Below are 50,360 nucleotides of genomic sequence, written 5' to 3' on the forward strand. Positions count from 1 at the left end.
GGACACGTACAGTTCTTCCGCTTGTTAGGCCGGGCTTTCGCAGGCTTCTCGAAACCAACCGCCTCCAGCTTCCCTTCGCCGCCCTGGCGCCTGGCCTGATTAACAACCCCCGGCTTGATGTTGAAGGATTGCCCGTGCCCATTGCGCGCACGCCAATTGACGACCGCACCGTTCAAAGTAACCAGCAGCGCGGCGATGGAGTGTTGAGCTCCGGGATCCGCCAACCCTTTCATCTGCGTCCGAAGCTGAGGAGCCAAAACACGCAACAAATCGGCCTGTCTAACCACCTTTTCTTTAACTGCTTCAGGCACGAGATGTTCGACGGCGCCATTCACCGCACCCTTGCCCGCCGCAACGCAAACCTCCGCAGCCGCCGCAAAAATATTCCCAATCGCCGCCTTAGGGTCGTAAGCCCAGAGATCCCCGGCGGCATGGACCAACTGCTCTGCTTCCAGCAAATCAGCCTTGGCGTTAAGGTCCGGCTTAACCAGCTTTTCAAGGCCAGCAGCGATCTCAATCAGCACGCCTTCCCCAAGCTTCCCCGCATCCTCGAGAATCCCGGGAAGCTTGGCCTGCGCCTGACTCACAAAATCATCGAGGGTCCCGACGATGGTTGCATTCAGGTGCCCGATCAGAACCTCGATCAGCGCATCCCCCAGCGCCATCTTCCCCGCCTGGCGCATCTCCTGACGCACCAGAAACAGCATCGGCCGCAGCGTCATTCGCGCTGCCGCCATGCCCGGCGGAATAGGCACCATCCCGATCAGGTTGATGCCCAAACTCACCCAATCGAGCGGGTCGCGTTTGTCACTGGTCGCCAGCCGAACGATGTCATTCAGTGCATCGACCAGCGCCATGATGTTGCCCACCACCGGCAGCCCGCCGGCTACGGTCTTGATCCGCTCAAGCGTGACAACCCCGCCGCTGATCTCCCGCAGCCAGGCATCGACATTGGCCGCACCAAGACCAACGTCTTCGACCTGGATCAGATCAAGCGGAACAACCGCCACTTGAGGTTCGCGTTTGTCGTCGCTGCCGGGTGTAATTGCGGGGCTTGCCAAGGATGCTCTCCGTGCTTAAAAAACCATCCGAAATGACGTGAATGCCAATCCGGGGGCCACGGAGATATCAAGGGCTGTGCCAGCTACAAATTAGCCCAACAAAAACAACAGCTTAAGAAATAAAACGATAGGTTTTAGCGAACGCTAAACCCGAAACCCCATAAAAAGTGCGCAAGAAGTTGCGCACCCCTGCGCAACTTCTTGCGCACTCGCCTACAGACCACAAACGACGCGACCTGCAGAGCACTAACCCCCCCAATTTTCGACAAACGAGTGCGCAACTTCTTGCGCGGTTGTTTCGCTGAGGCCTTTTCAGAAGCCATGAAAGGAGCGCAAACAAAAAAGGCGTTGCCCGCGAGGGCAACGCCTTTTCTTTTGATCAAAATCGATCAGAGCTGAGCGGGCTTCAACACAATCTTCGCAGGCTCGGTGCGCTCGATTTCACGCTGCATCTGCAATTCGAAATCGGGGTTGATCTTCGTGACACGCTTGGTCAGCAAGGTCGCCAGCCAAGGGTAGTCGTCGGTGCGCGGCACCTGCACAGTGACGTCGCAGTTGAAGGCTGTCACGTCTTCAGCGATGTCGCTCAGCTGACGTCGCAGCTGTTTCATGTCGCTGAGCTTCAGCTCGATGGTCGTGCTCTCGGCGCTCGGGTCGATTACTTTCGCCTTGCGCTTGGCTTCGGCAGCCCGCAGATCGGCTTCTGCCTTCTCCAGCTCGGCTTTACGGGCGTGGGCGATGGCACCGTTGACGCCGCTGGTCAGCGCCGGGGCTTTTGGCATCAAGGCACGGGCGCGGCTGAGCGCGGTTGCGGCAGCGTTCATGTCGCCCTTTTGCAGCACGATCTGGCTACGGCTCAGGTACGCCTCGGCCAATTGACGCTGGTACTGCTCGAGTCGGGGATCGTCCGGGGATTTGCTTTGCAGCGCGGCGAGTTGATCTTCGGCGGTCGCCAACTCGCTACTGGCGATATTCTGTTCCAGCTGCTGATAGGCATCGGGCGCAGCCACAGGCGCGGGCTGCTCGACGGGCTTGCTCTGGCAAGCGCTCAACAGAACGGAAAATGCAGCAAGCAGCAGATAACGGGATGCGAACGGCTTCATTCCTGCGATTCTCTATTTGCGCAAAAAACGAGCAAGTCTACACATAAGTGACTTGCCCCGAAAATAACTGATCACTATCGGTGGGCGCGCAAGGAGTCATTGCACATTGCCGCCATTGGATTATTGCGGAGTATGACTCTACCCGCCACCCAAGGTTCTACCGCTTGGGCAAAAGGAAGCTGAGCAGAAACAGCACCGCCGCCGAGACCACGATGGACGGGCCTGCCGGGGTGTCCTTGAACCAGGACAGTGCCAGACCTGCGCACACCGCAATGACGCCGATGATGCTTGCCCCCAGGGCCATTTGCTCCGGCGAGCGGGCGTGACGCTGTGCCGCAGCGGCGGGGATGATCAACAGCGAGGTAATCAGCAACACGCCGACGATCTTCATGGCCACCGCGATGACCACGGCAATCAGCAGCATCAAGGTCATGCGCAGGGTCGCCACCGGCAGACCTTCAACCGTCGCGAGTTCTTCATGCACGGTGATGGCCAGCAGCGGTCGCCACAGCGCACAGATCAACACCAGCACCAACGCGCTGCCCGCGAGAATCCACGCCAGATCGTTCGGGCTGATGGCGAGCAGGTCGCCGAACAGATAGCCCATCAGGTCAATGCGCACGTCACGCATAAAGCTCAACACCACCAGCCCGAGGGACAAGGTGCTTGGCGCCAGAATGCCCAGCAGCGTGTCGGAGGCCAGCGGTTGACGCTGCTGCAGGGTCACCAGCAACACTGCCAGCAACAGGCAGCCCACGGTGACGGCGATCGTCGGACTGATATCCAGCAGAAAGCCCAGCGCCACGCCGAGCAGCGCGGCATGGGACAGCGTGTCGCCGAAATAAGCCATGCGCCGCCACACCACGAAAGACCCCAAAGGGCCTGCCACTACCGCTAACGCGAGGCCTGCGAGCAAGGCGTAAAGAAGAAAATCAGCCATGCTTGCAGCTGTCCCCGTGGTCGTGAGTGTGGGTATGAACGTGATCGTGGACTTGAGCGGGTTGGCAGACTTCGCCATGCAGGTCGTGCGCATGATCGTGATGGTGGTGATAGATCGCCAGGCTCGGCGCGTTCAGGCCGAACAGCTCAACGAAAGCCGGATCGTTACTGACCTGCTCGGGGTGACCGGAGCAGCACACGTGGCGATTGAGGCAGACCACTTGATCGGTGGTGCTCATCACAAGGTGCAGGTCATGGGAAACCATCAGCACACCGCATTGATGCCGATTGCGCAGCTGAGTGATCAGCGCGTACAGCTCGGCCTGTCCGGCGACATCCACGCCCTGCACCGGCTCGTCGAGCACCAGCAGCTCCGGTTTGCGCAATAGCGCTCGTGCCAGCAGCACGCGCTGCATCTCGCCACCGGAGATCCCTTGCAGCGGGCTGTCGATGACTTTCTCGGCGCCGACCTCGACCAGCGCTGCCCGAGCGGTATCGCGATCAACGCCGGGCACCAGCCGCAGGAAACGCAGGACCGACAACGGCAGCGTGGCATCAATGTGCAGCTTTTGCGGCATGTAACCGACGCGCAGTTTCGGCCTGCGCCAGATCTCCCCCGAGTCAGCCTTGAGCAGCCCGAGAACAGCGCGCACCAGCGTGGTTTTGCCTGCGCCGTTGGGACCGATCAGGGTGACGATTTCGCCCGAGCTGACGCTGAGCTGGATGTTTTCCAGCACGCTCTGGCCGGCGCGGGTCACGCTGACGTCCTTCAGGCGGATCAGTGCATCGCTCATCAGGCGGCCTTGCACCCGGCACACACGCCAACGACTTCGACGGTCTGGGCTTCAACGTCAAAGCCCACCTCGTTGGCAGCGTCAACGATGGCAGCGCTGATGGTGGCGTGCTGCAACTCGATGGCGGCGTGACACTCGCGACAGATCAGGAACTGGCCCTGATGCGCGTGGGTGGGGTGGTTGCAACCGGCGAAGGCGTTCAGCGACGCGATGCGGTGAACCAGACCGTTTTCCAGCAGGAAGTCCAGCGCGCGGTACACCGTAGGCGGCGCGGCGCGGCGGCCGTCTTCTTCGCTGAGCACGGCGAGGATGTCGTAGGCGCCCAGCGGCTTGTGGCTCTGCCAGACCAGCTCCAGCACGCGACGACGCAGGGCCGTCAGGCGCAGGCCTTTGCCCGCGCATAGCGTGTCGGCTTCAGTGAGCGCACTGTGCACGCAGTGGGAGTGATCGTGGGGGCGACTGGCCAGGGGGGTTTTAGACATGAGCGGCGACGGCCTTTGAGAGAGACGTTATTATGTTACCCGTTCCTGCCCCCATGAGTGGTTATCGTGTCCCGACTTTTTTTACTTTTTGTCGTATTTATTACCGGTTTTTCAACCATCACTGCTGCTGAAGCAAACGTCCGCGTCCTGACCAGCATCAAGCCGCTGCAACTGATCGCCGCGGCTGTGCAGGACGGAGTCGCGGTGCCGGAAGTCCTGCTTCCGCCGGGCGCTTCCCCTCATAACTATGCGCTGCGGCCGTCCGACGTACGGCGCGTTCAGGAAGCCGATCTGCTCTACTGGATTGGCCCGGACATGGAGACGTTCCTGCCTCGCGTGTTGTCCGGGCGCAGTAAAGCCTCGGTCCCGGTCGAGTCGTTGCCCGGCATGCACCTGCGTCATTTCACCGCCAGCGCCGAGCATCACGACGATGACGAAGACGAGCATGACCACGATCATCGCCCGGGCAGCGTCGATGCGCATTTGTGGCTGTCGTCAGTCAATGCGCGGGTAATTGCGGCGAAGATGGCCGCCGACTTGAGCCAGGCCGATCCGGCCAATGCGGCGCGTTACGAGAGCAACGTCAAAGCCTTCAGCGCACGCCTTGACGCGCTGGACGCCAAAATCAAACAGCGGGTCGTCGGTATTTCGGACAAGCAGTATTTCGTGTTCCACGAGGCGTTTGATTATTTCGAAGAAGCGTATGGGTTGAAGCATGCGGGCGTCTTTGCCGTCAGCAGCGAGGTTCAGCCGGGTGCTCAGCACGTCGCCGCCATGCGGGCGCGGTTGACCGAATTCGGCAAGACCTGCGTGTTCAGCGAGCCGCCTCTTCGCCCGCGTCTGGCCGACACGTTGAGTGCGGGTCTGCCGGTCAAACTGGCCGAGCTGGACGGATTGGGCGGCTATACACCCGCCACCGCCCAGGGTTATGAGCAATTGCTGAGCAAACTGGCGGATGATCTGGCGGGGTGTCTGGAAGGTTTGTAAGTGCTGGGCCGACGCCTTCGTGAGCAAGCTCACTCCTACAGTTGAACGCGGTCCTGTGGGAGTGAGCTTGCTCACGAAGCTTTTATGAGGTCTACAACGCAAACGGCAACGGGATATGGGTTTCCTGCCGCTGTTCCAGGCGTTTGCGGAATTCGTCCGGATCATGGATCAGCACGTCCTGGCCGGCAAAAGTTTCGGCGGCAATGAGGCGTGACAGCCAGAAACGCACGCAACCCACACGAAGCATCGTCGACCACAGCTCGGCTTCGGCGGCTGTAAACGGCCTCAGCGCGGCATACGCACCCAGAAACGCCCGGGCGCGCGGCGCATCGATAGTGCCGTTCTCAAACGAGCACCAGTCATTCACGGCAATCGCCACGTCGTACAGCATCGGCCCGGAACAGGCATTGTAGAAATCGATCACGCCCGTCAGGTGGGTGCCTTCGAACAGCGTGTTGTCGCGGAACAGGTCGGCGTGCAGATTGGCCCGCGGCAGCGCCATGATGGCCGCCTTGCGATGCTGAATTTCCTCGACGGCTTTGGTCAGCAGCGCGCCCTGCGCCTCGTCCAGGTGAGAGATGAAATTACCGCCCTCCTCTAGCATCCAGTCCAGACCACGGTCGGTTTTACGCTCGATAGTCGCGCTGCGTGTGGCCATGTGCATGTGCGCCATGAACTCGCCAATTTGCACGCAGTGCTGGGTGTTGGGTTCGGCCGGGTGCTTGCCGGACAGACGCGGTTGCAGCAGCGCCGGTTTGCCTTTCAGCTCGCGCAGGGCATGGCCGTCGGTGGTGCGCAGTGCGTAGGGCACGGGCAGGTTGGCATCGTGGAGGACGTCCAGCAGCTCGATGAAAAACGGCATTTCCTGAACCGGGCCGCGCTCGACCAGGGTCAGCACGAATTCGCCCTGCTCCAGGCTGATGAAGAAATTAGTGTTTTCACTTCCAGCGGCAATGCCCTGAAAATCACGCAGGGCGCCAAGCCCGTACGGGGCGAGAAAAGCTTCCAGCTCGGGCCGAGCCAGGGGAGTAAAAACGGACATAGAAGACTGCCAGCAAGAGAGTGAATGTAGGGCGTTACCAGCTGAATAGTACCCATTGGGGTATCAGCATGTCCGGTTGATCCGAACGTATGAATTGACCACTTGTGCCGTCGGCGCGCACCAGATAATAAGGCTTGCCGTGTTTGGGCGTGATCTTCACGGCGTACACGAATCCGTTCGCACGATACTCCTTGATGAAGCCGTCGCTGTCCTGACGGATGGTCACATCAGGCTCTGCCGATGGCGCTTCGTCATCCGCCGCGACCGCTAGCCACGAACAGGCCAGCAACCCGCCGAGCAGTAACAGGCGATTCAGCGCGCGCATGATAACCTTGTGCCTTTGTCGTCAACGGTCCGCGCATTCTAGCGCCGACCCCGCCGAAAAGGTTGATCTTGCACATGAGTCTTGCGCCCCTCGTCCTGGTGGACGGTTCTTCTTATCTTTACCGCGCGTTCCACGCGCTGCCGCCGCTCATGACCTCCAAAGGCCTGCCCACCGGTGCGGTCAAGGGCGTGCTGAACATGCTCAAAAGTCTTCGCAGGCAATATCCTGAAAGCCCGTTTGCCGTGGTGTTCGACGCCAAGGGCGGGACGTTTCGCGACGCGCTCTACGGCGAATACAAAGCCAACCGCCCCAGCATGCCGGACGACATGCGCGTGCAGATCGACTTCCTGCACAACTGCGTGCGAGGCCTCGGTTACCCGCTGTTGTGCGTCGAAGGCGTGGAGGCCGATGACGTGATCGGCACATTGGCGCGCAGCAGCGCTGCCGCCGATCGTCCGGTGGTGATCTCCACCGGTGACAAGGACATGGCGCAGCTGGTCGACGGCCACATCACGCTGGTCAACACCATGACCGGCAGCGTGCTGGACGTGGCCGGCGTGAAAGAGAAGTTCGGCGTCGGCCCGGAACACATCATCGATTACCTGGCGCTGATGGGCGACAAGGTCGACAACATCCCCGGCGTGCCCGGTGTCGGTGAGAAAACCGCAGCAGGCCTGCTGGTGGGCATCAACGGCGGCCTGAAAGAGCTTTACGCGAACCTCGACAAAGTGGCAGCGCTGCCGCTTCGCGGCGCCAAATCCCTGCCGGCCAAGCTCGAGGAACACAAGGAGATGGCCTTCCTGTCCTACGAGCTGGCGACCATCAAGATCGACGTGCCGCTGGACATCGAGCTCGACGCTCTGCACTGCGGCGAGCCTGATCGTGAAGCGCTGATGGCGCTGTATACCGAGCTGGAATTCAAAAGCTGGATCACTGATCTGCAGCGTGATGCCCGCCAGGAAGGCGCGGAAGTCGTCCCCGCTGCCGAGCCGGCGCCGATCATCGAAGCCACGTACGAGCTCATTCTTGAGCAAACCCAATTCGACGACTGGCTGAAGAAGCTCAACGCCGCGCAGTTGTTTGCCTTCGTGGTGCAGAGCAACGGCACCGACGCCCAGCGCGCGCAGATCGTCGGTCTGTCGTTTGCGATCAAGACCCACGAAGCCTGCTACATCCCACTGACCCATTCCTATATGGGGGTGCAGCAGCAACTGGATCGCGACGCGGTGCTGAAAGCGGTCAAGCCCATCCTGGAGGACGCGAGCAAAATCAAGGTCGGCCAGCACGCCAAGTTTGCGATCAACCTGCTGGCAAACTGCGCCATTGACGGCGACCAGAGCCAGGGCATCAACGTGCAGGGCGTCAAGTTCGACACGATGCTCGAATCCTACGTGCTCGACTCCACCGCGACGCGCCACGACCGTGACAGCCTGGTCGCCAAGTACCTGGATCACACGCCGGTCAATTTCCAGGACATCGCGGGCAAGGGTGCGAAACAGCTGAGTTTCGATCAGATCGCGCTGGAGCAGGCCGGCACCTATGCGGCTGAAGAGGCTGACCTGACGCTGCGCCTGCACGAGGTGCTGCAGGACAGGCTGGCCAAGACGCCGAGTCTGGCGCCGGTGCTGAACGACATCGAAATGCCGCTCATGCCCGTGTTGGCGCGCATCGAGCGTCAAGGCGCGCTGGTCGATGCCAATCTGCTGGGCAATCAGAGCGTCGAGCTGGGCAACAAAATGACCGAGCTTGAGCGCGAAGCGTTCGCCATCGCCGGTGAGGAATTCAATCTCGGCTCGCCCAAGCAGCTCGGGGTGATTCTCTATGAAAAGCTCGGCATGCCGATCATCAGCAAGACCGCCACCGGCCAGCCGTCCACCGCTGAAGCGGTGCTCGCTGAACTGGCCGAGCAGGAATATCCGCTGCCGAAAGTGCTGATGCAGTACCGCTCGATGAGCAAACTGAAGAGCACGTACACCGATCGCCTGCCTGAGCAGATCAACCCGCGCACCGGGCGAATTCACACCTCCTACCATCAGGCGGTGGCGGTGACCGGACGTTTGTCCTCCAGCGACCCGAACCTGCAGAACATCCCCATCCGGACCGCCGAGGGTCGTCGCATTCGTCAGGCGTTTGTCGCCCCCCAAGGCTACAAGCTGCTGGCGGCGGACTACTCGCAGATCGAGCTGCGGATCATGGCGCATCTGGCCAAGGACGAAGGCTTGCTGCACGCCTTCCGCAACGATCTGGACGTACACCGCGCGACGGCGGGCGAGGTGTTCGGTGTCGAACTGCCGGACGTGACCAACGACATGCGCCGCAGCGCCAAAGCGATTAACTTCGGTCTGATCTACGGCATGAGCGCGTTCGGGCTGGCCAAGCAGATTGGTGTTGATCGCAAGCAATCCCAGGCGTACGTGGATCGCTACTTCGCGCGCTATCCCGGCGTGCTGGATTACATGGAGCGCACCCGTGCGCAGGCGGCGGAACAAGGGTATGTCGAGACCATCTTCGGTCGTCGCCTGTACCTGCCGGACATCAACGCGAAGAATCAGGCGCTGCGCAAAGGTGCCGAACGCATGGCGATCAACGCGCCGATGCAAGGCACGGCGGCGGACATCATCAAGCGGGCGATGGTCGCGGTGAACGGCTGGCTGGAAGACTCAGGTCTGGATGCTCGCGTCATCCTGCAGGTTCACGATGAACTGGTGCTGGAGGTGCATGAGGATCTGGTCGAGCAGATCAGCAAGGACATCCGCGTGCACATGAGCGGCGCCGCCGAGCTGGACGTTCCGCTGTTGGTTGAAGTGGGTGTGGGGAACAACTGGGACGAGGCGCATTGATACTGGTTTGCCGTTCCGATTCTGCAGGGAGTCGGAACCGCGCCATCATTAAATTTCCGCCGGTTTTGAACTTCGGCGGACAAAACCCGGTCTGAGTTTGCGAATGGCTGACGTAGCCATTCATGCTCCTATGTTGTGTTAAGTGTTGGCAGATATCCGGACCCCTTCCGAGAGGTCTGGACTTGGACCCCGAACTTCCCCTCCCCACATGAAGTCCGGGGTTTTTTTTGCCTGCGATTCAGGCCGCCGGTGCCTTGTCTTCCAGTTCCATCCAGTCCGCCAGCACGGTGTAAGCCTCTTCCAGGCCCATGCGCTTGGGTGCCGAGAACAGCTGGATGGTGATTGCGTCACCCCAACCGCGATGGATTTCCGACTGGACTTTGAGCAGCGTGTTTTTCGCCGCGCCGAAGGTCAGCTTGTCGGCTTTGGTCAGCAGAATATGCATCGGCATACCACTGGCGATGGCCCAGTCGAGCATCAAAAGGTCGAAGTCGGTCATCGGGTGGCGGATGTCCATCATCAGGATCAGCCCCTTCAGACTTTCACGGCCGCCCAGATAGGCTTCGAGGTGGCGCTGCCAGTGCAGCTTCAGCGGAATCGGCACTTTCGCGTAACCATAGCCAGGCAAGTCGACCAGACGGCGGTCGTCGTCCAGGCTGAAGAAGTTCAGCAGCTGGGTGCGGCCAGGGGTTTTCGACGTGCGCGCCAGGCTGGCGTGAGTCAGGGTGTTCAGCGCGCTGGATTTACCGGCGTTGGAGCGGCCGGCGAACGCGACTTCAAAGCCTTCGTCATCCGGGCATTGGTCGACTTTGGCAGCGCTGAGCATGAACTTGGCTTGTTGGCACAGGCCGAGAATAGGGTTCTTGAGTTGCATGGGATATCCGGTGAGGGCGTTGCGACGTGCGCGGCAACGGCGTGTCTTTTTCCGTTCAATGGGCGCGAGTATATAATGCCGCGGATTTTCATGTGTGCCTTGTCCTGCCCCCGCAAGGGTGTTGACGACGCGAGAACGCGCCTGGCATGTGCACCGCAACGTCCTAAAACAGGCCGCTTCCTCTCAAGACAGCCCATCATGAGGGCCGCACTTTCAGCCGCATCGGATCAACCCATGAACGCATTTCTGTCGAGCCTGCTGTTGACCCTGAGCCTGAATGGCGTCGTGCAGGCCGCTGACTCGCCCGTGGGCGATCCGCTCGCCGGCCAAGGGAAAACAGCAGTCTGCGGCGCCTGCCATGGGCCCGACGGTAACAGCCTGGTGCCAATCTTTCCGAAGCTCGCCGGCCAGGGTGAGCGTTATCTGCTCAAGCAGCTGCACGACATCAAGGACGGCAAGCGGGTCGTGCTGGAAATGACTGGACAACTTAATCCGCTCACGGATCAGGACCTGGCCGACATCGCCGCTTACTACGCCGGCCAGAAAGGCAGTGTCGGCACTGCCGATCCCGATCTCGCCGCCCGAGGTGAAGCGCTGTTTCGCGGCGGCAAGCTCGATGAGGGCATGCCGGCCTGCATCGGCTGCCATTCTCCACACGGCGCGGGCATTGCAACGGCAGGCTTTCCGCACGTGAGCGGGCAGCACGCCGATTACATCAAGAAACAGCTCACGGCGTTCCGCGAAGGTGACCGCACCAACGACGGCGACACGCGGGTCATGCGCACCATCGCCGCGAAGCTGAGCGACGAGGATATCGACGCGCTCGCGGCTTACATTCAAGGGCTGCATTGAGCGTCGAGGCAGCGATCCTCACGGACACGGCTGGTGAAACAAATTGCCGACAGACCTGCCCGGACGGGCCAAAAAGGGTAGCGAACGGCTGCCCTTTTTTGTGGCTGCAGGCGTTACACTTGCGAACTCATATCACCTCGGCCGGTCGAACTGCGGCCACCGAAGTGACCTTCCATGCCCAGGAGTTAAGCATGCGTAATCTGATTCTCAGCGCCGCTCTGATTTTCACCAGCCTGTTCGGTCTGACCGCTCAAGCAGCAGAGCCCATCGAAGCCGGCAAGCAATACGTCGAGCTGAAAAGCGCTGTTCCTGTTTCCGAGCCGGGCAAGATCGAAGTCGTCGAAATGTTCTGGTACGGCTGCCCGCACTGCTACGCCTTCGAGCCGGTCATCAACCCATGGGTCGAAAAACTTCCCGCTGACGTCCACTTCATCCGCGTTCCCGCAATGTTCGGCGGCCCTTGGGACGCTCACGGCCAGCTATTCATTACCCTCGACACCATGGGCGTGGAGAAGAAAGTCCACACCGCCGTCTTCGACGCGATTCAGAAAGGCGGCAAGCGTCTGACTGACCCGAACGACATGGCCGAGTTCGTCGCCACCCAGGGCGTCGACAAGACCAAGTTCCTTGAAACCTTCAACTCGTTCGCTGTGAAGGGCAAGATCGCTCAATACAAGGAACTGGCCAAGAAGTATGAAATCACTGGCGTTCCTACCATGATCGTCAACGGCAAGTACCGCTTTGACCTCGGCACTGCCGGTGGTCCTGAGCAAGCGCTGCAGGTGGCCGATCAGTTGATCGCCAAAGAGCGCGCGACGCTGACCGCCAAGTAAGCGCTGACCATGGCGCGCTGGGGAACTACTGAACGGGTCGTTGCCCGGCACAAGCCGAAGGTCAACGAGCATCATCTTCACGAAACAGGGTTGCCGGCCGACGGTCGGCTTCGCCTGCTCAGCTTCAATATCCAAGTGGGTAACAGCACCGAACGCTACCGGCACTACCTGACCCGGGGTTGGCAGCATCTGCTGCCCCACAATGGCAGAGCCGGGAATCTGCAGAAGATCGGCGATCTGCTGCGCGACTATGATCTGGTCGCGTTACAGGAAGCTGATGGCGGCAGCCTGCGCTCGGGCTACATCAATCAGGTCGAACACCTCGCCCAGCTCGGTTCTTTTCCGTACTGGCACCAGCAACTCAATCGAAACCTTGGACGCCTCGCCCAGCACAGCAATGGCGTGCTCAGCCGTTTGCGTCCGTGGGACATCGAAGACCATCCGCTGCCAGGCCCCGCCGGGCGTGGCGCCATTCTCGTTCGCTTCGGCGAAGGTCCGGACGCGCTGATCGTAGTAGTCATGCACCTGGCACTGGGCGCGCGGACCCGTACACGGCAGCTCGCGTACATTCGCGAGCTGATTGGCGGGTATCGCCATCAGGTGCTGATGGGCGACATGAACACCCACGCCAATGACCTGCTGCAAACCTCGCCACTGCGCGATCTCGGCCTGCTCGCCCCGCAGATCGAAGCGACTTTTCCGAGCTGGCGTCCGCAGCGATGCCTGGACCACATCCTTCTGAGCCCGACCCTGACCCTTGAAAAAGTGCAGGTACTGGCGCAGCCCATTTCCGATCATCTGCCCGTCGCGGTGGAGATTCGCTTGCCGGCCTCATTAATCGGTGACTCGCTGCCGATAACAAGCACATCTCCTCGCGGACCTGTGGAATGACCGACGAAGCGCAGCGCTGGAAAGAAAAGTACCTCAAGAGCATCGAGCAGCAAGACAAACTGGAGCGGCGCTGGAACGCGCGGCTCGACTTGCTGCGTCGAGGCCTCGTGCGCAGCAGCCTGGCGGCCGAAGGTGCCGACAAGGCGGTTGATGCGTGCATGAAGGAAATGCGCGAAATCGTTCGCAAGGACGACATGGACGCAGGCCTGGCAGCCTTGATTCCGCGCCTGGAAAAAGCGGTGCTGGACTCCGAACAGCGTCGCGAGCAGCGCGTCGAGCAGATGGGCACGGCGTTGACCTCGCTGGTCACGCAGTTGCAGGCGTTGCCGCTGCCGAAGGACGTCAGCAAGCCGCTCAAGCGATTCGCCAAGAGCCTGGAAGATCGCATTACCCAAGCCCGTGAGCTACCGCTGCTATTGAGCGAGTTGAGCGGACTTCAGGGGCAGGCGCTGTCGCAGATCGAACACCCGGATGAAGCGTCCCGCCCGGGTTTCCTGCAGCGATTGTTCGGCAGTCACCGTGAGGCTGGCAGCGAAGGTGATGAGTCGGCCCCGTTGCCCCATTCCGTTACCGAGCCGGCCGGGCTGCAGGCTTCCGATGATGCGCCTCAGCATCCAGCCTCCGTGCCGGAAGCTGCCCCAGAGAACACTGAGCTGGAGGCTGAACTTCGCAGCACCGTCCCGCCGGTCCCTCAGCCTGTCGCCGAAGAGCCCGAGCGCTCCATCCCGACGCCCCCCTTGGAAGTTGCAGTCCAGCCGGTAATGCCCGAGCCCGAGCCCGAGCCGGCCCGGCCAGACCAAGAGCCCGAGACGCCGCTCCACACCGCTGATGTCCCACAGGCCTCCGCCGCCGAGTCTCCCCACGACGAAGCATCCGAGCCTGCGGCTGAAGCGCCCTCTCCCGATCCCGAAGAGATTGCTGAAGCCGTCGTTATTGCCGACGACATCGAAGTCGTCGCTGAAGACGAAGAGCCTGACGAGACCATCGGCGAAGAGGACAGCTCCTACGCGCTGCCCTCCTCGCCCGAGCCGAGTTACAGCTCGGTCGCCGCCCATATCGAAGAAACACTGCTGGGTCTGCTCGACGAACTGACGTTGCCCGAACACCATCGTCCGCAAGCCGAAGCCATGCGCGCCCGGCTTGAGCATGGGCTGAACTGGTACGAACTCCTGCCGATCCTCGACGATCTCGCCGTGCTGATGCTCGCTATCACCGACAGCGGCCAGCACGAATTCGAGGCTTATCTCAAGCAGCTCAACGAGCGCCTTGAGTCGTTTCAGAGCGGCTTGCTGGCTGCCAGCGAAGACCACGCCGATCAGCATTCGGCGTCACGTCAACTGGACCATCAATTGCGTGAACACGTCGACGATCTGCAAACCAGTGTGCAGCAGGCGGCCGATCTGGACAGCCTGAAGCACGTGTTGGAAAGCCGTCTCGAAGGGCTGATTGGCACCATGGATCATCATCAGCAGCAACGCGATCAGCGCGAACAGGAAGTCGCCACCCGCCTGCAAGCCCTCTCCAGCCGCGTGGCAACGATGGAGCAGGAAGCGCTGGGCTTCCGGGTTCATCTGGAAGAACAACGGCAGAAGGCGCTGATCGACACACTGACAGGCCTGCCGAACCGCGCGGCGTGGAACGAGCGGCTGGAGCATGAGATCGATCAGTTGCAGAGGAAGCGTTCAAGCCTGCTGCTCGGCATTCTCGACCTGGATCACTTCAAGCGCATCAATGACGGTTACGGCCATCTGGCGGGCGACAAGGTCTTGAAGATCATCGCCGGTCAGCTGCGAAAGCGGTTACGGGCTTCGGATTTCATTGCGCGTTTCGGCGGAGAAGAGTTCGTGATCCTGCTGCCGACCACGCCGATGGATGAGGGGCTGGCGCTGTTGGAGCGTCTGCGGGAGGGCATCGAACAATGCCCGTTTCACTTCAAGGGCGAGCGGGTGACGGTCACGGTGTCCATGGGCATCACGCTGTTCGCTCTGGGTGAGCGCAGTGATGTGGTGCTCAAACGTGCGGATCAGGCGCTGTACCGCGCCAAGCACGAAGGACGTAACCGTATCGAGCAGGGTTGAACGCTTCGTCTGGTTGGCTGCGTAGGCTTGATGCATTTTTGAATGCGCCGCCGACGTTACGTTACACTGTTGCATTATTTGCCTACACGTCGTGCCGCCATGAAGTCTATTTCCGCCCTGTTTCTGTTGTTGCTGCTGACCGCTTGCAGCAGCGGTCCGAAGATCGACACCAGCCACCCTTCCGTCAATTTCGACAGCCGCGTGCAGTTCGTGGTGGTTCATTACACCTCTGCTTCCCTCGACCGGTCGCTGGCCTTGCTGACCCACGGTGAGGTCAGCGCGCACTACCTGATCGGCGACGGTCCGGCCACCACCTACAAGCTGGTCGACGAATCCCAGCGCGCATGGCACGCCGGTGAAAGCGAATGGGACGGGCGCACCTGGCTCAACTCAAGCAGCATCGGCATCGAGATCGTCAATCCGGGCTATCGCGACACGCCTACGGGTCGGCTTTGGTATCCGTACAGCGAAGCGCAGATTCAGGCGCTGATCGTTCTGCTCAAAGACATCGTCAAACGCAACCACATCGAACCCCGTCACGTCATTGGTCACAGCGACATCGCGCCGTTGCGCAAGCTCGATCCGGGACCGTTGTTCCCATGGAAGCGGCTGGCCCAGGAAGGCCTGGGCATCTGGCCGGATGAACAACAGGTCGCACAGCGTCAAACCCAGTTGATGGGCGTCGTACCAAATATCGTGTGGTTCCAGCAGCAACTGGCGCTGCTGGGTTACCCGACGCCGCAGACCGGTGAGCTGGACATCGCAACACGTCACACACTGGCTGCGTTTCAGATGCACTATCGACCACAAAAATTTGACGGTGAGCCGGATCTGCAAAGTGCAGCTATGCTGCAAGTACTTAACTTCAGGCACTAAATTCCGCTAATTGCCGGTTTTTTCGGACTATTTCTGCGCTTGTTGCTATACCTCAGTGGTTATGGAAATCCCACCATCTGGATGACTGCCGATGTTCACGGCGACGCCGCGACTGCGCTCTTTACTTTATCGTCCCTGGCTTCTGGCATTAGTGGCCGCGCTGTTAAGCGCGGCCGTCTTGCTGGCGGGCAGCTTCGGGCTGGCGATGCATCAGGCCCGGCAGGACGAACGTGCCCAAATGAATGCACAGGGCGAGCGCTTTCTGGTGCGATTGGAGCAATTATTCGGTCAGTTGAGGGCCGGGCTCGATCAACTTGAAGTGCAGCCGTTGCGCGGTTGCAGCCCCGCAATGATCGAGCAGTTACGTCAGGTGAACTCGCGCTACCGTTTTATCTACGAAGTGGCGTACGTCAGCGAAAGTCAGTTCTGTTCAAGCTGGACGCGGCAGAGCCTGATTGGCAAGCCCAGGCCGCCGGACATTCGCGGCCCCACTTATGATTACTGGCTGAATACCTCCACCCAGCCTGACGACAACCTGGCTTCACTGATGCTCGGGCGCGGGGAGTTTCGTGTTTCCACCTCCCGCGGCCATTTGACTGACGTCGTTGACCTGCCGGCGGGCGGCAGCCTGGTGGTGGTGTTAGATCGTGGCTCCAAGGCAGTCCCGGTCCTGGGCCCGCCTCAGACATGGCCGCCCACGCCGGACTGGTCGCCGACCTCCACCGAAACGCTGATGTCCACCCAAGACAAACTCGTCTACCGGATGCCGACCCAGAGCCCGGAATATCAACTGGTCCTGATTACCCCGCGCAGTGCCTTGCAACAGAAGATCACCGGTGCGTGGTGGCTGCTGGTCCCGGCCAGCCTGTTGATTTCGTTGTTCATCGGCATTCTCGTCCTGCAACTGGTGCGTCAACGGCAGTCATTGGGCGGTGAGCTGCACGGGGCATTGCGCCGCGGAGAGCTGAAGGTTTTGTATCAGCCGATTTTCGACCTCAACACGCGGCTGTGCGTGGGCGCCGAGGCGTTGGTGCGCTGGCGGCGACCGGACGGCACGTTGACCAGTCCTGACCTTTTTATCCCGCTGGCGGAAAACACCGGGCAGATCCGTCAGATCACCGATTTCGTGCTCCAGCAATTGCTGGAGCAGCTCGGCCAGCTTTTACGCGCCAATCCGCACCTGTACGTGTCAGTCAATCTGGCAGCGTGCGATGTCATGGCCCCACGCATCGGCCGAGTGACGGCGAAGCTGCTGGCGTTACACCGGGTGGCGCCTCGGCAGATTGCGTTTGAAGTCACTGAGCGTGGCCTCGTGGACGTGGTAGTCGCGCGCAATCATCTTCAGGCGCTGCGCGATCGGGGCCATCAGGTGTTGATCGATGACTTCGGCACCGGCTATTGCAGCCTCGCCTATCTGCAGACGCTGCCGGTGGACTGTTTGAAAATCGACAAGGCGTTTATTGACGCCCTCGGCCACGATGCCGCGAGCAGTGGCGTGGCGCCGCATATCATTCGGATGGCCCATGCGCTGCAACTGCGGGTGATCGCCGAGGGCATCGAGTTCGAGTCACAGGCGATGCTGCTGAAAAGCGAAGGGGTGATGTATGGCCAGGGCTGGCTGTTCGCCCGGCCCCTGAGCGCGACCAAGTTCACTGAACTGGTGACCGGCGGCAGACGCAGCGCCGGGCGGCGTGCGGATGATGTGGCGTAGCGCAGCAATGCCGGTCTAGAGCGGCAGCGCCATGTAGAACTGCGTACCCTGCCCAGGTCGGGAATACACGCCCATTCGCCCGCCGTGCAACTGAACGATTTCCTTGCACAGGGCCAGCCCCAGGCCTGCCCCACCTTTCTTGCGTCCAACCTGAACGAAAGGCTCGAAGATTCGGGCTTGCTGGCCGTAGGCAATGCCCTCGCCGTTGTCTTCCACGCTGATGATCAACCGCTCGCCATGACGCCGCGCCTGCAAGCGGATCAGGCCGGATTTCGGGGTATGGCGCAAAGCGTTATCAAGCAGGTTGTCGAGCACGCGGTCCAGCTGCGCCTTGTCCGCCTGTACCCGCGGCAGTGGCTCCTGGGTTTCCAGCAGCACCATGACGTCCTGATCGTGGGCGGTATCGGCGAAGCGCTGACGCGCCGCTTCGAGTAATTCGTTGATGTCACAGGGTTCGAGCGTCAGCTTCTGCAGGCCGTTCTGGTAGCGCGAGAAGTTGAGCAGGTCGTTGATCAACTGCATCAGGCGCTGCATTTCTTCATTGACGGTGTCGAGCAGGTCCTTCTCTCGCGAATCCGGCGGGAAATGCACGCGCTCCTGAAGCAGGCCGAAAGCCATGTGCATGCCGGTGACAGGCGTGCGCAACTCGTGGGAAGCGCGCAGCACGAACTCGCTGCGGACCCGTTCGAATGCCCGCTGCTCGGTGACGTCGTGCAGCACCATCACGGCGCCGACGATGTGCCCTTTGGTGTGGCTGACCGGCGTGAGGCTGTAGGTCAGCAGGCGGACTTCACCGTCGATCTCGATGGAAAGGTCATCGGGTGCCCGTTCCAACGTGCCGCCGCGCAACACCAGATACAGCTGCTCGTCCAGTTCCGGGCGTTGCAACGCTTCGCCGAGCCCTTGGCCCAAGCGGCTTTCTTCCCAGCCCAACTGCCGTTGCGCGACCGGGTTCAGGTGCTCAAGCCGCCCTTGTCGATCAATCATCAACAAACCGTCGTCAATGCTGTCCAGCACCGCCTGTAAGCGCTGTTGGCCGGCGAGCAGTTCATCGACATTGGTTTTCTGATGCTGGCGCAACGCGTCGGCCATCATGCCGAAACGGTGAGTCAGGAGATTCATTTCATCCGACGAGGATGTGGGCAGCGTAACGTCGAAATCCCCTTGGGCAATCCGGTCCGCCGCCTTGGCCAGCTGCTCGATGGGACCGCCGAAACGCCGGGCGATGCCGTGGGCAGTGACGAAGCCGATAACCAGCACCGCCAGCCCCACCAGTCCCAGCAGCGCGGAAACCCAGAGCGCTCGCGATCTTGACGCAGTTTCAGCCTGGCTGATGTTCTCAAGCGCCTGACGATGGGCGTCGAGCAAGCCGTTACGCAACGTGTTGAACGCCTCTGTCACGGCCTCATCGTCGCGGATCGCGTCACCATGTTCGCTGGATTGCTCAATGGTTTTGACGAAGCGGGCGTAGTTCACCCGTGCCGCTTCGAATCCGCTGGGAACGCCGGTCTGCTGATCATGATCAATGCCCTGATCGAGCAGGTTCTGGAACTCCTCCTGATTGCGCTTGATCGCCGCTTGATCGGGGTTGTCCTGGAGCATCAAGACCAATTGGTCGCCCAGGTTCTGTCGCAGCTTCAGGCCGATATCGAGGGTGATGAAGTTGTGCCGAATTGATGATTCCTGAGATTTGGCCATCTGCATGACGCTGACGAGCCCCAGCACCAGCCCCAGCAGGGCAACGGTGATAAGCGCGGAAATACTCAGGAAGAGTCGGGTGCGCAACTTCATCGCAAACATCATCGGCGCCCTGTCACAGGTTGTACTGCTTGCGTTTTCGGTACAGCGTCGAGGCGTCGATGCCCAGCGTGCGCGCGGCCTGATCCAGCGTATCGCTGGTGGCCAGTACTGCGCCGATGTGGGCTTTCTCCAGCTCATCCAGGCTCAACGCTGCGCCGACACGCGGGGCATTGTTGACCGGTTGTTCTGCCATGCCCAGATGCGTGATTTCGACTTTTTCCTGTGGGCAGATAATGCTCGCCCGCTCGATCACGTTACGCAGCTCTCGGATGTTGCCGGGCCAGCGGTAGTTGAGCAGCGCACTGCGCGCCTGTTCGCTGAAGCCACGCGCCGGGCGGCTGTATTCCTTGACGAAGCGCGCCAGAAAGCGGTCCGCCAGCGTCAGGATGTCTTCGCTTCGTTCGCGCAGCGGCGGCAGGTTCAGGGTGATCACGTTCAGGCGATACAACAGGTCCTCGCGGAAACGCCCTTCGCGGACCATGTCTTCAAGGTTCAGGTTGGTCGCCGCCAGGATGCGCACGTCGGCACGACGGGTGACCGGGTCACCGACGCGTTCGTATTCCTTGTCCTGAATAAAGCGCAGCAGTTTCGGCTGCAACGTGAGCGGGAAGTCGCCGATTTCATCAAGGAACAACGTACCGCCGTCCGCCTGATTCACCCGACCGAGGGTGCTTTCGCTGGCGCCGGTGAAGGCGCCACGGCTATGGCCGAACAGTTCGCTTTCCATCAATTCGGCGGTGAGCGATGGACAGTTGATGGTCACGCAGGCCTTCTTGGCGCGCTTGCTCCAGCCGTGAATCGCCCGCGCCAACTCACCTTTACCCGTACCGGATTCGCCGAGGATAAGGATGTTCGCGTCAGTGTTGGCGACTTGGCGGGCGGTTTCGAGGATCGCCATCATCGACGGGCTGTGTGAATCAAGGCCGTCCTTCGGTTTGCGTACTTCGCCTTCCAGCGCTTCGAGTCGCGCGGACAACTGGCGGACTTCAAGCTGCTTGGCAGTGGCGAGGCGCAGTTGATCCGGGCTGCAGGGTTTGACCAGGTAATCGGCAGCGCCGGCCTGTATCGCATCCACGGCGGTGTCGACCGCTGAGTGCGCAGTCACTATCACCACGCGCATCCAGGGCGCCTGCACGCGCATTTGCGCCAAAACGTCCAGCCCGTTGTCCTCGCCCAGACGCAGGTCGAGGAAGCACACATCGAATACCTGACGCTGCAGCAGCGATTCCGCCTGCGCCGCGCTGTTGGCGGTGGCTACGCTGTAGCCCTCGTCTTCCAGGCAATAACGGAAGGTGCGAAGGATGGCGGATTCATCATCCACGAGCAGAATACGGCCCTGATTCTCAGCGGCTGCTTCCATTTTTCCTACGCTCCTCAGTGAATAGTCTGTGTTAGTCCCGGAAAGATCGGGCAAGTTGCATGGTTCATTCTGATTGATTCTTTACGCTGCATGGTAGCGATCTTCTGAAAAAAGCCGTTATGCGCTGATCCATGGCAGGGCACGTGGGATTACCGTTGCCCCGAATCTCCATGTGGGCAAAATCAGGCCGCGCCGAACATCTGGGCGAAAGACCAGTCTGTCCAGAGGTACCTTTTGCAATTGTCTGGAGATTCCCATGCCCCCGTTGAAGAAGATCGCCCTGGCCATCACTACCGCCAGCCTGCTCGGACTGACGCCCGTCATCGCTCACGCCGCAGCCGCCGATCTGCCGACCCAACTGGCCGAAGCGCGCCAAGAGGGCTCGATCTGGACCGCCTTTGCCCTGAACCGGCATTTGAGTCCCTTCAAGATCAGCGTGGATGTGGAACAAGGCACAGCAATCCTCAAAGGCAAGGTCGAAAACCAGGTCGACAAGGATCTTGCGGCGCAGATAGCGGGCGACATTCAGGGCATCAACAAGGTCGATAATCAGCTTGAGATCGATCCGCAGGTCGCGGCCGATCCGGGCACCAAAGCCACCATGGCCCAGCGTTTCGACGACGCAACGCTGATAGCAACCATCAAATCCAAGCTGCTTTGGAACAGCGTGACCGAGGCATTGAATATCGATGTCAGCGCTGCTCAGGGTGTCGTCACCCTTAAGGGGCAGGCGAAAGACGCAGATGCCAAGCAGCTGGCCGGAAGCCTGGCCACCAATACGGACGGCGTGACGGAGGTGAACAACCTCATCAGCGTCAGTGCGCGAGATACCCAGGCCATCAAAGAGCAGAGCGAACTCCAGGCCAATGCCGTTCGCGAGGAATTCAGCGATGCATGGATCACCAGCAAGGTGAAATCCAGCCTTATATATAGCCGCACCCTCGATGGCTTGAACATCAAGGCTGAGACCAAAAACGGAGTAGTCACGCTGGACGGTGTGGTGGCCAATTACGCCGAGAAGGAACTCGCGGTCGAAATCGCGCGCAACATTCGCGGGGTTAAAGGCGTCGATGCCGACACGCTGCGCGTCACGGCGCGCAGTGCAGGCTAGAGCGTTACGCGGCGGTCGAATGACGGTTCTGAGATTAGAAATTACATCCTGAATGAATTCGGCCGCCAACGTGGTGTCAGGCCGTTCGTGCATTCCGCACGATGGCAAATGTTCAATCGTGCAGCTTGCGCGTAAGACGCTGCCGGGTGGTAGTTATAAGTTATTGATTTATAAAGGTTTATTGGCCTGCAGAAAGCTGGCACACGGCGTGCAATACCCTTGGTAACAAAGGCCCGAACAGACGGCCGACAAGATTGCCAGGAGTCCGCTGAATGAACGCTCAACATCTCGCCAACAAACTGCGTATCTCACCTCTGCATTTGCAGCAGGTTTTGTTTGCCAGTCTGGCGCTGATGATCACGCTCATTGGTGTGCAGCAGTTCAATCACTGGAATCAGAAGCAGGAAGTGACTCAGGTCCACTACTCCCATGCCCACACCGTACCGTTTGCCAAGGCAAGTGCGCTGAAAGCCTCGGATGTCGCCCTGAGCATGCAAGTTGATGACGCGGCCGCTACTCCTGATGAAGCGCCACGTCAGCAAAGCTGGGTTTTCTGAACTTCCGGGTCGAAGACGCGATCTACCCCGAGGGTCATTCCGACGCCTCGACGTAGCAAAAAAATCAATAAACAGTAAGGAGATTCACCATGTTGAGTTGGGCAATAACATTTCTGATCATCGCTATCGTTGCAGCCGTCCTTGGTTTTGGTGGTATCGCAGGTACTGCTACCGGCATTGCCAAGATCCTGTTCGTGGTCTTCCTGGTTATGTTCGTGGTGTCGTTCTTCTTTGGCCGTCGCGGCCGAGGCTGAATATGGGCTTCAAGCATTTCCATGCACTGACATTGGCGCTCCTTGGGAGCGCCAGCGTTACAGCTATGGCGGCCAACGACGGTCAGTCTCGGGCGAACGAGCTTTTGAGCTCCAATCCCGAGTACCGCGAGACGTGGTCGAGCGTCGTGAAGAAGGAAGAGCGACTGCCCGACTGGGTGATCAATCTCTCTGGTGCCGCGGAGCAAATGAACGCCGTGACCGAAGACGGTGACAAGTATCTGGTAGGGCCGCTCTGCGAAACCCAGGACACTTGCCGCAACAAGCGTCTCATCGTCGCTTTCAGTCTCGACAAATCCCATGCTTACGCCATGTTGGTCGAGGTGCCGGCGGGACTTCCCGCAGACAAATCGCCGACGCGTCATGCGGATTACCGGTTTTTGGGCAAACCGGACGAAGGCATGCAAGGCCTTCTGAAAGAGCAGCTCAAGAAAGACCCGAACTGGTACTGATTTGAATGAGGGGAGACCTGTCCCTGACAGACCGTCCTGATAGGCGCGCAGCCCGAAGACGGTGCGCGTATGACCAAGGGGCCGGGGCGTTACGGTCAACGGAGTGATTGAAGCGTCCTAGGTGTACAAGGAGTACTCCCACACGTGGGCCGGGTCAGGCAAGCCGCAACGCAAGTCCATCGTCCGATACGGTTTTAGCCTTTATCCGACAGTGGACTTGTGAGGCGCAAATACCCTCTATTCCCTCAAAGGTCTCCGGTCTTCAAGAGTCCTACAGAGCTGCTTCTACGTTTCCTACGACCGTATATCGCCAAAAATCCCCCGCTTAAATGGCTTGTCGGCCACCTTTGACCAATCTGTCATATTGCCACCACGCCTCGCGTAAATCGGCTACAGGCGACGTTTTAGCCACTTCTCAGCATTCTCCAGTCAACTACGTTCGCCCTCTTTTGGCGCACTGCAACGTAAGTGATTGATTTTCATCATGCCGATTCGGCATGGGGTAGTTATTTACGGCATTAGACGATGACAGTCACCGTGGGAATAGTTGCGCCTTTTTCGCCTGCTCAGAGCTCGGATGCTCGCCTGCGGCCACTTACGAGACAGTCCTGACGGCGACCGCGGCGTCGCGCTTGCTGGCAAGCGCAATGATGAACGTGTGGTTGGGGGATGTCCCGGCAATGACAACAAGGTAATGACATGAAGAAGGCAAAACTGAGCCTCGCCTGGCAGATCCTCATCGGCCTGGTCCTGGGTATCACCATCGGCGCCGTCCTGAACCACTTCAGCACCGAGAAGGCCTGGTGGATCAGCAACATCCTGCAGCCGGCGGGCGACATCTTTATCCGCCTGATCAAAATGATCGTTATCCCGATTGTGATCTCCTCTCTGGTCGTAGGCATTGCGGGCGTTGGGGACGCCAAGAAGCTTGGCCGCATCGGCCTGAAGACCATTCTCTATTTTGAAGCCGTCACCACGATCGCCATCGTTGTGGGTCTGCTGCTGGCCAATGTCTTTCATCCCGGCACCGGCATCGACATGAGCACGCTGGGCACGGTGGATATCTCGCAGTACGAGAAGACCACCTCCGAAGTGCAGCATGACCATGCCTTCGTCGCGACGATCCTCAATCTCATCCCGTCGAACATCTTCGCGGCGGTCGCCCGTGGCGACATGCTGCCGATCATCTTCTTCTCGGTGTTCTTCGGGCTGGGCCTGTCGAGCCTGAATGCGGAAGTGCGTGATCCACTGGTTAAGGTCTTCCAGGGCGTGTCGGAGACCATGTTCAAGGTCACCCACATGATCATGAATTACGCGCCGATTGGCGTGTTCGCGCTGATCGCCGTGACAGTCGCCAACTTTGGCTTTGCCTCGTTGCTGCCATTGGCCAAGCTGGTGATTCTGGTTTACGTCGCCATCGCCTTCTTTGCCTTTGTGGTGCTGGGCCTGATTGCGCGCCTGTTTGGCTTTTCGGTGCTGAAGCTGATGCGCATCTTCAAAGATGAATTGGTGCTCGCCTATTCCACCGCCAGCTCCGAGACCGTGCTGCCGCGCGTGATCGAGAAGATGGAAGCGTACGGGGCGCCCAAGGCCATCAGCAGCTTCGTGGTGCCGACCGGTTACTCGTTCAACCTCGACGGCTCGACGCTGTACCAAAGCATCGCGGCGCTGTTCATCGCGCAGCTGTATGGCATTGATCTGTCAATCGGCCAGCAGTTGATGTTGGTCCTGACCCTGATGGTGACGTCCAAGGGCATTGCCGGTGTACCGGGCGTATCGTTTGTCGTGCTGCTGGCAACCTTGGGCAGCGTGGGCATTCCGCTGGAAGGCCTGGCGTTCATTGCCGGCGTCGACCGCATCATGGACATGGCGCGCACCGCGCTGAACGTGATCGGCAACGCACTGGCGGTGTTGGTGATCTCGCGCTGGGAAGGCATGTACGACGACGCCAAGGGCGAGCGCTACTGGAACTCCCTGCCGCACTGGCGCGGCAAGGACCCTCTGCCGACGGGTCAATCGACGGTGGAGTAATCACTGTCTGGCGTAAATCAGCAAACCCTGGCCCCGGCCGGGGTTTGTTGTTTCTGCCCCCGCCGTTATCATCGCCGCATCTTGCGAGGGGATTTGTATGCTGAACGGCCTATGGCTTGGGTTTTTTGTGGTCGCGGCGATTTCTGCGCTAGCGCAGTGGCTGGTCGGGGGCAATGCTGGCGTTTTTGCCGCCATGGTCGAGAGCATCTTCGCCATGGCCAAGCTGTCTGTGGAGGTCATGGTGCTGTTGTTCGGCACCCTGACCCTGTGGCTGGGCTTTCTCAACATTGCCGAAAAGGCGGGTATCGTTGACTGGTTGGGCAAAGTCCTGGCGCCGCTGTTTCATCGCCTGATGCCTGAAGTGCCGCGCGGCCACCCGGCGTTAGGCTTGATCACCCTCAACTTCGCCGCCAATGCGCTCGGTCTGGACAACGCCGCCACGCCCATCGGTCTCAAGGCCATGCGCTCGCTGCAAGAGCTCAACCCCAGCCAGACCATCGCCAGCAACGCGCAGATCCTCTTTCTGGTGCTCAACGCCTCTTCGCTGACGCTGCTGCCGGTGACCATCTTCATGTATCGCGCCCAGCAAGGCGCCGCCGATCCCACCATGGTCTTTCTGCCGATCCTGCTCGCCACCAGCGCCTCGACGCTGGTCGGACTGCTGTCGGTGGCCTTTATGCAGCGCCTGAAGTTATGGGACCCGGTGGTGCTCGCTTACCTGATTCCCGGCGCGTTGCTGCTGGGCGGCTTCATGGCGGTACTCGCCGGGCTGTCCGCTGCTGCGCTGTCGAGCCTCTCGTCGGTGCTGGGCAACGTGACGCTGTTCGGCATCATCATGCTGTTCCTGGTGGTTGGCGCGCTGCGTAAGGTCAAGGTGTACGAAACCTTCGTCGAGGGCGCGAAAGAAGGCTTCGACGTTGCCAAGAACCTGCTGCCGTATCTGGTCGCAATGCTCTGCGCTGTTGGGGTACTGCGCGCATCGGGCGCGCTGGATCTGATCCTCGAAGGCATTCGTCACGGGATTCAGTGGGTCGGCCTGGACACGCGCTTCGTTGATGCGCTGCCGACGGCGCTGGTCAAGCCGTTCTCCGGCAGCGCTGCGCGGGCGATGCTGATCGAAACCATGAAAACCCAGGGCGTCGACAGCTTCCCGGCCCTCGTCGCGGCGACGATTCAAGGTAGCACCGAAACTACGTTCTACGTGCTGGCGGTGTACTTTGGCGCCGTGGGCATTCAGCGCGCGCGACACGCAGTGGGCTGCGCGCTGCTGGCGGAATTCGCCGGTGTGGTCGCCGCGATCGCCGTCTGCTACTGGTTCTTCGGCGCGACGGTGTAACGCTTTTCACCCTGCTCGACAGTCCATTGCAACATTTGGGCGGCCAGCGTATCGCTGGCCTGACCGAATGCCGAGACCACCGCTGACACCTGCTTGTCGGCCACCGGCTGATGCACTTCAAAACGCCGGCTCGTCACAATCCGCTGGCGATCGTCGGCGAGGCGCGCATCAAAACGAATCACCACTTCAATGGCCGCCCCGCGATACTCGCTCTGAAACGCCTGCAGCTCTCCGCCTAATTCAAAATCGGCCTGCAGATTGCTGTAGTCGGTGCTGATCGACTGCACTCGCCCGTCGCGGTAGAAAGCATCGGTCAGTCGGTTGCGCAGCAGCACCGGCGCCGGGTCACTCCAGCGCGCGCCCTTGTAGCTGCTGATGACATTGCCCCCGGGGATAACGGCGATGCGCGGGCTGTCCAGTGTCTCGCTGGATTTGGGCCGCACCACCCGCAACGACCACGATACGGGCGCCGTCACTTTGCTGGCGGGCGATGCCGTCGGCAAACGGTAAACGTCTGACGGCGCCTGCTCGGGGAGGATCGAGCAGGCGCCGAGGGACAGCACGGCGGCCGCCAATAACAGCCGAGTGATGGACTGACCGACAAGCCTCATGGCTCGAACTCCTTATTCTTCTCGCTGCCCAGCAAGTAGCCGCTCGGGTTGGCGTTCAGGCTGCGCGAGATGGTTTTCAATGAGCTGAGGGTTTCACGCAGCTCGCGAATCGCCGGGCCCAGTTCGCCCAGCCCTTGCAGGCCATCGTTCACCGAATTCTGGTTGTTCTTGAGCAGCGTATTGATGGTCTGGCTGCTCTGTTCGAGGGATTTCATCGCCTGCTGCGCACTGGCGATGGTTTGCCTGCCATCGCTGGTCAGCAGCTGGTTTGCATTGCGCATCAGTGTTGAGGTTTGCTCCAGCGTCGCACCGGCCTGCTTGCTCAGCAGCGTCATCTGCTTCAACGCCTGACGAATGTCGTCGCGCTGATCGGAGATGGCCCCGGTGGTTTGCTCCAGATGCTGCAGGGTGCGTGACAACGTCTCCACGTTCTCGGAAGAAAACATCGCGTTGGCGTTGTGCAGCAATGCGGTGCTGCCGCTCAGCAAATCATCGCTGTCGTTCAGCAGCCGCGAAATGGGCGACGGCGAGGCGATGATCACTGGCAGGTTGCCGCCCTCGCCCTTCAGTTCCTCGCTTTGGGGTGTGCCGCCGCTGAGCTGAATAAGCGATGTACCCGTGATGCCGGCCAGTGCCAGTTTGGCGAAGGTGTCGCGCTTGATCGGGGTTTCACCGGCCACGCGGATCTGCGCCAGCACCCGGCGCGGGTCTTGGGGATCGAGGCGCAACTGCACGACGTCACCCACCTTGATCCCGCTGTACTGCACTGGACTGCCGCGAGACAGCCCCGTCACCGCTTCGTTGAAGACAACCTGATAGTCCTTGAACGCCGAGTCGACGCTGGATTTGGCAAGCCACAGACCGAACAGCAGCGCGGCAGCGACCACGATCACCGTGAACAGGCCGATCAGAACGTGATGGGCGCGGGTTTCCATCATGAGACCTCGTGTGGGTGGGTGGCCGCCGAATAGGCCGAGCGGCCGCGCGGGCCATGAAAGTATTCGTGAATCCAGGCGTCCTTGGTCGCCGACACCCTGTCGATGGTGTCCGCAACCAGCACGCGCTTCTGCGCCAGCACGGCGACGCGGTCGGTGATTGTATAAAGCGTGTCGAGGTCATGGGTGACCATGAACACGCTCAGCCCCAAGGCGTCGCGCAGGGTCAGAATCAACTGATCAAAGGCGCCGGCGCCTATCGGATCGAGCCCGGCAGTGGGTTCGTCCAGAAACAGGATGTCCGGATCCAGCGCCAGCGCTCGTGCCAGCGCCGCGCGCTTGATCATGCCGCCTGAGAGCGACGCGGGGTATTTGTGCGCCGCCGACAACGGCAGCCCGGCCAACGCCATTTTGATCCCCGCCAGATGCTCGGCCTCCTCGCGGCTAAGTCCGGCGTGTTCGATCAGCGGGAGCGCGACGTTCTCCGTGATGGTCAGCGAGGAGAACAGCGCGCCTTTCTGAAACAGCACCCCGAAACGTCGTTCCACCTGAGAGCGCGCTTTGTCGGACAGATTCAGCAAGTCCTGACCCAAGACGCGGACGCTTCCTGAGGCAGGCCTTTGCAGCCCGACAATGCTGCGCAGCAACACAGATTTGCCGGCGCCGGAACCGCCCACCACGCCAAGGATCTCCCCGCGATACAGGTCCAGATCGAGGTTCTCATGCACCACCTGCGCGCCGAATCGATTGCTCAAGCCGCGGACCTCAATCACCGTCTCGACGGGTTGAACGCAACGGCGGGTCACCAGCCGATCTCCATGCAGAACATCGCGACCAATGCGTCCAGCACGATGACCACGAAAATGGACTGCACCACGCTCGACGTCGTGTGTGCCCCAACGGACTCAGCGCTGCCCTCGACCTTGAAGCCCTCCAGGCAACCGATCGCTGCAATGAAGAACGCAAAGATCGGCGCCTTGGCGATGCCGACGAGAAAGTGCTGCACGCCGATGTCGGCCTGCATCAACGACAGAAACATCGCCGGCGAGATGCCCAGCGACAGAGCGCAGACCACGCCGCCACCGACGATGCCGCAGATCATCGCGAGAAAGGTCAGCATGGGCAGCGAGATAAGCAACGCGATCACGCGGGGCAATACCAGCAGTTCTGTAGGACTTAGCCCCAGGGTTTGCAGCGCGTCCAATTCCTCGTTGGCTTTCATCGAGCCGATCTGCGCGGTGAAGGCGCTGGCCGTGCGACCGGCCAGCAGGATGGCGGTCAACAGCACGGCGAATTCCCGCAGGAACGAGAAGCCGATCAGGTCAACGGTAAAAATCGTAGCGCCAAAGGCCTTCAGCACCGTGGCGCCGAGGAAGGCCACTACGGCGCCAACCATGAACGTCAGCAGCGCCACAATGGGCGCGGCGTCCAGGCCGATTTGCTCGATGTGGGCGATGACGGACGTGGTGCGCCAGCGTTTGGGGCGAAACAGGGTGGACGCGAAGGTCTGCAGGATGAGACCGGTGAAGCCGAGCAGCTGCAGCGTGTCCTTCCAGATCACGTCCACTGCCGAGCCAATTCGCGACAGCAGCTGCATGCCCACGGCCGCCTCGGGCTCTCGGACTGGCTGGCAATAATCTGCCAGTGCGCTCTGGATGGTCTGCATTAGCGCGCGGCTGGATTCTGGCAGGTTGGGCGCTTGCACGGCCAGTAGGCGCAGACGTTGCACGCCGAGGAGCTCCACCAGCAACGAGGCGCCGGCGGTATCGAGGGCGCCGAGTTCGTCCATGTCCACGAGGGTGGCTGGACCGAATCCGGCGCTCAGCGCATCGGTCTGGCGCTTGAGTTCGCGGTAATGGGCAAGCGTCCAGTCCCCGGCAATCCGCAGTTGCACGGGATTGATCGAAGTGTCCAGTAAGACGCGTCCTGGAACCTTGGGCGCGGAGGAAGCCTGCGTGGTCAGTGGGGTCATAGCGACGAGCTTAGTTGGTTTTGGCCGGGGCAGATGGGCTCTCGGCTGGCGCACTGTCCGCAGGTTTTTTCGCCTCCGAATCATCCGGATCCGCAGCGTCGGTGCCTGGCTTCAGGCCTGCCGGCTTGATCTTGTTGCGCGTGACGGCAGGCTGGTCGCGCTCGGTGACGTCAAAGCGCAGCACACCAATCATCTGCCCGTCCTCAGTGAGCACCCTCACCTGCCATTTACCCAACACGTCCGGCGGAAAATTCTGTTTGTGCGTCCAGGCCCGGTAGCCTTCCTCACGACCGCCCTTAATGTCTAGGGCAATGCGCTCTATTTCCTCGCCGTTATGGCGCCACACATGATAAATCCGTTCATTCAGGCCGCGCGGGGCGTTGATCGAGGTGTAGGCGTAGAGCCCGGCGTTGCGCAGCTGGTTGACGCCGATCTCCTGAATGCTCTCGCCGGGGGTGCGATTCTGGTTATCGAAGCGCGTGCTGATTGCCGCCTCGGTCAGCCAGAGGGTTGCCGGCGGCACCCAGAATCGCGCCATCCAGCCCACCCCTCCGATGGCCAGTGTCATGGCCACCACGCCGAGACCGCGTTTCCAGTTGTTGATCGGGTAGCCCGATGCCAGGCTCGGGAACGACAGCAGCATCGCAATGCCCAGTGCCAGCTTGTAGCTCTCGGCCGTGGTCAGGTGAACGATGATCGGCAGCGCCGTGAGCAGTGCGGCGAACAGCGTCAGGGTGTGCAGGGCCATGAACAGCCAGCGGCGCGGCGCCAGCCATTTGTAGTAGAGCGGGTCGATGATCGAAATCAGGCCTGCCGCCCCGAGCAGTCCGGTGAACGCCAGCTGGCCGCTGTACCACGTGGTGGTGACGAAGAAGAACGGCAGTACGAAAAACAGGCTTTCCTGATGGATCATCTGGGTGCCGTAGCGCAACAGCGGCTGCGGGATCTCGCGTTTGAACAGCTTCGCGAACAGGGCGACGGCGCTGTTTTCAACCATCAGCCAGATCCAGCTCACCAGCAGAATGACCGCAATCCAGGTCGCCAGCTTGGCCTGGCGATCCACCAGAATGAAGCTGCCGATGCCTGAGCAGAACCCGAAGAACGCAATCAGCCCGGGGTAGCGCTTGATGAACTCCAGCACTCGCTGTACCAGCGAGTGCTGAATGATTGCGTTAATGTCTGGCATCTCGGGGCGTCGCTCTTCGTGGGTGAGTCTTGGTGTTGGAGTATGGATGTACGGAGCTGGGTGTATTAAAAATAACCAAGCCGGACTGCGCCCACTTCGTCGAAATATTGAAACGCCAAGCGCCTCGCTTACAACGGCCTCTTCTTGTATACCCGCCACCGCCAGAGGATCAGCAACGCCACCAGTGCCGTCAGAAGGCATCCGACTGCGTACAGCTCGTCGTAGCTGAGCAGTGGCTCCTCAACGCGAAGATACCCGGGTTGCGCCAGCAATTGACGCATCGCCTGATTGGCCAGATCCAGACTCACGCCTCGGATCCTCTTGGCCGGATCCTCAAAGCGGCCATCATCGTAATCATTCAGCGCACCCCAGTAATAGTCGGCCAACGCGCTGTTGCCTTGAACCGCCCAGGCCTGCTTGGCAATGGACGCCTGCTGTAGCCGCGCAAAGGTCGCCGGGTCCATGCCTTCCTTGCGCAGCCGCTGGAGCATCGAGCGTACCGCCGCCGTGGCCGAATCGACGTCTTCGCGGTTGAGATCAGCGTTTAGGCTGAGAAAACCGGTGTCCCCAAATGCTTCGCGATCGGCCCATGGCCCGTAGGAATAACCCTTGTCCAGACGCAGTTCGCTGTACAGCGCCCAGTCCAGATACGCTTTCACCAGATCCCAGGTTTCATCATGCTGCTCGCCCATGTCTGGCTCGGGGAACAGCAGATGCAGCTTCGCGCCATCGCCCAACGTGCCCCGCACCAGCGTGCGCTCAGGATCGGCCTTTTCAGTTATCGAACGAAGCGGCGGATGTTCCGTCGGATCGACCGCATTGAGCTGGCCGAAGGTGCGCTCCAAATAAGCAGGCAGCAACTTGTCGAGTTCGCCCACGATGATCAGCGTCATGTTATTGGAGGCGTACCAGTTGTCGTGGATATTCTCGATCTGCTCCAGCGTCAGGTGATCGACCTCAGGCCGCTCCGGGCACTTGAGGCCAAGCTCCACGGCAAGCTGGCTGCTGGCGCCGTGGCCCAGGTCGCGTTTGTCCAGCCAGCGTTGCAAATGCGAATAATGGCCCCCGTCTTCACGAGCGACGATGCGCTTGGCGGTGTCCAGATTGGCTTGATTGATTTGCGTGTGGGTCAGCAGATTGAGCAGCAGGTCGAGCACCTTGCGCTGATTCTGCGCCGGCGCCTCGATGACAAAGGTGGTGTCGGTGTTGCTGGTGAACGCGTTCCATTCACCGCCCAACGCCTGCATCTGCTGCTCTAGGCCGCCCTCACCGCTGTTGTCGATCCCGCTGAACAGCAGATGCTCAAGCAGGTGCGGCAGTTCTTTGTCTTCGCATTTGAAGTCATCGAAGCCAATACCCACGACCAGGCGGATAGCGACGTGACCTTTGTCCGCAGGCTTGAGCAGCAACTGCAAACCGTTGGGCAGCACGTAGCCCTCGACCTGAAACCGGTCGAGGGCCATGGAAGAAAGGGATGTCAGAATCAGACAAACGAACAGCAGGCAACGCATAAAATCGGGCTTCCTTGCGGGCCGGTATGTGTAACAGACTTCGCAGAGGCCCCTGCGTTCACCACGGCTAATCCGCGTTGCCCTCGCTGGACAAGGCGCCTGTGTCGGTGGTTTCAAGGACCGCGTAGGCGCTGCTGCAGAACAGCGAGTTCAGGCGTTTCATGTCGGAAATCAGCTCGAGGTGCAGAGAACTGGTCTCGATACTCTGCACGATCTTGCGTTGCAGTCTGCTGACATGGGCGTGGGCCAGACGCCGCTCCTGTGCCCGAAAACGACGTTTCTCGCGCAACAACTGGCGCGCGCTTTCCGGGTCACCGCTGAGGAAGACCGACAGGCCAAGACGCAGATTCGCCATCAGTTGCTCGTGCAGCCCGGAGAGTTCTTCCAGGCCGACGTCGGAAAACGACCGCCGCTGCGATGTTTTCTGCTGCTGGACCTTGCGCAGCATGCGCTCGATCAGCCCGCTGGCCAGTTCCAGATTGATCGCCAGCTCGATGATCTCGGCCCAGCGGCGATTGTCCTGATCGCTGAGGTCGTCGCGCGGCATCTGCGCCAGGTACAACTTGATGGCGTTGTAGAGCACCTCGACATCGTCGTTGAGCCGGCGCACTTCCTGAGTGACCGCCGTCTGGTTGCCACGCAGTACTTCTTGCATGGCATTGAGCATGCTGTCGATCAGATCACCCATGCGCAAGGTTTCGCGCACCGCGTTTGCCAGCGCCAGGCTTGGTGTGGCGAGTGCGGTCAGGTCCAGATGGCGAGGCTTGGTCTGGCCGTTGATCTCGGCCTGCTGCGGCAGAATCGACGCGCACAGACGCCCCATCGGCCCCACCGTCGGCAGCATGATCAGGCAGCGCAGGGAGTTGTAGATCACATGAAAGCTGATGACCAGGCTCGACGGACTGACATTCAGCGTGTCCATCCACGCCACCAGCGGGGTCAGCACCGGGGTGATCAGCAGCAGGCCGATCAGCTTGTACAGCAGGCTGCCCAGCGCCACTTGCCGACCGGCGACGTTTTGCATGCTGGTGCTAAGGAACGCCAGCAGACCACTGCCGATGTTGGCGCCGATCACCAGACCGATCGCCACCGGCAGGCTGATGATTTCGGCGCCTGCGAGGGTCGCCGTCAGCAGCACGGCCGCAAGGCTTGAATAAGAAATCAACGCGAACATGGCACCGACCAGTGCGTCGAGCAGAAGATCGCCCGTCAGTGACGCAAACAGCACCTTCACACCTGCAGCCTGGGTAATCGGCGCGGCGGCAGTGACGATCAGTTGCAAAGCGAGAATGATCAGGCCCAGGCCAATGCCGACACGACCCAATTGGCCTACACGGGTTTGTTTGCGCGACAGAAAGAAGATCACGCCCAGAAAGATCAGCAGCGGTGATAGCCACGACAGGTCGAACGTCAGGATTCGCGACATCACCGCTGTACCGACGTCGGCACCGAGCATGATGGCCAGGGCGGGCGTCAGGCCCATCAAGCCCTGGCCAACGAACGACGTCACCAGCATTGCCGTGGCGTTACTGCTCTGTACCAGCGCGGTGACGAGTATCCCCGCGACAAATGCCAGCGGGCGTTTGGACATGTTCTGGCCAATGACTCGGCGCAGCTGCGAGCCGTAGACACGCAGAATGCCGGTCCGAACGATGTGTGTGCCCCAGATCAACAGCGCGACGGCGGAAAGCAAATCGAGCAGGGTCAGCATACGGAGAGCCCCCTGTAGGTTGCCCATTGGGCAAAGTTAAAAGGTCCAGCGTGTAGCGAGCGTACGCGCTTGAGGTGCATCGAACAGCGCGCTCAACTAAAGCTTTAGTCGGCCTGTGGCCTTAATGCCAGCATGGCACAGCGGATTATTTCTTGAAACAAATCTGTCATAAATCAGGTGTTTGAACGCCACACTTTTGCGCTCTGCCAATAAAAAACGGGGCGTTCACAGCCCCGTTGTTTTGACGTCTGTGCGGCGGACGTTATTGACCCGGCACGTCCTTGTGAAGTTTCACAGGGTCCTGCATCGCACGTTTTTTAGCCATCGACGTGCGCATCTTGATGTTGATCGCTTCAACTGCCAGCGAGAACGCCATGGCGAAGTAGACGTAGCCCTTCGGCACATGCACATCGAACGACTCGGCAATCAGGACGGTACCGACGACGATCAGGAACGACAGCGCCAGCATCTTCAGCGACGGGTGCTTCTCGATGAAGTCGCTGATGACGCCCGCGCACAGCATCATGATCAGCACCGCCACGATGATCGCCGCCACCATCACCGGTACGTGGGACACCATACCGACAGCAGTGATGACCGAGTCCAGCGAGAATACGATGTCGATGATTGCAATCTGAATGATGGTGTACAGAAACATGCCGCCCTTGCCTTTCGGCTCGTCCAGCGTCTCTTCTTCGCCTTCCATGCCGTGGTAGATCTCTTGCGAGCTCTTCCACAACAGAAACAGGCCACCGAAAAACAGAATCAGGTCGCGTCCGGAAATGCCCTGGCCCCAGACCACGAACAGGTCGTCGGTGAGGCGCATGACCCAGGTGATCGACAGCAGCAGCAGAATCCGCGTCACCATCGCCAGCGCCAGGCCGAAGATACGGGTGCGCGGCTGCATGGCCTTGGGCATGCGGCTGACCAGGATCGAGATCATGATGATGTTGTCGATGCCCAGCACGATTTCCAGGGCGGTCAGCGTGAAGAAAGCAACCCAGATCTCAGGGTTGGTCAGCCATTCCATTACGTATTCCTTTGAGCGTTCGTTTTCCCTCCGGCACGGTTGCGCCAGAGGGAGCGTTGAGTTGCGTTATAGGCTGCTGAAGAACGGGAAGATTCCCATCAGCAGCGCGGCGATCAGAATGCACACGCACACCAGCACGGCCCATTTGAGGGTAAAGCGCTGGTGATCACCGAATTCGATGCCCGCCAGTGCCACCAGCAGATACGTCGACGGCACCAACGGACTCAACAGGTGGACGGGCTGGCCGACGATCGAGGCACGTGCCATTTCCACCGGGCTGATGCCGTAATGCGAAGCGGCTTCGGCCAGTACCGGCAGCACGCCATAGTAGAACGCGTCGTTGGACATGAAGAAGGTGAACGGCATGCTGACCACCGCAGTGATCACGGCCAGATAAGGTCCCATCGCTTCAGGAATCACGGCCAGCAGGCTCTTCGACATCGCGTCGACCATTCCGGTGCCAGACAGGATACCGGTAAAGATCCCCGCAGCAAAAATCAGTCCGACCACTGCCAGCACGCTGCCGGCGTGGGCAGCGACGCGGTCTTTCTGTGCTTGCAGGCACGGGTAGTTGACGATCATGGCGATACTGAACGCAATCATGAACAGCACCGGCAGCGGCAACAGGCCCATGATCAGTGCCACCATCAGCGCCAGCGTCAGTGCGGCGTTGAACCAAATCAGCTTGGGACGGCGGGCTTCAGGAAACTGGGAAACGCTGATGTCGCTGTGATCGCCTTCGTCACCGGGCAAGTGCAGTTCGCCCAGGCGCGCACGTTCACGTTTGCCGTAGAAGTAGGCAATCACCAGAATCGCCACAACGCCCGCCAGCATCGCCGGAATCATAGGCACAAAGATGTCGGATGGATCGACATGCAGGGCACTCGCCGCACGCGCGGTCGGGCCGCCCCATGGGGTCATGTTCATCACGCCGCCGGCCAGAATGATCAGGCCCGCCATTATGCGCGGGCTCATGCCCAGACGGCTGTACAGCGGCAGCATGGCGGCCACGCAGATCATGTACGTCGTGGCGCCATCACCGTCCAGCGAGACAACCAGCGCCAGCACCGCCGTACCGACCGACACTTTGACGGGGTCGCCTTTCACCAGCTTGAGGATCTTGCGCACGGCCGGGTCGAACAGCCCGGAGTCGATCATCAGCGCGAAATAAAGGATGGCGAACATCAGCATCACGCCCGTTGGCGCAAGTTTGGTGATGCCGGCCAGCATCATCGGGCCGATTTCGGAGGCAAAACCACCGAACAGAGCGAAAACAATAGGAACGATGATCAAGGCAATCAGCGCTGACAGGCGCTTGCTCATGATCAGGTACATGAAGGCGACGACCATGGCGAAGCCGAGGAAGGTCAACATAGCAATACTCCAGCGTTACGCGGCGGGGAACGGACGAGACGAATCGATCAGCTCAAAACGAGCGGCGCGTGGAGTCGGGGATTACGGAGGGGGTACTGCTGGGCACATGCAAGCATCGGGAATCACCTAATTGTTGTTGTAGATGGGCCGGAGAACGTCAAGCGCGTTCGTCCTGGCCGACCGGTCTGTCGCCGGCGGTGAGGTGATGCTAAACGGGGAAGCTTTCAGCCAGCTTTCGTTGCACTTCTGAAGTTGACGAGCGGGAGTTTGAGTTATCGACCCCAGGATGCGGTCAGACCCCTACATAACCTGGAGATTGCTCATGAGTGAATTGCATACCGGCGGATGCCATTGCGGCAATCTGCGTTACCAGATCGATGGGCCCGTGGATGACGTTGCCCACTGCCACTGTACGATTTGTCGGCGCACGTCAGGGGGGATCGTCATGACGTGGACCAGCGTGCCGGTCGAGGCTTTCAAATGGTTGGCGGGAAGTCCGACCCCCTATGATTCAGGGCCGACGTGCGTCAGGTATTTCTGCAATAACTGTGGGGCGCAGGTCGCGCTGTTCAGCCGCAACAGCCCGGAGACTATGGACGTGACTATCGCCACCCTTGATCGCCCGGAGCTCACGCCTGCCGATCGGCATATCTGGACCGACAGCCGCCTGCCCTGGCTGCACCTGGACGAGCATCTGCCGGGTGAGCCTGGGGAAACTGACTGAATCATCGCGGGGCGTGCAGTTGCGCAACGATCAAGGCAGCTCCAGGCCGCCGGCTGCTTTGTGCAATGCCCGCAGGTGATCACCGACCTGCTTGAGATTGTCTTCGGTCGCAGCAATCTCGGCGGCGCGGTCGGGATCAAGCAGCGCCCTCACCTCTTTATCCAGATCACCGCTGAGCCGCTGCAGTTGTTTCTGGCGCTGGCTACTTTCGTCTTCCAGACGCTGCCACTCGCCTTCCTGCGGCAGACCGTAGCCGCCGCTGCCGAGCAGTTCCGCCGGGCGACTCAGGAATCCGCTGTTGGCCAGAATGTCCTGCAATGTACCGGTCGCCTTGGAAACGCCGTTATCCTTTTGCTCCACAGCACTTAGATAACGCTGTTTCACCTCATCCTGCGCGAGCAATAGTTGACGACGCAGTCCGGCCTGTTCCAGCAGCAGCATTGCCGCGCTGGTACGCAAGTCAGCCTGAGCGAAATAAGGACGCCGCTCTTGGGGCGTCAATGCCAGCCAGTCTTCAACGGTGGTCTGCTTGACGTTGGTGGTCTTGCGCAGCACATCGAACATCGCCTGATAACGGTCGCGGTACGAGTCGAAGCGGTAGCCCATGCGCAGCGCCTTCTTGGGATCGTCCAGCACGCTGGTATCCGCCAGCCCCCTGCCCTTCAGCACTTCCAGCAGGCCATTGGGCATGATGCTGTCCAGCCCGACAAGCCGCGGATCGTTAGTGCCACTGCGCAGCAGCTTCAGGTTTTCCACCGCGCAGTTATTGGACAGGAACCAGTAATCCCCGTCATAGGCCCAGTGCATCTCGGCTGCGTGCTGAACCAGACCGTTAATCTCCTCACGGGAGAGTTTCAGCGGGACCGAGGCCAGGCCGCGCAGTTCGGTCTTGGTGTACTCATCGATCACCTGACCCAGCGGCAGGACAAACAGGCGCGACGGATACTTGCCGGTCAAGCCGCTCCAGCTGGACAGCTGCAGATCATTGACGAACGCGCGATACGACAGCACCAAGTGCTGATCCAGGTCCAGCCGGCAGTCCGGGCCGCGTGGGCGACCGGGCTTGCAGATCACCAGCCGCAGCATGCTGTGACCCCAACGGCTCGCCAGATTCTGGTTGGCCTCAGCCAGCAGGTAATCGACCTCATACACCCGCTCGGGGTCGAGCTTGCCCAGTGGCTCTCGGGCAAAGTCGTTACCGGCGTTGAGATAAGGATAGGACGTCGGGCACTGATCCTTCGTCGCTGGCGCCCAGTCGAACCGAGCCTTGTAATAGTCGTACAGCGCCGGACGGCGGCAGGCGTAGGCCGGATCGAGGAGGAAGTACTCCATGTTCACCGCAACGAATTCCAGCGGGCTGCTGATTTCGTAGATATCCGGGCTGCGCGCGACCTGGCCATTGCGCTCTTCCCTGTCACCGCGGCGGCCGACGTACTGCGGCCATCCCGCCAGATCCAGAAGGCGCGGATCATCACTCAGCGTGAAACGTCGGTCGGTCTGCCCCCGGCAGCTGTCACGCAGGCCAACCTTCCCCACGCTCTTGCCCTGCCGGGCACACGCAACGATCAGCTTGCGGTCTTCAGGGGACCAGAGCTGCGCGTGATCATAAATATGGGTCAGCTCATGCAGGACCGTGGCGAGCATTTCCTCGCGCACGGTGCCGTGAGGACGGTTGGTTCGTGTCGTTGCGGCGCTGCCGTCGGTCAGGCCTGCGAGCAGGTGCTCATTCAGGTCCAGACGGTAGGGACCGTCTGCACGGCCGTAGGCATTGGACGGCATGTCGTCGGTCCAATGCACTTCCACCTTGCGATCAAGCTTGCTGACGAACAATGGCGGCAGGTGCGCCATGGCTTCGTCGAGCAATGTCTGGCTGGCCTTTTGTTGCGCAGGACTGAGCCCGTCGTTGTGCAGCGACAGGCTGAGGTCGGCGAAGGCGCTCGTGCAAATCAGCGAGAGCGCCGACGTCAGCAGCCAGACAGCGAGGCGTTTCACAGTGCGAGGATGGCCTCGGCGAGGTCCTGATCACTGGCATTACGGGCTTCAGGCAGGCGGTCACGCAGTGTGATGAACGCAGCGTCGAGCAGTGCGCCATGGATGTCACCGTTACTGGCAACATAGCTGGCGGCGTCGTCGCGCGCTTCGAGCACGAGTTTCCAGTTGCGCACGGATGAGGTGGTGTCGGAGGTGAAATCGATGCTGCGGCCGAGGGCGCGAACGACGATGTTACTGGTGGCCTTCAGGGTTTGTGCCTGTGCCATATCAGTCAGCAAGAGCAGGCCAAGGGCGGCAGCGATCAACGGGGTACGCATGGAACGTCTCCAAAATACGGTAGTTACAAAAAAAGTGACTATTGGACGAGGATTGCCTGCGCCAGTTCAAGGTCGCTTGCATGAAGTTTTGGGCGGGTTTGACGCAGGTACGCCAGCGCAGACTCCAGCCGTGCTCCTCGCAGTTGGCCGTCACTGGCGACAAACACTGCAGCATCATCCTGGGCGGCAATTATCAACTTGCTATCGAAAGGCCCGGTTGTTACCTGGCTGGTGGCGTATCCGGTTTTGACCAGGCTTTGTGTTGTCACGTCGAACGCCAGAACCTGAGTTGAAATACTCAAGGCCGCGGTGACGGCAAGCACGAGGCGAAACAACGAATGCATGGCTATTCAGGGCTGTTCAGGTTCGGCGAAACGAGTCGCAAGGCTAGCGCAACACCCGGGCCAGAGCTAGTGCAAAGACCCGGGCTCGCGTTTGAGAAACCTGTCGCGAAGCTGAATCAGATGGCAAGAATCGCTTGCGCGAGTTGCGCGTCCGACGCTTGCAGGCCCGGTGCAACCTCTCGAATGTGTTGCAAGGCGCCCTGTAGCTTCACGCCTCGGATCTCGCCTTCGCTGGCAACGAAGCTTGCCGCGTCGTCGCGGGCGGCCAGGACGATCTTGTCGTCATGGAAGGAGGACGAAATTTTAGACGTGGCGTTGGACGAAGCATCGAGCGCACGGACGATGGTGTCCGTTGTAACCACGAAACTGGAGGCGTGAGCCCCGGTGGTAGCGACGATCAGGAAAGCGGCACTCAACAGGCGAACGCGAGACATACAGGCACTCCAAAATAACGGGATTCGAAAACACAGACGCATAAATCGGGAAGCTCAGCGAGAGCTGTCTTGTGACTGCGTGGTCAAGGTGGCGCAAGATTAGCTTATAAGCGGGCTGCCGAACTATCCCGGCCTTGTGCCAGTCGCCGCTACGTAACTCCATATCTGCCGCAATTGCCCGTGATCGTTGGACTGTAATGAGATTTGCTGAGTTGCGTAAAACTGTACTGGTTGGCCTTTTGCGTGGTTTGCCCTACTCCAGAACGACAAAACCCGCCAGCAGTGACCTGCTGACGGGTTTTGTTTGAACAATTCGGGTTGCTGGTGAGAGGCGCTCGGCCTGGGACCAGCAGACGCTAACTTAGCGCCAGAACGGCTTGCTCAGCTCTTCGTAACGCTGGGATTCGCTGATACCGGCGTCAGCCAGCAAACGTGCATCCAGGCGAGCCAGTTGATGGCGGCTGGACAGGCGACGCTGCCAGAGCATCAGGTTGGCGAACACGCGCAGCGGCAACGAGGCTTGTGCGGTTTTTGCGGTGTCTTCGTAGAACAATTCGGAACTGACGGTGCGTTCCATGATGCTTCTTCCTTCCGCTTGTGGCGGGATTAGAGATTGACTTGATTGGTGACAATATTCCTCTCATTGCCCGTCTCTCTCTAGACACAGTTCATTTGTATTGTGCTGCTCCAGTTAACTGTTAATCACCACTGTTTTGTTCGGAAGTGGGGCAACTGTACGGGTCTGCACCAGAAGTGTGCTTTTTTGGTCATCTGCCAGTCATTTGCCGGTAGACCTACGTGAAATCACCCGTACAGCAGTACAGTTTTTGCAGAATTTGCGTTCAGGCTGCGAACTGTGACGACGAAAGGTCGTCGCCACTGACAAACTGTGTTTTCAGATCGCCAACATGCGGCCGGTTTCTTCCAGGTTCAGGTGCCAGCTGAGTGCATCCCGCAGCACATGCGGCGTGTGACCGCCAATTGCACAGGCGCGGCGGAAGTAGTCATTCAGCGCCTCGCGATAGGCCGGATGCACACAGTTGTCGATGATGACCCGGGCGCGCTCGCGGGGTGCCAAGCCTCGCAGGTCTGCCAGTCCGATCTCGGTGACCAGAATGTCTACATCGTGTTCGGTATGGTCTACGTGGCTGACCATTGGCACCACGCTTGAAATGGCTCCGGCTTTGGCAATGGACTTCGTCACGAATATGGCGAGATGGGCGTTGCGGGCGAAGTCGCCTGACCCGCCTATCCCGTTCATCATCCGTGTGCCGCCCACGTGAGTGGAGTTGACGTTCCCGTACAGGTCGAACTCCAGGGCAGTGTTAATACCAATGATGCCCAGGCGGCGGACGACCTCCGGATGGTTCGAGATTTCCTGGGGGCGCAGTAACAGTCTGGATCTGTACTGCTCCAGATTGTCGTAGACCGCGGCGTGCTTGCGCTCGGACAGCGTCATGGAGCAGCCCGAAGCAAAATCCAGCTTACCCGCCTCGAACAGATCGAACGTCGAATCCTGCAGCACTTCCGAATACATGGTCATGCCGTGAAAGGGTGAATCGATCAGCCCGGTCATGACGGCATTGGCGATCGTGCCTACCCCCGCCTGCAGCGGCATGAGCTGATTGGTCAGGCGTTTCAGCCGCACTTCGCCTTTGAAGAACTCGACCAAGTGGCCCGCGATAGCCTGAGTGTCAGTGTCTGCCGGCAACACAGTCGACGGCGAGTCGGGTTGAGTGCTGATCACGATGCCGACGATCTTGGCCGGATCGATCTTCACGGCCTGACTGCCGATTCGGGTATCGGTCTTGAGCACCGGGATCGGCAGGCGTGTTGGTCGGTAGGTCGGTATATAGATGTCATGCAACCCTTCGAGCTCCATGGGTTGGGCAAGGTTGATCTCGATAATCACGTGTTCGGCAAGAATGGCGAAGCTCGCCGAGTTGCCGACTGACGTGCTGAGCACCAGATGTCCCTCTTCGGTGATTGCTACGCATTCGATCACGGCGATGTCCACGGCCTTGATCTGGCGATTGCGCAGCTGCTCGACGGTGTCCGACAAGTGCTGGTCAATGAACATCACGGTGCCGTCGTTGATGGCCTTGCGCAGGGTGCTGTCGACCTGAAACGGCATGCGGCGGGAGAGCACGCCTGCTTCCGTCAGTTGCTTGTCCAGATCGTTGCCCAGGCTGGCGCCCGTCATCAGGCTGATCTTCAGCGGAACAGTCTTGGCGCGTTCGGCCAGCGCCTGAGGCACGGCCTTGGCTTCGCCGGCGCGGGTGAAGCCGCTCATGCCGACGGTCATGCCGTCCTTGATCAAGGAAGCGGCGTCGGCCGCGCTCATTATCTTGCTCATCAGCGAGGGCAGACGGATTCGTTCACGGTGCATGTTGTTTAATCTCATGACAAAGATGCGTGAGCGAAGTCTAGAGATTTGAGGAGCGTTCGTCCCGCTACCAAGGTCGCACTAAAGGCTCTAATTAGCGCCTTTGCGCGAGAAACACTTTTACCCGGGCTGTAAAAAACCCTCGGCCATCACCTGCGCCGAGGGTTGTTTCATCGCGAGTTGCAGCGATTATTCGATCGCTTTGACCATGTCCTCGATGACCTTTTTGGCGTCACCAAAGACCATCATGGTTTTGTCCAGGTAGAACAGTTCGTTATCCAGGCCTGCATAGCCGCTGGCCATGGAGCGCTTGTTGACGATGATGGTCTTGGCCTTGTACGCCTCGAGAATCGGCATGCCGGCAATCGGCGACTTGGGATCGTTTTTCGCCGCCGGATTGACCACATCATTGGCGCCCAGCACCAGGACGACGTCCGCCTGACCGAACTCGGAGTTGATGTCCTCCATCTCAAACACTTGATCGTAAGGCACCTCGGCTTCCGCCAGCAGCACGTTCATGTGCCCCGGCATCCGGCCGGCCACCGGGTGGATCGCGTACTTCACCGTAACGCCCGCGTGGGTCAGCTTTTCGGTCAGCTCTTTCAGCGCGTGCTGCGCTCGAGCAACCGCCAGCCCGTAACCCGGCACGATGATTACGGTGTCGGCGTTGGTCAGCAGGAAGGTTGCATCGTCAGCCGATCCCGATTTAACCGGACGGGCTTCCTTGCTGCCGCTCGTAGCACCGGCATCCACTGCGCCACCGAAGCCGCCGCCGATCACGTTGAAGAACGAGCGGTTCATTGCCTTGCACATGATGTACGACAGAATCGCGCCGGATGAGCCGACCAGAGAGCCGGCGATGATCAGCATCGAGTTGTTCAGCGAGAAGCCAATACCCGCCGCTGCCCAGCCCGAGTAACTGTTGAGCATCGACACCACAACCGGCATGTCTGCGCCACCAATCGGGATAATCAGCAGCACGCCAATCACGAACGCCAGGATCAGCATGACGCTGAACGCGAACAGGCTACCCGTCAGCATGAACGTGATGCCGAACAGCAGCGTCGCCAGACCCAGAACCAGATTGAGCTTGTGCTGACCGGCAAACTGCACCGGTGCGCCCTGGAACAGGCGGAACTTGTATTTGCCCGACAGCTTGCCGAAGGCGATGACCGAACCGGAGAACGTAATCGCCCCGATCGCCGCGCCCAGGAACAACTCCAGACGGTTGCCCGCAGGAATCGGATCGCCTAAGTGGTGAACGATGCCCAGCGACTGTGGCTCGACCACCGCAGCGATGGCGATGAACACGGCTGCCAGACCAATCATGCTGTGCATGAAGGCGACCAATTCAGGCATCTTGGTCATCTCGACGCGCTTGGCCATGATCGAACCGGCAGTACCGCCGACCAGCAGACCGATAAGGATGTAGCCAATGCCTGCGCTGGCGCCGTCGGTAGATAGCGCAGCCAGTTTGAACACCAGTCCTATCGTAGTCAGAACAGCCAGGCCCATGCCGAGCATGCCGAACAGATTGCCTCGGCGCGAGGTGGTTGGGTGAGACAAGCCCTTCAGCGCCTGGATGAAGCAGATGGCCGAAACGAGGTACAGCAAGGTGACGAGGTTCATGCTCATTACTTGGCCACCTCGTCTTTTGCCTTGGGCGCTTTCTTTTTGAACATCTCAAGCATCCGCCGGGTGACGAGAAAACCGCCGAAGACGTTAACGGCCGCCAGCGCAACGGCCAGGGTGCCCATGGTTTTGCCCAGTGGCGTCACTGTCAGCGCGGCGGCAAGCATGGCGCCGACGATGACGATGGCCGAGATAGCGTTCGTGACTGCCATCAGGGGCGTGTGCAGTGCAGGCGTCACGTTCCAGACCACGTGGTAGCCGACGTAAATGGCCAGCACGAAGATGATCAGGTTGTAGATACCGGGTGAGATGAACTCTTCCATTATTTTTATCCTCAGCCGTTCTTGCGGATGACTTGGCCATCGCGGCACATAAGGCACGCGGCAACGATGTCGTCTTCGAGGTTGATCTGGAACTGGCCTTCCTGGGTGAAGAGCAGCTTCATGAAGTCCAGCAGGTTGCGGGCATAAAGAGCCGACGCATCCGCCGCGACCATGGCGGGCAGATTCGTGTGGCCAACGATGGTCACGCCATGCTCGACCACCACTTGGTCGGCTACCGTCAGAGGGCAGTTGCCGCCCTGCGCTGCCGCCAGATCGATCACCACCGAGCCGGGCTTCATCTGCGCGACCGTTTCAGCGCTTAACAGCACCGGAGCCTTGCGACCGGGAATCAGCGCCGTGGTAATCACGATGTCCGCCTGTTTGGCACGCTCATGAACGGCCACAGCCTGACGCTGCATCCAGCTGGCCGGCATCGGGCGGGCGTAACCGCCGACGCCCACGGCAGCTTCCCGCTCCTCGTCAGTCTCGTAGGGCACGTCAACGAACTTGGCCCCTAGCGACTCGATCTGCTCCTTCACCGCCGGACGTACGTCAGAGGCCTCAATGACCGCACCCAGTCGTTTGGCAGTGGCGATGGCCTGCAGCCCCGCAACCCCCGCTCCGAGAATCAGCACGCGCGCTGCTTTCACCGTACCGGCCGCTGTCATCAGCATGGGCATAAAGCGCGGGTAGTGCTGCGCCGCCAACAGCACAGCCTTATAGCCAGCGATGTTGGCTTGGGAAGACAGCACGTCGAGGCTTTGCGCGCGAGAGGTACGTGGCGCGGCTTCGAGGGCAAAAGCGGTGATACCGCGTTCAGCCAGCTTGGCGATCATGTCGTTATTGAAAGGGTTGAGCATCCCGACCACCACTGCGCCGCTTTTGATCAACGGCAACTCGGCGTCGCCGGGAGCGGAGACCTTGAGGATGAGTTCAGCGCCGAATGCATCGGCGGTGCTGCCGATCAATGCACCTGCCGCCTCATAAGCACTGTCGGTCACGCTCGCCGCAATGCCCGCGCCGTTCTGCACAGTCACGGTGTGGCCTTGGGCGACGAGCTTTTTGATGGTTTCGGGAGTGGCGGCGACCCGGGTTTCACCAGGCTGGGTTTCGAGGGGGACTCCAATGTGCACGTCAAATCTCCTGCGTGATCTTATTGTCTTAATTAGGCCAGCGCGCTACGGCCCGAGGGCTGGGATTGCGATCACTACGCCCGTTAACACAGCCGGGCGCGGCATTTTGCAGGGGATACCAGAGGCCTTCAAGGGTTTCTGTAACCGAACGAAAAATGTACTACAAGTCACCCTGTGACCGATTGACGCACAAAACCGGTTAAGCCATTGATAACAAATACATTTCCTTGGTAACGGGTGCTCACGACCGTGTTAAGGCAAAATTCCTAAAATGAAGTGAAATCAGGCTGTAGAGCGCTATTTGTATGACTATTGGGATAACGCGAGCAAAAAGAAGCGTGTGTCGCAAATGCGACAAATCAAGATATATGTAGGTTTTAGGATCTTCGTACTACACGGAAACGTGCGTGTTGTGGATAGGCATTCAGGGCAGGGAGTAGGTCTTGGCCTGCTGAATCAGCCAGTCGCGAAACGCCTTCAGCGACGCTGATTCCGTTTTGCGCTCCGGAATCATCAAGTAATACGCTTTTAAGCTTGAAAGCTGGTGAGGGTTGGCAATCACCAGGCGTTTTTCGGCCAGTTCATGCTGAATAAGAAATGGTGGTATGAGCGCCACACCCATGTCGTGCATGGCTGCTTGAGCGAGCATGGAGAATAGCTCGTATCGGGGACCTGTCATGTCGCGAGCCACCCCCATGTCCAGCGAGTTGAACCACTGCCGCCAGGCGTAGGGCCGAGTGGTTTGCTGGAGCAGCGGCATCTCGGCCAACTCTTGAGCGCTGATGCTGTGCCGTGCCCCAAGCAGTGCCGGACTGCAGACCGGCATGGGATTTTCGCCCATCAGTCTGTGGGACTCGGTACCGGACCAATCAGCATCACCAAAGTAGATAGCTGCGTCGAATTCGGTATCGGCAAACAAAAACGGTCGCGTGCGGTTGGTCAGGTTGATAGTGACGTCAGGGTGGTTCTTCTGAAAATCCTTTAGGCGTGGCAGTAACCATTGCGTGCCAAAGGTGGGCACTACCGCCAGTTCGATCACATTGACGCCCTGATGACCCATCACTGACAGCGTGTCGCGTTCAACAGCGTCAAGTTGCGTTGCGATGCGCCGGCTGTAGGAAAGGCCAGCCTCCGTAAGCTTCACACCCCGTCGTGAACGTCGGAACAGGCCGACATTCAAGAACGCTTCCAGGCTCGCGACCTGACGGCAGATCGCGCTCTGGGTCAGAGAAAGCTCCTCAGCCGCCTTGGTGAAGCTCTCGTGCCGCGCGGCTGCCTCGAAGCTCACCAGCGCAGCGGTGCTTGGGATTTTACGACGCATGTACCTTTGCCTCACTCACAGCGACGGCCCGCTGGCACCGGCCGTGTCTCGGAGTGAGAAATTAACACAGGATGATGCGAAATCGTCGTTTGCTCGATCCAGGGTTCAGGCCTAGGCTCGCTTCATTACTTCTCCGGCAGGTCCGGAAGCGCATTTGGTGAGGAGAGAGTCATGAGCGGCAAGGCAAGTTTCAGTTGGATCGACCCCCTGTTGCTGGACCAGCAACTCACCGAAGAAGAGCGCATGGTTCGCGACAGCGCCGAGCAGTTCGCCAGGGACAAACTGGCACCGCGTGTGCTTGAAGCCTTCCGCCATGAAAAGACAGATCCGGCGATCTTTCGCGAGATGGGTGAGATAGGTCTTCTCGGCGCCACGATCCCGGAGCAGTACGGCGGCAGCGGTCTGAACTACGTGTGTTACGGCTTGATTGCTCGCGAGGTCGAGCGCGTCGATTCCGGTTATCGTTCGATGATGAGCGTGCAGTCCTCCCTGGTCATGGTGCCTATCAACGAATTTGGTACTGAAGCGCAGAAGCAGAAATACCTGCCAAAGCTTGCGTCCGGTGAATGGATTGGTTGCTTCGGCCTTACCGAACCCAATCATGGTTCGGATCCGGGCGCGATGATCACCCGTGCGCGGAGCGTCGAAGGCGGCTACCGTCTGACCGGCAGCAAAATGTGGATCACCAACAGCCCGATCGCCGATGTCTTTGTTGTCTGGGGCAAAGATGACGCCGGCGATATCCGCGGCTTCGTACTGGAAAAGGGCTGGCAAGGCCTGACTGCTCCGGCGATTCACGGCAAGGTCGGCCTGCGCGCTTCGATCACTGGCGAGATCGTGATGGACAACGTGTTTGTGCCGGAAGAGAACATTTTCCCGGACGTCCGCGGTCTTAAAGGTCCGTTCACGTGCCTGAACTCCGCCCGCTATGGCATTTCCTGGGGGGCCTTGGGGGCTGCCGAGTTTTGCTGGCACACCGCGCGTCAATACACACTGGACCGTCAACAATTCGGCCGTCCCCTCGCAGCTAACCAGCTGATCCAGAAAAAGCTCGCTGACATGCAGACCGAGATCACGCTGGCGCTTCAAGGCTGCCTGCGTCTTGGCCGAATGAAAGACGAGGGCACTGCAGCGGTTGAAATCACCTCCATCATGAAGCGCAACTCCTGCGGCAAGTCGCTGGACATCGCGCGTATGGCGCGTGACATGCTGGGTGGCAACGGCATCTCTGATGAGTTCGGTATCGCCAGGCATCTGGTCAATCTGGAGGTGGTAAATACCTACGAAGGTACCCACGACGTCCATGCGCTTATCCTTGGTCGCGCGCAAACCGGCATCCAGGCCTTCTATTAAGGAGCCAGCAATGGGCGCGTTATCGCATTTGCGTGTGCTGGACTTGTCCAGGGTCCTCGCCGGCCCTTGGGCAGGGCAGATTCTGGCTGACCTCGGCGCCGAGGTGATCAAGATCGAGCGCCCGGGTAACGGCGACGACACGCGCGCGTGGGGGCCGCCCTTCCTGAAGGATCCGCGCGGAGAAAACACGTCTGAAGCTGCGTACTACCTGTCAGCCAACCGCAACAAACAGTCCGTCACCATCGACTTCACCCAACCCGAAGGCCAGAAGCTGGTCCGCGAACTGGCGGCGAAGTCCGATATCGTCATCGAGAACTTCAAGGTTGGCGGGCTGAAGGCCTACGGTTTGGATTACGAATCACTGCAACTGGAGAACCCCAGGCTCATATATTGCTCCATTACCGGGTTCGGTCAGACGGGACCCTACGCCAAGCGAGCAGGTTACGACTTCATGATCCAGGGGCTCGGTGGGCTGATGAGCCTTACCGGTCGTCCCGAGGGGGAGGATGGCGCGGGACCGGTGAAGGTCGGCGTGGCGCTGACGGATATTCTGACGGGGCTGTATTCGACTTCTGCGATTCTTGCTGCTCTGGCGCATCGGGATCAGGGGGGGGCTGGTCAGCACATCGACATGGCGTTGCTGGATGTGCAGGTCGCCTGCCTGGCAAATCAGGCAATGAATTACCTGACGACGGGCGTATCGCCAAGGCGACTGGGTAATGCTCACCCGAATATCGTGCCCTACCAGGATTTTCCCACCGCCGATGGCGATTTCATTCTCACGGTGGGGAACGACAACCAGTTCCGCAAATTCGCAGAAGTGGCCGGGCAGCCGCAGTGGGCCAGCGATCCGCGGTTTGCGAGTAATAAGCAGCGCGTGGCGCATCGTGCGGAGCTGATCCCGCTGATCCGGCAGGCCACCGTCTTCAAGACCACGGCCGAATGGGTCACGGCGTTGGAGGGGGCCGGCGTACCGTGTGGCCCTATTAACGATGTCGCCCAGGTGTTCGCAGATCCGCATGTGCAATTCCGCTGTCTCCAGGTTGAGTTGCCTCATGCATTGGGCGGGACTGTTCCTCAGGTTGCCAGTCCGATTCGTTTATCTGCCACGCCTGTTGAATATCGGCGTGCGCCGCCGCTGTTGGGAGAGCACACATTGGAAGTTCTAACCGGCTTATTAGGAATACCTGACGCTGAGGTAATTGCCTTGCGTCAGAGGGGCGTTTTCTAAGGGCTGGTGCTCTTGCAGGAGTCTTTAGCCGGTCTCTATATAAACAGAAGGAAGTATCGGATTTCCTTAGGTTTTTGGCTTTTTCGCCAAAAGTTCAAATTAGGTGTTGACGCCCCTCTGGATCTGTCTATAATTCGCCCCACTTCCGGCGCAGACGAAACGGAAAACTCCTTGATAATCAACGAGTTGGACGAAGTAAGCAGCGAGGAATGCTTCGGTTCAGATGCTTGAAT

At 60.0% G+C, this 50,360-nt stretch carries 45 protein-coding genes and 1 pseudogene; 17 read left to right on the forward strand and 29 right to left on the reverse strand.

Annotated features, from left to right (window positions below):
- The 5 genes and pseudogenes from ABEH28_RS26070 to ABEH28_RS26090 form a co-directional block, all read right to left on the reverse strand.
- Positions 1-1,061: pseudogene (locus tag ABEH28_RS26070) on the reverse strand (RHS repeat protein); the annotation flags it as partial.
- A 389-nt stretch (positions 1,062-1,450) separates the two neighbouring features.
- The gene (locus ABEH28_RS26075) at positions 1,451-2,164 is read right to left on the reverse strand and encodes a PA5502 family lipoprotein (protein WP_282365480.1); all 714 of its coding nucleotides are present in this window, start codon (positions 2,162-2,164) and stop codon (positions 1,451-1,453) included.
- 157 nt (positions 2,165-2,321) lie between these two features.
- Positions 2,322-3,104: a zinc ABC transporter permease subunit ZnuB gene (gene znuB / locus ABEH28_RS26080; RefSeq protein ID WP_346631472.1), complete on the reverse strand. Its 783-nt coding sequence runs from the start codon at positions 3,102-3,104 to the stop codon at positions 2,322-2,324.
- Positions 3,097-3,897, reverse strand: coding sequence for a zinc ABC transporter ATP-binding protein ZnuC (znuC, locus tag ABEH28_RS26085; RefSeq protein WP_346631473.1), 801 nt, complete (start codon positions 3,895-3,897; stop codon positions 3,097-3,099). The genes znuB and znuC overlap by 8 nt, the downstream gene beginning before the upstream one ends.
- Entirely contained in the window at positions 3,897-4,379 is a 483-nt protein-coding gene (locus ABEH28_RS26090; protein WP_122534313.1) for a Fur family transcriptional regulator, read from the reverse strand. Before ABEH28_RS26090 ends, znuC begins: the two co-directional genes overlap by 1 nt.
- A 57-nt stretch (positions 4,380-4,436) precedes the next feature.
- Between ABEH28_RS26090 and znuA the strand changes: the two genes are divergently transcribed.
- Positions 4,437-5,366: a zinc ABC transporter substrate-binding protein ZnuA gene (gene znuA / locus ABEH28_RS26095; RefSeq protein ID WP_346631474.1), complete on the forward strand. Its 930-nt coding sequence runs from the start codon at positions 4,437-4,439 to the stop codon at positions 5,364-5,366.
- A gap of 91 nt (positions 5,367-5,457) precedes the next feature.
- Here the strand turns inward: znuA and ABEH28_RS26100 are convergent, their stop codons facing one another.
- Complete coding sequence (locus ABEH28_RS26100) at positions 5,458-6,408, reverse strand: homoserine kinase (protein ID WP_346631475.1); 951 nt, start codon at positions 6,406-6,408, stop codon at positions 5,458-5,460.
- A 34-nt stretch (positions 6,409-6,442) separates the two neighbouring features.
- Positions 6,443-6,733, reverse strand: coding sequence for a DUF2782 domain-containing protein (locus ABEH28_RS26105; protein WP_346628445.1), 291 nt, complete (start codon positions 6,731-6,733; stop codon positions 6,443-6,445).
- A gap of 74 nt (positions 6,734-6,807) precedes the next feature.
- Between ABEH28_RS26105 and polA the strand changes: the two genes are divergently transcribed.
- The gene (gene polA, locus ABEH28_RS26110; protein WP_282365484.1) at positions 6,808-9,573 is read left to right on the forward strand and encodes a DNA polymerase I; all 2,766 of its coding nucleotides are present in this window, start codon (positions 6,808-6,810) and stop codon (positions 9,571-9,573) included.
- Between the two features lie 238 nt (positions 9,574-9,811).
- Here polA and yihA read toward each other — a convergent pair whose 3' ends face one another.
- Positions 9,812-10,447, reverse strand: coding sequence for a ribosome biogenesis GTP-binding protein YihA/YsxC (yihA, locus tag ABEH28_RS26115; RefSeq protein WP_065987940.1), 636 nt, complete (start codon positions 10,445-10,447; stop codon positions 9,812-9,814).
- Between the two features lie 234 nt (positions 10,448-10,681).
- Here yihA and ABEH28_RS26120 point away from each other — a divergent pair, with 234 nt between their 5' ends.
- From ABEH28_RS26120 to ABEH28_RS26145, 6 genes are all read left to right on the forward strand, one after another.
- Positions 10,682-11,299: a c-type cytochrome gene (locus ABEH28_RS26120; protein WP_346631476.1), complete on the forward strand. Its 618-nt coding sequence runs from the start codon at positions 10,682-10,684 to the stop codon at positions 11,297-11,299.
- A gap of 191 nt (positions 11,300-11,490) precedes the next feature.
- Complete coding sequence (locus ABEH28_RS26125) at positions 11,491-12,132, forward strand: thiol:disulfide interchange protein DsbA/DsbL (RefSeq protein ID WP_108121293.1); 642 nt, start codon at positions 11,491-11,493, stop codon at positions 12,130-12,132.
- Positions 12,133-12,141: 9 nt separating this feature from the next.
- Positions 12,142-13,023 carry an endonuclease/exonuclease/phosphatase family protein gene (locus ABEH28_RS26130; RefSeq protein ID WP_346631477.1) on the forward strand — a complete coding sequence of 294 codons (882 nt, stop codon included), beginning with the start codon at positions 12,142-12,144 and terminating at the stop codon, positions 13,021-13,023.
- On the forward strand, positions 13,020-15,101 hold the full coding sequence (locus ABEH28_RS26135; protein ID WP_346631478.1) for a diguanylate cyclase: 2,082 nt from the start codon (positions 13,020-13,022) through the stop codon (positions 15,099-15,101). The genes ABEH28_RS26130 and ABEH28_RS26135 overlap by 4 nt, the downstream gene beginning before the upstream one ends.
- Positions 15,102-15,200: 99 nt before the next feature.
- Positions 15,201-15,977 carry an N-acetylmuramoyl-L-alanine amidase gene (locus tag ABEH28_RS26140; RefSeq protein WP_172610133.1) on the forward strand — a complete coding sequence of 259 codons (777 nt, stop codon included), beginning with the start codon at positions 15,201-15,203 and terminating at the stop codon, positions 15,975-15,977.
- A 91-nt stretch (positions 15,978-16,068) separates the two neighbouring features.
- On the forward strand, positions 16,069-17,688 hold the full coding sequence (locus ABEH28_RS26145; protein WP_346631479.1) for an EAL domain-containing protein: 1,620 nt from the start codon (positions 16,069-16,071) through the stop codon (positions 17,686-17,688).
- A 15-nt stretch (positions 17,689-17,703) separates the two neighbouring features.
- On the opposite strand, the gene ABEH28_RS26150 is transcribed toward ABEH28_RS26145, so the two are convergent.
- Both ABEH28_RS26150 and algB read right to left on the reverse strand, forming a co-directional pair.
- Complete coding sequence (locus tag ABEH28_RS26150) at positions 17,704-19,491, reverse strand: KinB sensor domain-containing domain (protein WP_192174449.1); 1,788 nt, start codon at positions 19,489-19,491, stop codon at positions 17,704-17,706.
- A gap of 10 nt (positions 19,492-19,501) precedes the next feature.
- A complete protein-coding gene (gene algB, locus ABEH28_RS26155) occupies positions 19,502-20,848 on the reverse strand; it encodes a sigma-54-dependent response regulator transcription factor AlgB (protein WP_192174450.1) in 1,347 nt (448 codons plus the stop codon).
- A 256-nt stretch (positions 20,849-21,104) separates the two neighbouring features.
- Here algB and ABEH28_RS26160 point away from each other — a divergent pair, with 256 nt between their 5' ends.
- The 6 genes from ABEH28_RS26160 to ABEH28_RS26185 all read left to right on the forward strand — a co-directional run bounded on the left by ABEH28_RS26160 (position 21,105) and on the right by ABEH28_RS26185 (position 26,607).
- The gene (locus ABEH28_RS26160) at positions 21,105-21,959 is read left to right on the forward strand and encodes a BON domain-containing protein (protein WP_346631480.1); all 855 of its coding nucleotides are present in this window, start codon (positions 21,105-21,107) and stop codon (positions 21,957-21,959) included.
- 272 nt (positions 21,960-22,231) lie between these two features.
- On the forward strand, positions 22,232-22,516 hold the full coding sequence (locus tag ABEH28_RS26165) for a hypothetical protein (RefSeq protein WP_192174452.1): 285 nt from the start codon (positions 22,232-22,234) through the stop codon (positions 22,514-22,516).
- A gap of 89 nt (positions 22,517-22,605) precedes the next feature.
- Positions 22,606-22,770, forward strand: coding sequence for a DUF1328 domain-containing protein (locus ABEH28_RS26170; RefSeq protein WP_002555679.1), 165 nt, complete (start codon positions 22,606-22,608; stop codon positions 22,768-22,770).
- A 65-nt stretch (positions 22,771-22,835) separates the two neighbouring features.
- Positions 22,836-23,240: an inhibitor of vertebrate lysozyme family protein gene (locus tag ABEH28_RS26175; RefSeq protein ID WP_244656044.1), complete on the forward strand. Its 405-nt coding sequence runs from the start codon at positions 22,836-22,838 to the stop codon at positions 23,238-23,240.
- A gap of 699 nt (positions 23,241-23,939) precedes the next feature.
- On the forward strand, positions 23,940-25,271 hold the full coding sequence (gene gltP / locus ABEH28_RS26180) for a glutamate/aspartate:proton symporter GltP (protein ID WP_346631481.1): 1,332 nt from the start codon (positions 23,940-23,942) through the stop codon (positions 25,269-25,271).
- A 97-nt stretch (positions 25,272-25,368) separates the two neighbouring features.
- Positions 25,369-26,607 (forward strand): spore maturation protein, encoded by a 1,239-nt coding sequence (locus tag ABEH28_RS26185; RefSeq protein ID WP_192174455.1) that lies wholly within the window; start codon positions 25,369-25,371, stop codon positions 26,605-26,607.
- Here the strand turns inward: ABEH28_RS26185 and ABEH28_RS26190 are convergent.
- The 9 genes from ABEH28_RS26190 to ABEH28_RS26230 form a co-directional block, all read right to left on the reverse strand.
- Positions 26,580-27,218 (reverse strand): ABC-type transport auxiliary lipoprotein family protein, encoded by a 639-nt coding sequence (locus ABEH28_RS26190; RefSeq protein WP_346631482.1) that lies wholly within the window; start codon positions 27,216-27,218, stop codon positions 26,580-26,582. The two genes, ABEH28_RS26185 and ABEH28_RS26190, sit on opposite strands and share 28 nt — an antisense overlap.
- Positions 27,215-28,153 carry an MlaD family protein gene (locus ABEH28_RS26195; protein ID WP_122623686.1) on the reverse strand — a complete coding sequence of 313 codons (939 nt, stop codon included), beginning with the start codon at positions 28,151-28,153 and terminating at the stop codon, positions 27,215-27,217. The genes ABEH28_RS26190 and ABEH28_RS26195 overlap by 4 nt, the downstream gene beginning before the upstream one ends.
- Positions 28,153-28,959, reverse strand: coding sequence for an ATP-binding cassette domain-containing protein (locus ABEH28_RS26200; protein ID WP_346631483.1), 807 nt, complete (start codon positions 28,957-28,959; stop codon positions 28,153-28,155). The genes ABEH28_RS26195 and ABEH28_RS26200 overlap by 1 nt, the downstream gene beginning before the upstream one ends.
- Entirely contained in the window at positions 28,956-30,125 is a 1,170-nt protein-coding gene (locus ABEH28_RS26205; RefSeq protein ID WP_346631484.1) for an ABC transporter permease, read from the reverse strand. Before ABEH28_RS26205 ends, ABEH28_RS26200 begins: the two co-directional genes overlap by 4 nt.
- Positions 30,126-30,135: 10 nt before the next feature.
- The gene (locus ABEH28_RS26210) at positions 30,136-31,311 is read right to left on the reverse strand and encodes a DUF5924 family protein (RefSeq protein ID WP_346631485.1); all 1,176 of its coding nucleotides are present in this window, start codon (positions 31,309-31,311) and stop codon (positions 30,136-30,138) included.
- 128 nt (positions 31,312-31,439) lie between these two features.
- Positions 31,440-32,822, reverse strand: a complete 1,383-nt coding sequence (locus tag ABEH28_RS26215; RefSeq protein WP_346631486.1) for an insulinase family protein — start codon at positions 32,820-32,822, stop codon at positions 31,440-31,442.
- A gap of 67 nt (positions 32,823-32,889) precedes the next feature.
- Positions 32,890-34,533 (reverse strand): Na/Pi cotransporter family protein, encoded by a 1,644-nt coding sequence (locus tag ABEH28_RS26220; protein WP_192174461.1) that lies wholly within the window; start codon positions 34,531-34,533, stop codon positions 32,890-32,892.
- A 262-nt stretch (positions 34,534-34,795) separates the two neighbouring features.
- Positions 34,796-35,563: a TerC family protein gene (locus ABEH28_RS26225; protein ID WP_192174462.1), complete on the reverse strand. Its 768-nt coding sequence runs from the start codon at positions 35,561-35,563 to the stop codon at positions 34,796-34,798.
- A 66-nt stretch (positions 35,564-35,629) separates the two neighbouring features.
- Positions 35,630-36,937, reverse strand: a complete 1,308-nt coding sequence (locus tag ABEH28_RS26230; protein ID WP_192174463.1) for a CitMHS family transporter — start codon at positions 36,935-36,937, stop codon at positions 35,630-35,632.
- A gap of 322 nt (positions 36,938-37,259) precedes the next feature.
- Between ABEH28_RS26230 and ABEH28_RS26235 the strand changes: the two genes are divergently transcribed.
- Entirely contained in the window at positions 37,260-37,661 is a 402-nt protein-coding gene (locus tag ABEH28_RS26235; protein ID WP_192174464.1) for a GFA family protein, read from the forward strand.
- 30 nt (positions 37,662-37,691) lie between these two features.
- On the opposite strand, the gene ABEH28_RS26240 is transcribed toward ABEH28_RS26235, so the two are convergent.
- The 10 genes from ABEH28_RS26240 to ABEH28_RS26285 form a co-directional block, all read right to left on the reverse strand.
- The gene (locus ABEH28_RS26240) at positions 37,692-39,653 is read right to left on the reverse strand and encodes a DUF4105 domain-containing protein (protein WP_346631487.1); all 1,962 of its coding nucleotides are present in this window, start codon (positions 39,651-39,653) and stop codon (positions 37,692-37,694) included.
- A complete protein-coding gene (locus ABEH28_RS26245) occupies positions 39,650-39,970 on the reverse strand; it encodes a DUF2388 domain-containing protein (RefSeq protein ID WP_037017155.1) in 321 nt (106 codons plus the stop codon). The genes ABEH28_RS26240 and ABEH28_RS26245 overlap by 4 nt, the downstream gene beginning before the upstream one ends.
- Before the next feature lie 38 nt (positions 39,971-40,008).
- A complete protein-coding gene (locus ABEH28_RS26250; RefSeq protein WP_282365496.1) occupies positions 40,009-40,314 on the reverse strand; it encodes a DUF2388 domain-containing protein in 306 nt (101 codons plus the stop codon).
- A 116-nt stretch (positions 40,315-40,430) separates the two neighbouring features.
- The gene (locus tag ABEH28_RS26255; RefSeq protein ID WP_346631488.1) at positions 40,431-40,748 is read right to left on the reverse strand and encodes a DUF2388 domain-containing protein; all 318 of its coding nucleotides are present in this window, start codon (positions 40,746-40,748) and stop codon (positions 40,431-40,433) included.
- Positions 40,749-41,109: 361 nt separating this feature from the next.
- Positions 41,110-41,325, reverse strand: a complete 216-nt coding sequence (locus ABEH28_RS26260; protein WP_346631489.1) for a DUF1127 domain-containing protein — start codon at positions 41,323-41,325, stop codon at positions 41,110-41,112.
- 318 nt (positions 41,326-41,643) lie between these two features.
- A complete protein-coding gene (locus tag ABEH28_RS26265) occupies positions 41,644-43,137 on the reverse strand; it encodes an acetyl-CoA hydrolase/transferase family protein (RefSeq protein WP_346631490.1) in 1,494 nt (497 codons plus the stop codon).
- Between the two features lie 186 nt (positions 43,138-43,323).
- On the reverse strand, positions 43,324-44,769 hold the full coding sequence (locus tag ABEH28_RS26270; protein WP_192174468.1) for an NAD(P)(+) transhydrogenase (Re/Si-specific) subunit beta: 1,446 nt from the start codon (positions 44,767-44,769) through the stop codon (positions 43,324-43,326).
- Positions 44,769-45,089, reverse strand: coding sequence for an NAD(P) transhydrogenase subunit alpha (locus ABEH28_RS26275; RefSeq protein ID WP_065987890.1), 321 nt, complete (start codon positions 45,087-45,089; stop codon positions 44,769-44,771). The genes ABEH28_RS26270 and ABEH28_RS26275 overlap by 1 nt, the downstream gene beginning before the upstream one ends.
- 11 nt (positions 45,090-45,100) lie before the next feature.
- Positions 45,101-46,222 carry a Re/Si-specific NAD(P)(+) transhydrogenase subunit alpha gene (locus tag ABEH28_RS26280; RefSeq protein WP_346631491.1) on the reverse strand — a complete coding sequence of 374 codons (1,122 nt, stop codon included), beginning with the start codon at positions 46,220-46,222 and terminating at the stop codon, positions 45,101-45,103.
- A gap of 424 nt (positions 46,223-46,646) precedes the next feature.
- Entirely contained in the window at positions 46,647-47,543 is an 897-nt protein-coding gene (locus tag ABEH28_RS26285) for a LysR family transcriptional regulator (RefSeq protein WP_346631492.1), read from the reverse strand.
- Positions 47,544-47,714: 171 nt separating this feature from the next.
- Between ABEH28_RS26285 and ABEH28_RS26290 the strand changes: the two genes are divergently transcribed.
- Both ABEH28_RS26290 and ABEH28_RS26295 read left to right on the forward strand, forming a co-directional pair.
- Positions 47,715-48,896, forward strand: a complete 1,182-nt coding sequence (locus ABEH28_RS26290; protein WP_122534346.1) for an acyl-CoA dehydrogenase — start codon at positions 47,715-47,717, stop codon at positions 48,894-48,896.
- Between the two features lie 10 nt (positions 48,897-48,906).
- Positions 48,907-50,127 carry a CaiB/BaiF CoA-transferase family protein gene (locus tag ABEH28_RS26295; RefSeq protein WP_346631493.1) on the forward strand — a complete coding sequence of 407 codons (1,221 nt, stop codon included), beginning with the start codon at positions 48,907-48,909 and terminating at the stop codon, positions 50,125-50,127.
- Positions 50,128-50,360: the final 233 nt, after the last annotated feature.

This window comes from Pseudomonas sp. Ps21-P2 (genome assembly GCF_039672565.1).
Classification (GTDB): domain Bacteria; phylum Pseudomonadota; class Gammaproteobacteria; order Pseudomonadales; family Pseudomonadaceae; genus Aquipseudomonas.

Bases quoted from the DNA above. Each gene is read 5' to 3' on its own strand.
- znuC (WP_346631473.1), bottom strand. From the start codon at position 3,897: ATGAGCGATGCACTGATCCGCCTGAAGGACGTCAGCGTGACCCGCGCC.
- ABEH28_RS26175 (WP_244656044.1), top strand. From the start codon at position 22,836: ATGGCGGCCAACGACGGTCAGTCTCGGGCGAACGAGCTTTTGAGCTCC.
- ABEH28_RS26165 (WP_192174452.1), top strand. From the start codon at position 22,232: ATGAACGCTCAACATCTCGCCAACAAACTGCGTATCTCACCTCTGCAT.
- yihA (WP_065987940.1), bottom strand. From the start codon at position 10,447: ATGCAACTCAAGAACCCTATTCTCGGCCTGTGCCAACAAGCCAAGTTC.
- ABEH28_RS26235 (WP_192174464.1), top strand. From the start codon at position 37,260: ATGAGTGAATTGCATACCGGCGGATGCCATTGCGGCAATCTGCGTTAC.
- ABEH28_RS26210 (WP_346631485.1), bottom strand. From the start codon at position 31,311: ATGCCAGACATTAACGCAATCATTCAGCACTCGCTGGTACAGCGAGTG.
- ABEH28_RS26270 (WP_192174468.1), bottom strand. From the start codon at position 44,769: ATGAGCATGAACCTCGTCACCTTGCTGTACCTCGTTTCGGCCATCTGC.
- ABEH28_RS26245 (WP_037017155.1), bottom strand. From the start codon at position 39,970: ATGCGTACCCCGTTGATCGCTGCCGCCCTTGGCCTGCTCTTGCTGACT.
- ABEH28_RS26100 (WP_346631475.1), bottom strand. From the start codon at position 6,408: ATGTCCGTTTTTACTCCCCTGGCTCGGCCCGAGCTGGAAGCTTTTCTC.
- polA (WP_282365484.1), top strand. From the start codon at position 6,808: ATGAGTCTTGCGCCCCTCGTCCTGGTGGACGGTTCTTCTTATCTTTAC.
- ABEH28_RS26120 (WP_346631476.1), top strand. From the start codon at position 10,682: ATGAACGCATTTCTGTCGAGCCTGCTGTTGACCCTGAGCCTGAATGGC.
- ABEH28_RS26170 (WP_002555679.1), top strand. From the start codon at position 22,606: ATGTTGAGTTGGGCAATAACATTTCTGATCATCGCTATCGTTGCAGCC.
- ABEH28_RS26265 (WP_346631490.1), bottom strand. From the start codon at position 43,137: ATGCACCGTGAACGAATCCGTCTGCCCTCGCTGATGAGCAAGATAATG.
- ABEH28_RS26135 (WP_346631478.1), top strand. From the start codon at position 13,020: ATGACCGACGAAGCGCAGCGCTGGAAAGAAAAGTACCTCAAGAGCATC.
- ABEH28_RS26260 (WP_346631489.1), bottom strand. From the start codon at position 41,325: ATGGAACGCACCGTCAGTTCCGAATTGTTCTACGAAGACACCGCAAAA.
- ABEH28_RS26090 (WP_122534313.1), bottom strand. From the start codon at position 4,379: ATGTCTAAAACCCCCCTGGCCAGTCGCCCCCACGATCACTCCCACTGC.
- ABEH28_RS26230 (WP_192174463.1), bottom strand. From the start codon at position 36,937: ATGTTGACCTTCCTCGGCTTCGCCATGGTCGTCGCCTTCATGTACCTG.
- ABEH28_RS26250 (WP_282365496.1), bottom strand. From the start codon at position 40,314: ATGCATTCGTTGTTTCGCCTCGTGCTTGCCGTCACCGCGGCCTTGAGT.
- ABEH28_RS26190 (WP_346631482.1), bottom strand. From the start codon at position 27,218: ATGAGGCTTGTCGGTCAGTCCATCACTCGGCTGTTATTGGCGGCCGCC.
- ABEH28_RS26215 (WP_346631486.1), bottom strand. From the start codon at position 32,822: ATGCGTTGCCTGCTGTTCGTTTGTCTGATTCTGACATCCCTTTCTTCC.
- ABEH28_RS26255 (WP_346631488.1), bottom strand. From the start codon at position 40,748: ATGTCTCGCGTTCGCCTGTTGAGTGCCGCTTTCCTGATCGTCGCTACC.
- ABEH28_RS26275 (WP_065987890.1), bottom strand. From the start codon at position 45,089: ATGGAAGAGTTCATCTCACCCGGTATCTACAACCTGATCATCTTCGTG.
- ABEH28_RS26150 (WP_192174449.1), bottom strand. From the start codon at position 19,491: ATGATGTTTGCGATGAAGTTGCGCACCCGACTCTTCCTGAGTATTTCC.
- ABEH28_RS26160 (WP_346631480.1), top strand. From the start codon at position 21,105: ATGCCCCCGTTGAAGAAGATCGCCCTGGCCATCACTACCGCCAGCCTG.
- ABEH28_RS26285 (WP_346631492.1), bottom strand. From the start codon at position 47,543: ATGCGTCGTAAAATCCCAAGCACCGCTGCGCTGGTGAGCTTCGAGGCA.
- ABEH28_RS26220 (WP_192174461.1), bottom strand. From the start codon at position 34,533: ATGCTGACCCTGCTCGATTTGCTTTCCGCCGTCGCGCTGTTGATCTGG.
- ABEH28_RS26185 (WP_192174455.1), top strand. From the start codon at position 25,369: ATGCTGAACGGCCTATGGCTTGGGTTTTTTGTGGTCGCGGCGATTTCT.
- ABEH28_RS26205 (WP_346631484.1), bottom strand. From the start codon at position 30,125: ATGACCCCACTGACCACGCAGGCTTCCTCCGCGCCCAAGGTTCCAGGA.
- ABEH28_RS26145 (WP_346631479.1), top strand. From the start codon at position 16,069: ATGTTCACGGCGACGCCGCGACTGCGCTCTTTACTTTATCGTCCCTGG.
- ABEH28_RS26105 (WP_346628445.1), bottom strand. From the start codon at position 6,733: ATGCGCGCGCTGAATCGCCTGTTACTGCTCGGCGGGTTGCTGGCCTGT.
- ABEH28_RS26290 (WP_122534346.1), top strand. From the start codon at position 47,715: ATGAGCGGCAAGGCAAGTTTCAGTTGGATCGACCCCCTGTTGCTGGAC.
- ABEH28_RS26140 (WP_172610133.1), top strand. From the start codon at position 15,201: ATGAAGTCTATTTCCGCCCTGTTTCTGTTGTTGCTGCTGACCGCTTGC.
- ABEH28_RS26125 (WP_108121293.1), top strand. From the start codon at position 11,491: ATGCGTAATCTGATTCTCAGCGCCGCTCTGATTTTCACCAGCCTGTTC.
- ABEH28_RS26130 (WP_346631477.1), top strand. From the start codon at position 12,142: ATGGCGCGCTGGGGAACTACTGAACGGGTCGTTGCCCGGCACAAGCCG.
- gltP (WP_346631481.1), top strand. From the start codon at position 23,940: ATGAAGAAGGCAAAACTGAGCCTCGCCTGGCAGATCCTCATCGGCCTG.
- ABEH28_RS26225 (WP_192174462.1), bottom strand. From the start codon at position 35,563: ATGGAATGGCTGACCAACCCTGAGATCTGGGTTGCTTTCTTCACGCTG.
- algB (WP_192174450.1), bottom strand. From the start codon at position 20,848: ATGGAAGCAGCCGCTGAGAATCAGGGCCGTATTCTGCTCGTGGATGAT.
- ABEH28_RS26295 (WP_346631493.1), top strand. From the start codon at position 48,907: ATGGGCGCGTTATCGCATTTGCGTGTGCTGGACTTGTCCAGGGTCCTC.
- ABEH28_RS26195 (WP_122623686.1), bottom strand. From the start codon at position 28,153: ATGGAAACCCGCGCCCATCACGTTCTGATCGGCCTGTTCACGGTGATC.
- ABEH28_RS26075 (WP_282365480.1), bottom strand. From the start codon at position 2,164: ATGAAGCCGTTCGCATCCCGTTATCTGCTGCTTGCTGCATTTTCCGTT.
- znuB (WP_346631472.1), bottom strand. From the start codon at position 3,104: ATGGCTGATTTTCTTCTTTACGCCTTGCTCGCAGGCCTCGCGTTAGCG.